This is a genomic window from Methylorubrum sp. SL192 (assembly GCF_026672325.1).
Lineage (GTDB): Bacteria > Pseudomonadota > Alphaproteobacteria > Rhizobiales > Beijerinckiaceae > Methylobacterium > Methylobacterium extorquens.
Genome location: NZ_JAPPQV010000003.1, coordinates 2365081 through 2419872, shown reverse-complemented (window position 1 = coordinate 2419872; position 54792 = coordinate 2365081). Strand labels below are relative to the sequence as shown.

Here is a 54792-nt window from a genome sequence, read left to right as displayed (position 1 = left end):
CCTGAGATCGGCGCGCTGGTGGACGGGCTGACCAAGCTCAAGCGCCTCGACCTCGTCTCGAAGCGGGCGGTGCAGGGCGAGAATTTCCGCAAGCTCCTCCTGGCGGTGGCCGAGGACGTGCGGGTGCTTCTGGTGAAGCTTGCCGACCGCCTGCACAACATGCGCACGCTCCACTTCATGCGCGACGACAAGCGGGCACGGATTGCCGAGGAGACCCTCGACATCTACGCGCCGCTCGCCGGCCGTATGGGCATGCAGGAGCTGCGCGACGAGCTGGAAGACCTCTCGTTCCGCACGCTGAAGCCCGAAGTCTACGCCACCATCACCAAGCGGCTCGAAGACCTCTCGGCCAAGTCCGGCAGCGTGATCGAGAGCATCGAGCACGACCTCACCGCCCGGCTCGCCGCGCGCGGCATCGCCGCTCACGTGAAAGGGCGACTGAAGAAGCCGTTCTCGATCTGGTCGAAGATGGAGCGCAAGTCGGTCGCCTTCGAACAGCTCTCCGACATCGTCGGCTTCCGCGTGATCGTCGGCACCCTGGCCGAGTGCTACGCGGCGCTCGGCGTCGTCCACACGAGCTGGCCGATGGTGCCGGGCCGCTACAAGGACTACGTCTCGACGCCGAAGCAGAACGATTATCGCTCGATCCACACCACGGTGATCGGGCCGAAGCGCCAGCGCGTCGAGCTTCAGATCCGAACCGCCGAGATGGACGAGATCGCCGAGTACGGCATCGCCGCCCACGCCCATTACAAGGAAGCCGGCAAAGAGGGCGTGGAGGGCGAGGTCCACCCCCGGCTCGCCACCGAGAGCGGCGCCTACCAATGGCTGCGCCGCACCATCGAGCTTCTGGCCGAGGGCGATTCGCCGGAAGAGTTCCTGGAGCACACCAAGCTGGAGCTGTTCCAGGATCAGGTGTTCTGCTTTACGCCCAAGGGCCGCCTGATCGCCTTGCCGCGGGGCGCCACCCCGATCGACTTCGCCTACGCGGTGCACACCGATGTCGGCAACACGGCGGTGGGCGCCAAGATCAACGGACGGCTCGCGCCCCTGCTGCACGAACTCGCCAACGGCGACGAGGTCGAGATCGCCCGCTCCGACGGCGCCTCGCCGCCGGCCGCGTGGGAATCGCTCGTCGTCACCGGCAAGGCGCGCTCGGCGATCCGGCGGGCGACCCGCGCCGCCGTGCGGCGCCAATATGCCGGCCTCGGCCGCCAGATCCTCGACCGGGCCTTCGAGCGGGCCGGCAAGAGCTTCTCCGAGGAGAAGCTGCGTGGTGCGCTGCCCCGGCTCGCCCGCGCGAGCACCGAGGACGTCTTCGCCGCCGTCGGGCGCGGCGAGATGTTCTCCGGCGACGTGGTGAAGGCCGTCTATCCCGACTTCAAGGAGGAGCGGCGCGCGGGGGCGAGCGGCGGTCCGGCGGCCAACGGCGCGGCGGGGCGCCTCACTCGCTCCAAGGACCAGACCATGCGGCTGACCTTCTCGGGCGAGGCCGAGGCGGCCTCGGCCTTGGCGAGCATCCCGATTCGCGGACTGGCCGGCGACCTGCCGGTGAGCTTTGCCCCGAACGGCGGTGCCCTGCCGGGGGATCGCATCGTCGGCATCCTTACGCCCGGCGTCGGCGTGACGATCTATCCGATCCAGTCCGCCGCGCTTGCCGCCTTCGACAACGAGCCCGAGCGCTGGCTCGACGTGCGCTGGGATGTGGAGGGCTCGCAGGAGCGCTTCCCCGCCAAGCTCGCGCTGGAATCGATCAACGAGCCCGGTACGCTGGCGCAGATCGCCCAGGTGATCGCCGAGCATGACGGCAACATCGACAATGTTTCGATGAAGCGTCGCACGCAGGACTTCACCGATATTTCGATTGATCTCTCGGTGCCGGATCTGAAGCACCTTACGGCCATCGTCGCGGACCTGCGCGGCAAGCGCTCGGTGAGCCGCGTCGAGCGGGTGAACGGCTGACGGTCGGTCGCCGTCGGCGTCGCTTGCCGGAACCGATGCCGGGACACGTCATTCCGTCATCGGATCGGTCTATGGACGGCTGGGCCTGCGACGCGCTTTTCCGGAGCGACCCCCATGAAGCTTCCCCTGGTTACCGCCGTCATCCTCGCAGCTTGCACCCCGCTTGCTGAGGAGGCCGGCGCGCAGGATCTGCAGCCCGGCATGCGGACGATGCTCCAGCAGGGCGGCGCCGAGGGTCTGCCGCTCGTCCCCGTCCATCCCGACGATCTGGACGACGACAAGCTGCAGCCGGGCATGCGCACGATGATCCAGCGCGGTGGAAGCGAGGGCGTGCAGCTCGGCGCGCTCCTGCCCCGCGCCTATGATCCCTATGATGGGCCGGGCTACGACCCATCCTATCCCCCGCCCGCCTACGAGACCCGTCCTGATCGGCGCCGGGAGCCGCTTCGCGCGCGGAACTAGCGTTTCGGAGCCGCGTCACCGAGGGAATCGGCGGTTCGGCGACGCATGGCGCTGTCCGACGAAGCCCGATCCTGCCCGTCGTGTCGTCATCGTCCGAAGACCGGCCGCCGTCATCGCGGTTGGTGCGCTCCCGGTTGATGCGTTTGGCCTTCGGCTTGCGCCTCGCTTGCGCCGCTGCAAGAAGCACGGAACACGGTTTGGCGAGCAGGTGATCATGACGCCGGAAGAAGTTCTCGAAGAGTTCCGTTCCGCAGGGGCCCTGCTGCAGGGACACTTCATCCTCAGCTCCGGCCTGCGCTCGCCCACCTTCCTGCAGAAGATGACGATCTTCTCCGATCCTGCGCGCACCGAGCGGCTGTGCCGGGCGCTGGCCGAGGTTATTGCGGCCCGGTTCGGCCGGATCGACATCGTGGTCTCTCCGGCCATCGGCGGCATCATCCCCGGCTACGAGACCGCCCGCCATCTCGGCGCCAAAGCGATCTTCGTCGAGCGCGACCCTGGCGGTCCCTTCACCCTGCGCCGCGGCTTCTCGATCCCCGCCGGCACCCGTGCCGTCATTGTCGAGGACATCGTGACGACGGGTCTCTCGGCCCGGGAATGCCTCGCCTCGCTGAAGGATGAGGCGGGCGAGGTGGTGGGTGCCGCCTGCCTGATCGACCGTTCGGGCGGACGCGGCGCGATCGGCCTGCCGCTCCTGTCCCTGGTCACGCTCGACATCCCGACTTATGCGCCGGATGCCCTCCCCGCTGAGCTGGCCGCCATCCCCCCGGTCAAGCCGGGCAGCCGGGCCTTGCCGAAGCCCTGACCCGGCGCGGGACGGGCGCTGGTTCGGCTGCGAAGTTTCCGCGCCGGCAGCCCATGTCAATTCCCTCGCCGCGGCAACTTCAGGTATGTAAATACTGCGGCCGATCCCTGTTTACGCCGTGTCGCAACCGCTAGTGCGAAAATTATCGCGCAGAATACGCTCTGGGTTGCGTCAAAATCATCTTCGTTTGGATTTGGCGCGGGCGGCCTTAACTCTTTCTGGCGCTTGACAGGGATTGCCGGCTCGGCCACCACAAGGGGGATTCGGGCCGGACTCTGCTACGCTGTTCCGAGTCCTGCACCTTTCAGACACTGCAATCTTGTTGGTCGGATTACACTCTTCCGAACGGAAAGTGTGTCTCGGCATACAGGAATTGCTATGCGTCGAGAGTGCAGGGATGCTGAACTTCGGCAGCGCATTGAATCCACGGTTTCATGTACTGCATTCATGTCTGAATTTCTAGAAACAAACTTTTTTATCTCAAGCACACGGACCTATCGATGAGTGATAAGCAACGTACCGCGGTTTTTATCGACGGCGCAAATCTGTATGCGACCACGAAGGCGCTCGGTTTCGACATCGACTACAAGCGACTGCTCAAGGATTTTCAGAGCCGCGATAGTCTCATTCGCGCTTTCTATTATACGGCAATGATCGAGGATCAGGAGTATTCCTCGATTCGCCCGCTGATCGATTGGCTCGACTATAATGGCTACCGGGTCGTCACCAAGCCGGTGAAAGAATTCACCGACTCCGCCGGGCGCCGCAAGATCAAGGGCAACATGGATATCGAGCTCGCCATCGACGCGCTCGAACTGGCTCCGCACATCGACCACATGGTGCTGTTCTCCGGCGACGGTGATTTCCGTTCGCTCGTGGAGGCGATCCAACGCCGCGGCGTTCGCGTCTCCGTCGTCTCCACCATCCAGACCCAGCCGGCGATGATCGCCGACGACCTGCGGCGTCAGGCGGACGAGTTCATCGATCTCGCCCATCTCGCGAGCCGGATCGGCCGTGACCCGAGCGAGCGCACCACCCGCGCGCCCGGCGACGGCCCCCGCCGCGACTTCGCCGAGCGCGCGCCCCGCCCCAATCCCGGTCTCGAAAGCCGTTACGGCATCCGCCCCGGCGCGACCGACGAGGAAGCGGAAGGCTGAGCGGAGCCTTGATGCTCGGATCGCGGCGACGGGCGAAGACCCGTCGCCGTCGATGGCCAGGCCGCGCCGAACTCATCCGGCGCCCTGCCCTATCGAGATAAGACGCGCTTCGTCCTGCGGTGATGGCAGAGCGCGTCGGCGCTCGGTTTGGGGTGCTTCGCCAATCGGACGGCGACGGCATGTCCCGGCGCCGAAAACGCCGAGGGCTTGAACTCAGCCCTTGTCGCGCATCAGGCGAGCCTTGTCGCGATCCCAGTCGCGCTGCTTGACGCTCTCGCGCTTGTCGTGGAGCTGCTTGCCCTTGCCGAGGCCCAGCTCGACCTTCGCCCGGCCCTTGTCGTTGAAGTAGATCTTCAACGGAATCACCGTGTAGCCCTGGCGCTGGGTGGCGCCGATCAGCTTGTTGATCTGGCGGCGGTGCAGCAGCAGGCGGCGGGGCCGCTTGGTGTCGTGGTTGAAGCGGTTCGCCTCCAGATATTCCGGGATATAGGCGTTGAACAGCATCAGGTCGTTGCCGGACGGCCCGGCATAGGACTCACCGATCGTCGCCTTGCCGCCGCGCAGCGATTTCACCTCGGTGCCGGTCAGCGCGATGCCGGCTTCGAGCGTGTCCTCGATCGCGTAGTGGTAGCGGGCGGAGCGGTTGTCGGCGACGACGCGCCGGCCGGGATCGGGTTTGGGTGCCATTCGTCTTCAGGTTCGTGGTCAGGCGGCGGTCCACCGATATGGGGACCGCCACGTTCTCCGGCGAGGCTTCCCGCCGGATCTTCTCGGATCAATCCGACGGCGTCAGATCAGGCCGGCATGGGCGAGCGCGGCATCGACCGCCCGGCGGCAGCCCTCGGTCGCCGGCACCAGCGGCAGCCGCACCTCCTCCGACATCAGCCCGAGGCGCGAGAGAGCGTATTTCGCCGGCACCGGGTTCGATTCGTAGAACATCTGCACGTGCAGCGGCATCAGCCGGTCCTGGATCTTCAGGGCCTTGGCGTAATCGCCCGCCAGCGTCGCCTCCTGAAGATCGGCGCAGAGCCGGGGTGCGACATTCGAGACCACGGAGATACAGCCGACCCCGCCATGGGCATTGAAGCCGAGCGCCGTCGCATCTTCGCCAGAAAGCTGGATGAAGTCTTCTCCCAAAGCCTGTCGCTGGAGGCTGACACGGTCAATCTTGGCCGTGGCATCCTTCACGCCGGCGATGTTCTTCAGTTCGAACAGCCGCTTCATGGTGTCGACGCTCATGTCGACCACGGACCGGCCGGGGATATTGTAGATGATGATCGGGATGCCGACGGCGTCGTTCACCGCCTTGAAGTGGGCGTACATCCCCTCCTGCGTCGGCTTGTTGTAGTAGGGCGTGACGGTGAGCACCGCATCCGCGCCGACGCTCTCGGCATGACGCGCCCGCGCGACGGCCTCCCGCGTCGAGTTCGAGCCGGCGCCCGCGATCACCGGCACCCGGCCGGCGGCCTCGGCGACGCACACCTCGACCACGCGGTCGTGCTCGGTGTGGCTCAGCGTCGGGCTCTCGCCGGTCGTGCCGGTCGGCACCAGGGCGTGGGTGCCCTGATCGATCTGCCAGTTCACGAATTTCCGGAAGGCCAACTCGTCGAACTCGCCGTCGCGGAACGGGGTCGCGAGCGCGGTCATCGAGCCGCGAAGGCGGGCGTGGGTATCGGTCATCCTGGCGTTCCCGGCCGTTCTTCTTGCCTGTTTTCTGGCGTGCCCCGGAGGCTGCGGCCGCGTACGGGCCGCGCTTGGGACGCGCGAGACATAGGCCCTCCCCCGTCCGCGCGCAAACGCTTCGCTTGCGCAGTTAATGCCATCTTAACGGACCGAGGCCCAGCTTAAGGCTTGGCCTCCGGTCGGGGTGTCTCAGATCATGGCGTTGCCCACACGCTCCCTGCCCCTGCTCCTCGGCCTGTTGCTGTCCGGCACAGCCGTGCTGCCACAGCGCAGCGGGGCCATCGAACTCCGCAACCCGCAGCCGGCCTCCGCCCCCGCCGCCCCCGCGAGCGACGCCACCGCGCCCGCCGGGCAGCCAAGCGACGGCCAGGGTCCCGCCTCGGATCCCGTCGCGGCGGACGCGCTGCGCCTCGATCCGAGTTCCGGCGAGGCCGCCTCCGACAAGCCGCTGCCCGCCGCAGCGTCCTCCTACGCCTCCACCGAATCGGATGGCCCGGTCGCCTTCCCGCTGCCCGATGCGGCCGTGTCGCCGGCCGCCCCCTACCCTGAAGTGCCGGACTTGGCCCGGCCCGTCGCGTTCGGCGAGACCGATCTCGGCCAACTCCGCGAGACGATCGACCTCTACCGCAAGGGCAAGGTCTCCGACGGCGACCGGCTCGCCGCTGGCTTCACCGATCCGGCGGCGCGGGCGCTGCTCGAATGGGTCGCGATCCGTGCGGGCGCCGGCGTCAGCTTCGAGCGGGTCGTCGCCTTCTCGCGCGCCAATCCCGATTGGCCGGCGGGGCCCCTGCTGCGCCGCCGGGCCGAAGAGCGGCTGCTCACGGAGAAGAAGAGCCCTGCGATCGTGCGCGCCTATTTCGCGAGCGCCAAGCCTGCGAGTGCGCCGGGCAAGTTCGCCCTGGCCCTGGCCCTGCGCGCCGACGGGCTCGACGCGGATGCCGCCGAACTCGTGCATGACCTATGGCGCGAGGAAAGTTTCGGGCGCAGCCTTGAGGCCAAGGTCACTGACGCCTTCCCCGGCGTGCTCACGGTGATCGACCACCGCTACCGGATGGAGCGCGCCCTCCTGAAGGAGGATTGGGCCACCGCCGCGCGCGCCGCCGACTATGCCGGCGGCTCTTATGCCAGCCTCGTGCGCGCCCGCCGGGCGGTGCAGGGCAAGGCCGGGGCGGCGGCCGCGCTCGCGGCGGTGCCGCCGTCGTTGCGCAACGATTCGTCCTACCTGCTCTCGCGCGCTCAGTATTTCCGCCGCGCCGACAAGGCGCCGGAAGCGGCCAAGGTGCTGCTCACTGCGCCGACCAACCCGGAGGTGCTCGCCGACGGTGATACGTGGTGGGTCGAGCGCCGCATCGTCGCCCGCAAGCTGATGGATGCGGGCGAGACTAAGACCGCCTACGCCGTGGCCGCCGCGCATTCCGCCCGCACGTCCGAGAAGCGGATCGAGGCCGAGTTCCATGCCGGCTGGATCGCGCTCCGCTTCATGGCCGACCCCGCCGCGGCCGAGCGGCACTTCGCGCAAGCCGCGAGTGTCGCCGAGACGCCGATCTCCCTGGCGCGTGCCGCCTATTGGCAAGGCCGCGCGGCGGAAGCCGCGGGCAAGATCATCGAATCGAAGGGCTTCTACGAGCGCGCCGCGCTCCAGCCGATCGCCTATTACGGGCAGCTCGCCCGTGCCCGGCTCGGCCAGCACAGCCTGCCCCTGCGCCGCGCGGCCGAGCTGAGCCCGACGGCACGCGCCGCCTTCGACGACCGGCTCTTCATGCGCGGCCTGAAGCTTCTGGCCGCCGCCCAGATGAAGGACTTGGCGCTGCCGCTCTATATCGACGCCGCCCGCTCGCTGACCGAGGAGGCGCAGGTCAACGCGCTCGGTGAGACCGCGGTAGAGATGCGCGATGCGCGGGCGCTGGTCTCCATCGGCAAGCTGGCCACGCAGCGGGGGCTGGCACTCGACACCCATGCCTACCCGACCATCGGCATCCCGAATTACGAGACCTTCACCGCGGTGCCGCAGGTCGAGCGCGCCATGGTCTTCGCCATCGCCCGGCAGGAAAGCCAGTTCGATCCCCGCGCCCAGTCCGGCGTCGGCGCGCGCGGGCTGATGCAGATGATGCCGGCCACCGCCCAGCGCACGGCCAAGCGCGTCTCGACGTCCTATGAAACGGACCGGCTCACCAGCGATCCCGCCTACAATGCGCGGCTGGGCCAAGCCCATCTCGGCGAGCTGATGGAGGACTGGAAGGGCTCCTACATCCTCGCTTTCGCCTCCTACAACGCGGGTGGCGGCAACGTGAAGAAATGGGTCGATGCCTACGGCGACCCGCGCCGGCCGGATGTCGATCCGATCGACTGGGTCGAGCGCATCCCCTTCACCGAGACGCGCAACTACGTGCAGCGGGTGATGGAGAACCTGCAGGTCTACCGCAACCGCCTCGACGGCAAGAGCGCGCTGATGATCGAGCGCGACCTCGCCCGCGGCGCCCGCACCGCCGTCAGCGCCGAGGCGCAGCCGGTCACGCCGTAGTGGCGTGACCCTGTTAGTGCCGGTCACGCCGTTGTGGCGTGCCTCTGGTAGTGACTGCGGATCAGCGCCTCCACGAAGGGCCAGAGACCGGGGATGCCGCGCTCGATCACCGGTTGGTATCGCGCCATCACCTGCGCCTCGGTGAGGCCGTTCTCGGCCCAGGTGCCGCCCTCGGTCAGCGTGTTGAGCAGCAGCGGCTGGAGCCGGTCGAGCGCCTTGGCGAAGCGCGCCTCCGCTGTCTCGCTTGCCTCGAATTCCCGCCATAACGCGACGAAGCGGTCCTGCTGCGGCTCCGGCAGGAGCCCGAAGATCCGCGCGGCCGCAGCCTCCTCGACCAGCGCTAAAGCGGCGGCGTCGTAGGCGCCGTGGATCGGCACATCGCCGGCATCGACCTCGACGATGTCGTGCACCAGCAGCATCGCGACGACGCGGTTCAGGTCGAGGCCGGGCGCGCGATCGCCGAGAACGAGCGCGAACATCGCCAGATGCCACGAATGCTCGGCCGAATTCTCGCGGCGGCGCTCGCCGATGGTCCGGTTCTGGCGCAGCACGGCCTTGAGCCCGTCGATCTCGGCGAGAAACGCGAATCGGCGCGCGAGGGCGGAAGCGTCGTCGGTCACGTCGTCCATGTCGTTGGCCCCGGCATCTGGCAGCACGGTTGAAGGGTTCGGAACGCCCGGGCAAGGCGGCTATGCAGTCGATTTCCCACAGACATCGCCTGCCCGGTGCTTTTGGATCGCCGCCGGGGCGCCGATAGAGTGGGACCGCCATGGCCATCACGGACCCGATCTCAGCCTCTGACCTCCGCAGGATCGAAGCCCACCTGATCGCGCGCGCGACCGCGTCGGACGAGGCGGAGGCCATCATCGCGGAGTTCTGCGAGGCGCTGGCCGCGGCCGGTCTCCCGCTCTGGCGCCTCAGCCTCGCGGTGCCGGTGATCGATCCCCTGTTCCGCGGGGTGAGCGTCGCGTGGCGGCGTGGGCAGGGCATGGCGGTGTTCCCGACCGTGCACGGGCCGGAGGGCGAGGACACCTTCTTGCGCAGCCCCGTCGGCTGGCTGCGGGCGAACGACCTCTCCTTCGTACGCTGGCGCCTCGACCAATCGAACGGCTGTCCCGATCTCCCGCTTCTCGATACGCTGAGGCAGGCGGGCGGGACCGATTACCTGCTCCATGCCGCCGCCTTCGCGCCCGGCAGCGCCATGGAGGGCGTCGGCATCTCGTTTGCCACCGACCGGCCCGGCGGCTTCTCGCAAGCGGAGCAGGCGGCGGTCGCCGGACTCGTGCCGGTGATCGCCCTCGTGACGGCCAAGCTCAGCCTGTCGCACGCGATTCGCGAGATGCTCGACACCTATCTCGGCCCGGCGACGGGGGCGCGGGTGCTCGCGGGCGAGATGCGACGCGGGCAGAGCACGGTGGTCCACGCCGCGATCCTGCTCGCGGACCTGCGCGGCTTCACGGCGGTGGCGGATCGCGATGACCCGCTGAAGGTGGTGGGCTGGCTCGACGAGCATTTCGATGCGCTCGGCGAGCCGGTGCAGCGCCACGGCGGCGAGATCTCGAAATTTCTCGGCGACGGCTTTCTCGCCGTCTTCCCCGTCGCCGAGCCGGACGCCCTCACCTGCCCGGCCTGTACGGGGGCGCTCGATGCGGCGCGCGAGGCGCTGGCGCGCAACGACCGGCTGAACGCGTCCCGCCGCCAGGATGGGCTGCCGCCGCTGGAGGCGGACATCGTGCTGCATTACGGGCGTGTCGTCTCTGGCAATGTCGGCACCGATCGGCGCCTCGATTTCACGGTGATCGGCCGGGCGGTCAACGAGGCGAGCCGGATCGAGCGGCTCTGCGACGGGTTGGAGCGCTCGCTGCTCCTCTCCGATGCCTTCGCCCGGCGTTGCGGGGCCTCACTCGTTCCGGTCGGCGAGTTCGCCCTGCGCGGCGTCGGGCGCAAGCAGCGGATCTGGGGGTTGGCCCCGGAGGCGCCCGGTCCGTCGGAGGGGGGCGCGTGAGGCGGAGCGCCCGAGCCCGCCCTGAGCGAGGCGACGGGCAGGTCACGAGCGCAGGCTGAGGCCGATTCCCTGGCGGTCGGAGAGCGGTGCGACGCCCGTCGGCGCGGCGGCGCGTTCCAGCGGCACACCGGCCTTCTGGAGGTAGTCCACCACCGCGAGTGCCCGTGCGCGCGCGAGGTCGGCGCCGGCATCCGCCCGCTCGGCCTCGGTCTTCTCGGGCTTCGGTTCAGGCTTTGGTTCGGATTTGGCCACCTCCGGCTTCGTCTCGGCCTTGGCCTTGCCCTTGTTGGCCTTCGCGTCCTTCTTGGTGTCCGCCTTGGTGGGCTTGGGGGCCGTCTCCTTCGCGGCCTCGTCGGCGACCGGGTCGGCCTGGGTCTCGGGCTTCACGCCCGCCGGGTCGAGATGACCCACGACCTCGATCCGCTCCGCCGGACAGGCGCGGGCCAGCGCCGCCACCGCGTCGAGCACCGGATAGAACTCGGGCGCGAGCGCCGTGCTGCCCGGGGCAAAGCGCAGGGTATGCCCGGCGGTGCGCTCGGCGAGGCGCTGTCCGCATGGGCCCATATCGGCCATCGCCGAGGGGGCCGCGTCCGAGGTGACGGCGACCGTGGCGTTCCAGCCCGCCGGCATCGCCTTCGGCAGGGATTGAGCGAGGCGGGCGGCGCTCTCGGGATAGAGGCTGGTGCCGGTCAGGCGCAGGCTGGTGCCGGTGATCGTCAGCTCCCCGCTCGCCAGCGTCGAGAGCGGATCGACCGCTGCCGCAAGAGCCGCACCAAGAGCAGCCGGCGCACCGTCGGCCAGCCGCGTGCGATCGTGAATCGATTCGCGGAAGAAACGCGGGTTGAGCCCGGCGAGCAGCGCCTCACGCGTCGCCCGGTCCGGCAGATGGCCGCTCACCGTGACGCTGTCGCTGCCGCGGCGGATGCGCAGGACGTAGGGGACGATGGGACGGGCGGAGAGTACCACACGGCCCGCGGCGATTCCGGGGGGGCGGGCGTCGCGCATCAGCGTCTGCGCCTCGGCGACCGCGCCGGCATCCAGCGCATTGCCCTCGACCGAGACCGCCTCGCCCTCGAAGCTGACGCGCCCCTCGTGCAGCAGCCCCGCGAGCTGGAACACGAAGCGCGCCAGGGCCGGGCCGTCGATGGCCGGCGGCAGGCCGCGGGCGTCGCGCAGGCGATCGTCGACGGCCGCGCCCTCCGCCGCCTCCGCGGCGGCGGCCCGGATCTCTTCGCGGGCGCTTTCCGAGGCGACGTGGCCGTTCAGTTCGAGGCTGCCGTCCGGCCGGCGGGAGACGCCGAACCGGAAGTCGCCGACGACCGGCGGCGTGATCTCGATCGTGCCGAGGGTGTAGCCCTGCGGCGGGGTTGCCAGCGCCGTGCGCAGGGCATCGTAGGCGGCCAGGCTCGCCGCTTCGCCGCGAATCGAGATGACGGTGTCGTTGAGCGTGGCGACGGCGCCGGTGGTGAGATCCTGAAGCCGCTCCACGGCGAAGGCCGCGGCATCGGGGAAGTCGCGCGGTGCGCCCCGTGCGGCTCGGGCGTTGTCGCTCAAGGTGGCGTCACGCGGCAAGGCCGGCTTCAGACGCTGAGCCAATTCGAAGGCACCGACCTCGGCCGGGCGGCTGCCGGTAGCCTCGACGCGGCCGGAGGCGGGGCGCTCCACCGACCAGACGAAGGGGGAGACTTCCTCGACCACGCCGGTCCGGTCGGTGAGGCGGCGGATGCCGCCGATGGCGGCGAGCCGGCCGACGGCTGCCTCGCGCTGGGACGCCTCCGGCGCTTCGCCCGTCGCGGTCAAGTCGCGGCCCGCCACCGAGACCCGCAGCCAGGGCTCGGGCTGCCCCTCTCCGGTCGCGGCGGCGATCGCCGTCGCCTCGCGCTCGAGGCGTTCCGTGACGCGCAGCATGCCGAAATAAGCCGCTGCGGCGATCACGGCGAGAAGCGGAAGGCCGGCGATCCAGCCGGCCCGAATCAAGCGAGACCGGAGCGTGCGGCCGTGCGGCGGTACTTGCGAAGGCATCGAAGGCGTGGACATGGGCTCGACCTCCTCGGCGGCCGGCGATGATGGCCAGAAGACAGGCCCATCGGGGCGCTTTGAAGGCCGCACCCATCGCGCGCCGACGGGCGGTGATTCGTGCGGCCCGTGGGTCCGACCCGTCCCCGGCCAACAAAAAACCCCGGCCGTGAGGCCGGGGTCTGGAAGGTGTTCGTCGTGTGCGGCCCCCCGCGCGGGCGGGGGGCGGTTCGGCTTAGAAGTCGCGCTGCACGCGGAAGCGGGCCTGGAACACGTCTTCGCTGCTGACCGTGCGGGTCGGGATGTTGTTCACGAAGCCGCCCTTGTCGCTGTCGGAGACGCGACCGTTCTTGACACCCGTTTTGATGTACTGGCCCTCGACGCCGATATCGAGATCCTTGACCGGCGACCAGATCAGGCTCGCGCCGGTGACGACCTGATAGGTGTCACGCAGGGCGGGGCTGAGGCTGTAGCCGACGGCGTTGGTGAGGTAGGACGGCGGTGCCACGGTCGAGGCCGCGCCGACCACCGAGTTCGCCTGGCTGACCGCCTGGCGGGCGCCCTGCGAGAACCAGATCTCACCGTAGCTGGCGTAGAAGGCCGAACGCCATTCCGGCGACCAGTAGTGGAGGTAGGACGCCACCGCCGTGAAGCTGTTGGACAGCTCGATGCGGCCGGTCAGCGGGTTGACGATCGCGTCGGAGAGGTACTGGTTGAACGGGTTGCCCGCGTAGACCGAGGCGTTGCTCAGGTAGCCGGCGGTGAAGCGGTTGATGCCGGTGTAGAACGAAGCACCCTCGCCGTAGGCGCCCTGGAGGTAGAGGCCGTCGCCGGGGGCGATGAAGGGCAGGTTGAACTTCATGCCGCCCTGGATCGCCCAGCCGTACTCCGTCTGCGCGCCGGCGTTGATGCCGCGCGCCGCAAGAGCCGCTGCCGTGTTGCCAGCCAGCGCGGCGCCCGTGCCGGGCACGCCGATCGACGAGCCAGCGATGAAGCCGCCGGTGTTGATGTCCTTGACGGCGGCCGAGAGCTGGGCCGAGCCCCAGGCGGCGTCGTAGCGCAGCGAGCCGACGAAATCGGGCAGGCGCGAGCGCTGGACGGCGTCGATGAAGGCCACGGCGGTGGCGTTACCGGCGGCGTTGGTCCCGAGGATGATCGGGGTCGGGGCCGTGGTGAACACGTTGTTCAGACCAGCCTGGCCGGGGACGAGGGCCGTGCTGCCGGCCGCGTCGGAGTAGAGCGGGTTCTTGCGGTAGTTCGGGTCTTCCATCGACAGCGTCACGGACCAGCCCTCACCGAACTTTTGGGTGTAGGCGAGCAGGTTGGTGGACGGCAGGTCGGAACCCAGCGACGAACCGATGATCTCGAAGTCGTGGGCGTAGAAGTCGAAGAACGAGGAAGCGCGACCGGCGGTCAGGCCGGCGAACTGCACGAACGCCTTGTCGACGTTGATGAAGTTCTGAACGCGGCCGAGCTGGTCCTGGCCGGTGCCGGAGAAGGCGTAGGCGCCGCGCAGGTTCGTGCCGGAGGAATACTTCGTGTTGCCGGTACGGCTCGCGGCGTCGAGGCGCAGGAAGGCGCGCAGGGTGCCGTAGCCGGTCTGGGTGCGGGCATCGAAGTTGAAGCGGGCAAGGCCCGTGAAGCCCGAGATATCACCGCCGCCGGGGACGTTGCGATTGTCGGTGCCGATATAGCCGTACTCGGCGCGGGCGCGGCCGGAGACACGCAGGCAGGTATCGGTGCCGGGAATGTAGAAGAAGCCGGCGCCGTAAGCGGTGCAGACGCGGACGTACTCGATCGGAACGGCCTTCTTCACCGGCAGGTCGGCGGCCTGAGCCCCACCCACGACGGCCAGCCCCGCTGCCGATCCAAGGAGAAGGCTCTTCACGAGCTTCATGGTATACCCTCCAGAAGTTTCGAGACCCACGGGATCGGACTTCTGTTTTGGCCGGGCGCCCACCATTCCGTGGTCGTTCCGGCTTGTCCTTTTTCCCTTGGAGCTTGGCCCTTCCCTTCCGGGTTATCGGCCAAGCCGCAGCGGGGTTATCCCGTCCGCAGCGGCACCATGAGCGAGCGTGGCCTTACGGGCAACAGAGATGACTGTCTTGGAGCTGACACAAAGCTGCTTCGCTGCACTCTGTTGCAGCATCGCAACTTAATCCCCGTCCGCTAGCAAAAGTTTTCCACGAATCGAGGCATCGTAGAAGGCCCGTCGAGGGATGGTCAGCCGCTTTGTGCTTCGCGCTGCATCTCCAGCGTCAACCAGCGCTCCTCGGCCGCGGCCAGTTCGGCTTCGGCCGCACCGAGCATGGCGGTCGCCTTCTGAAAGCGGCCGGGATCGCGGCTATACAAGCCGGGATCGGACAGAACCTCGCGCAGTTTGGCGATTCCCGTTTCCAACTCGGCCATGCGGACGGGCAGGGTCTTCAGCTCGTGCTGCTCCTTGAAGCCGAGCTTGTTGCGCGTCGGAGCAGCCTCCGCCCGCGTCGCCTTCTCCCGCGGCTCGGCCCGTTCGCGGGCCGGCTTCTCCCGCCCGTCGCTGCGGGCCTCCACGCCGCGCCCGCGCTGGGACAGCATGTCGGAATAGCCGCCGGCATACTCGACCCAGCGCCCCTCCCCCTCGCTGACCAGCACGGTCCCGGCCACCCGATCGAGGAAGTCGCGGTCGTGGCTCACCAGAATCAGAGTACCGGCATAGTCGCCGAGCATCTCCTGGAGGAGGTCCAGGGTTTCGAGGTCGAGGTCGTTGGTGGGCTCGTCGAGCACGAGGAGGTTGGAGGGCTGGGCGAGCGCTCGGGCGATCAGCAGCCGATTGCGCTCGCCACCCGAGAGTACGCTCACGGGCGTGCGCGCCTGTTCGGGCGCGAACAGGAAGTCCTTGAGGTAGCCGATGACGTGGCGGCTGCGCCCGCCCACCGTGACGCTGTCGCCGCTTCCGCCGGTCAGCACCTCCGTGACGGTCGCGCTCCCCTCCAGCACGGCACGGGCCTGATCGAGATGGACCATGTTGAGGCTGGTGCCGAGGCGCATTTCGCCCGAATCGGGCGCGAGCGCGCCAGTCAGCAGGTTAATCAGCGTGGTCTTGCCCGCCCCGTTCGGGCCGACGATGCCGAGCCGGTCGCCGCGCAGGACGCGCAGGGACAGGTCGTGGACGATCCGGCGCTCGCCGTAGGATTTCGAGACGTGCCTGGCTTCGGCGATGAGCGTGCCGGAGGCTTCGCCCTCGCTCGCCGTCAGCACCGCCTGCCCCACCGGGCGGCGGTGGTCGCGGCTCTGCTTGCGCAGGGTCTGCAGGTCGGAGAGGCGCCGCACGTTGCGCTTGCGCCGGGCGGTCACGCCGTAGCGCAGCCAGTGTTCCTCGTCGGCGATCTTGCGGTCGAGCTTGTGCTTGTCGCGTTCCTCCTCCTCGAAGAACGCGTCGCGCCACGCTTCGAAGCTCGAGAAGCCCTGCTCGATCCGGCGGGTCACGCCGCGGTCGAGCCAGATGGTGGAGCGCGACAGGGCCGAAAGAAAGCGGCGGTCGTGGCTGATGATGACGAGGGCCGAGCGCGTGCGCTTCAGCTCGGATTCCAGCCACTCGATCGCCGGGAGGTCGAGATGGTTGGTGGGCTCATCGAGCAGCAGGATGTCGGGCTCGGGCGCGAGTGCCTGGGCGAGCGCGGTCCGGCGCGCCTCGCCGCCCGACAGGCGCTGGGGGTTCTCCGTGCCGTCGAGGCCGAGACTCTCCAAGAGATAACGGGCGCGGTGCGCGTCGTCGCCCGGCGCGAGGCCGGATTCCGCGAAGGCCAGCGTCGTCTCGAAGCCGGAAAAGTCCGGCTCCTGCGCGAGGTAGCGGATGGTGGTGCCGGGCTGCACGAAGCGCACGGCGCGATCCGGCTCGACCAAGCCTGCGGCGATGCGCATCAGGGTCGACTTGCCCGAGCCGTTGCGGCCGACGAGGCAGGCGCGCTCGCCGGGCGCGATCGTCAGCTCGGCGCGTTCGATCAGCGGGGTTCCGCCGAAGGTGAGCGCAACGTCTTGAAGGGTGAGAAGCGGGGGAGCGGCCATGCCGGGCTTATGGCAGCAGCCGCACGCCGGAACAACGCAAGCGGGCGGCGCCTTCACGGCGATCGCCGGAAAGCGATAGCCCTGATTGTTTGCCGGCCCCGGTCGTCGGCACGCGCCTCCGCCGATTCAGGCTTTCCCGTCGCGCGGAGCCGGCGCTGCTTCGGGTGACGCGTTCAGGCGGTCGGGTTGGCCGGGCCGGTTGGGATCGAATCCGGGAGGCCGGGGCTCTCGACGGGAATCTCGGTTGGCGTGGTGCTGGGAGCCTCGGCGGGCGTTCCGCCGGGGATTTCAGGGCCGGGACCGGGCTCGGGGATCTGGGGCGAGTCGGGCGTTTCCGGTCCAGGCGTCTCGGGGCCGGGCACGGGAGTCTCCGGGATCGATCCGGGATTGGCCATAGGGGTCGAAGCCTCGCTGGCGGCGGGCACCGTGCCGCCGTGTGACGCCAACGAGGCGTCGCCGGGCCGGTTCCCGTGGCCCGGTTCCCGCGACGTCCCGGCTCCGGCTACTTCTTGGTCAGGAGGAGCTTGTTGCCCTCCTTGCCGACGATCTTCTGGATCTTCTGGGCGAACATGGAGAGCAGCAGAGGCATGCGCACCTCGACGCGCACCACGTCCTGGCCAACATCGATCTGGCCGTCCACGGTCTGGGTCATGGCCGTCACCGAGTAGTCGAGCCGGTCGCCGGTCCAGGCCAGGGTGTTGATGGCGATGCCACTCTTGCCGAGCGCCTCGCGCACGCGAACGGTGCCCTCGTCGATGCGCCGCCGGGCCTCGTCGCGGCCGAGTTCATGCGGAATCTCGACCACCATCGGCTTCGCCATCTCGGCTCCTCATCCCTTTGCAGCCCGGATCGAAAAGCGTTCCGGGCCTGCGCGTCATCGATTGAGACGAAGATGGGAAGGGGGCGGTTCCCCGGCAACGCCGGATGGAACGGAGGCGGTGTTCGCCTCAGCGCACCACGTTGAGCGAAACGTAGCTGACGCCCGACATGCCGATGGCGCGGGCCGAGCCACGGGCCAGATCGATCACCCGGCCGCCGATGAACGGGCCGCGATCGTTGATGCGCACCACGACCGAGCGGCCGTTGGACTGGTTCGTGACGCGGACGCGGGTGCCGAAGGGCAGGCTACGGTGGGCGGCGGTGTAGCCGTTGGGGTTGAACCGCTCCCCATTGGCCGTCTTCTTGCCGCTTCCGTACCAGGAGGCCCGGCCACCCTGGGCCTGGGCGGGCAGCGCCGAGAGGGCGCCGATGACGGTGGCGAGGCAGACGGCAGCGGTCCGGATAGAAACCTTCATCGAGGATCGCATTCCCTTGTTTTTGCGACGTGTTGTGAGCGCCGCGGAAAATGAGCCCGATCCCGGCTAAAATAAGACCGGGATTTTGCGCCGCGGCATGAGCCCAGGATCAGACTATCGAGGGCGGTTTCGGGGTTTCGGGTCGCGGCAAGCATTGATTACTTGGCTCGACGCCTGCGCTCGGTCTCTCGATATCCACAAAACTTGTCGCGAAAGAATTCAACGTCGCTCCGCAAGCGGCAGGGAAAGCCTTGACAAAGCTTCGGGCGCGCTTGCCCGAGCGGCAGCGCAGCCTTGCATTTGATGCATGGCGAAACCCGGCAAAAACTGCCGCCCCATATCGAGACGCAACCGTACGGCGACGGCAAACGCGACCTTTACCGTGATCGGGCCATGGTCCGGTTGTCAGTCGCGTAACCGGTGTTTGCCATGGCTTCCCCGCGTACCGCGGTCGTCGGCGCCACCGCCCGGAATCAAGTCTCGCGTACCGGGCGGATCGCGTCGGCGCCGCGGATGGGTCTTGCACCCTCCGTTCAGCGTCTTCCCAGCACCTTACCCCTCGACGAAATCCTGATCGGCGACTGTATCGCCGCGATGGACCGTCTGCCGGCGGAAAGCGTCGATTGTGTCTTCGCCGACCCGCCCTACAACCTCCAGCTCGGCGAGGCGGGATTGACCCGTCCCGATCAGAGCGTGGTCGATGCCGTCGACGACGACTGGGACAAGTTCTCCAGCTTTTCCGCCTATGACGACTTCACCCGCGCCTGGTTGAAGGCCGCGCGCCGCGTGATGAAGCCGAACGCCACGCTGTGGGTGATCGGTTCGTATCACAACATCTTCCGGGTCGGCAGCGCGTTGCAGGATCTCGGTTACTGGATCCTCAACGACATCGTCTGGCGCAAAGCCAACCCGATGCCGAACTTCCGTGGCAAGCGCTTCACCAACGCGCATGAGACCCTGATCTGGGCCTCGCGCTCGCCGCAGGCGAAGTACACCTTCCATTACGATGCCCTGAAGGCCGGCAACGAAGACCTTCAGATGCGCTCGGATTGGTTCATCCCGCTCTGCACGGGCGAGGAGCGGCTGAAGGACGAGGCGGGCCGCAAGGTCCACCCGACCCAGAAGCCGGAAGCGCTCCTGGCCCGCACGCTGCTGGCGGCGACCAATCCCGGCGACGTGGTGCTCGACCCGTTCTTCGGCACCGGCACGACCGGCGCGGTGGCCAAGCGCCTTGGCCGCCACTTCATCGGCTGCGAGCGCGACCCGACTTACGCCACCGCGGCGCGGGCTCGGATCGACAGCATCGAGACGCTGTCGGCCGCCTCGCTGGCGCTCGCGACGCCGAAGCGGGCCGAGCCACGCATCCCGTTCCTGAGCGTGGTCGAGGCGGGCCATGTCCGCCCCGGCGAGACGCTGACCGACGAGCGCCGCCGCTTCCGGGCGACGGTGCGGCCGGACGGCCAGCTCAGCGTCGGGCCGGCGATGGGCTCGATCCACAAGGTCGGCGCCCTGGTGCAGGGCCTGCCCGCCTGCAACGGCTGGACTTTCTGGCACGCCGAGCGCGGCGGAAAACTCGTCTGCATCGACGATTTTCGGACTGAGATGCGGGGCCAAGCCGGGGCGTAGCGCTCGTCGCGGTTACGAAAGGACAAGTCCTTTCGCGGGTGCAGGGCAGAGCCCTGCATCTTTCCCTATCGTGTCCGAATCGGCTTGGGCGCCTTCTTCACGATCCGCGCCAAATCCGAGGGCCGCGACGAGGCGAGCTTCGGGATCGGCCCGCGCCGCGGCGGCGGCTCGGGTTCCGGGATCGTGGCGAGATCGGGTTCGCGGACCGGAACCGGCTTCGGCGCCACCACGGGCACCGGGCCGGTGAGCGCGTGGGCGAGCACCTTCTTCATCGCACCGGGCAGCGGCTCGTTCTCCAGCGCGTCGCGGGGGGTGAAGCGCATGCCCTCCGGCGGCTTCGTGTCCGCCGCGACGCGGGCGAGAAACACCGTCAGTTCGAGCGGAAAATGGGTGAAGCCGTGCTTCACCACGCCGGGCAGGCGCTTCCAGCGGGCATCGAGCGGCGCGTCGAGCAGGCCCTTGGCCGGATCGTAATCGGGCAGCCAATCGCTCGTTGGCGGTTCGGCCATGGCGCCGAGCAGGCCTTCGGGAGGCCGCGTGCGTAGCAGGACCGCCTCGTCGCCGGCCCGCAGCGCGACGAAGGCCGCGCCCTTTCGCAAGATCCCCTTCTCCTTCTTCACTTTACGCGGAAACGTCTCCTGCAAACCGTCGGCGCGGGCGCGGCAGGGCAGCATCCACGGGCAGAGGGCGCAGGCCGGACGCTTCGGGGTGCACAGCGTCGCGCCGAGATCCATCAGCGCCTGCGCGAAATCGCCCGGCCGCCGGTCTGGCACCAGGGCCTGGGTGAACAGGCGGATCTGTGCACGGGCGGCGGGAAGCGGCGTCTCGATGGCGTGGAGACGGCTCATCACCCGCTCGACATTGCCATCGACCGCCGCCGCCGGCCGGTCGAAGGCGATCGCGGCGATGGCGCCGGCCGTGTAGGCGCCGATGCCGGGCAGCTTGCGCAGGCCGTCTTCGGTGTCGGGAAACCCGCCGGCGCTCGCGACCGATTTGGCGCAGGCATGCAGGTTGCGGGCGCGGGAGTAGTAGCCGAGCCCGGCCCAGGCCGCCATCACTGCCTCTTCCGGCGCGGCCGCGAGCGCCGCGACATTGGGAAACAGCGTCAGGAACTTTTCGAAGTAGGGTTTGACCGCCGTGACGGTGGTCTGCTGCAGCATCACTTCCGAGAGCCAGACCCGGTAAGGGTCGGGTGTCTCACCCGGCAGCGCCCGCCAAGGCAGTGCCCGGCGGTGGCGGTCGTACCAAGTGAGGAGGTCGGCGGCCAAGGCGGCAGGCATGGCCCGTCCATAGCGGGAGCGCGGCTGCGAAAACAGCGCCTTGCCGAAATGTGACGCGGCGGCGTCCTCGCTCCCTCGTGCGGCGCTCCCGACTCCCGTGCCGGCCGCAATTCGGGTAGGTTGTGAATGGGGCGCGTCCGTTATGCCGCCCTTGTGTTCCGGAGTGCCGATGGCGCGCGTCAAACCGCTGAGCGAACTGATCGAGGGCTGCATCGGCCCGGCCTTCGCCGCGCAGGGCTTCGCCTCCTCCGACATCCTCGCCGCGTGGCCGGACATCGTCGGCGCGCGGCTCTCCGAGGCCTGCCAGCCGGTCAAGCTCGAATGGCCGCGCCGGGCCCGCCGCGACGCGGAGGGCCGGCCGGAGCCCGGCACCCTGGTGGTGCGGGTGGAAGGCGCCTTTGCCCTCGAACTCCAGCATCTCGCGCCGATCGTGATCCAGCGCGTCAACGCGCATTACGGCTGGGCCTGCATCGGCAAGATCGTCATGCGCCAGGACCGCGTGCACCGGGCCACACGCCGCGTCCCGCAGAAAGCCCTCGACCCGGCCCGGCGCGGCGAGGTGGCGCTGGCGGTGGCGCGCATCGAGGAGGAGCGGCTGCGCGACGCCCTCGACCGGCTCGGCATCGCCGTGGTCGCACGGCGATAGCGACGCGGGCCGGAGCCTCGTGCGGGGCATCTGATCCAGGACGATGTTCAGCACTCGTGTTGTGGCATCGTCTTTTTTCCGAGAGCCGGCACCACCTTTCGGGCCGATGCTTTGGCGGCGCATCAACGCAAGGACGTGCGGGCGGCGGCGCGGCGTGATAAGCGGCTCGCGAAAGGCCGTGCGGCGACGCGTCCCCCGGCCGGACGGAGCCGTTCCGTCCTATCCTGCGCGGTATCGGGCCGAATGCGGCCCGCGAACGGAGCCCGCCCCTGCCATGATCACCCGGCGCGACGCCCTGAAACTGACCGGCCTTGCCCTCGGCACCGCCGCCCTGCTTCCCCGCCTGACCTTCGAGGCGCTGGCGCAATCGGCCGACACGGCCGCGCTGATGCAGCCCGGCCCCCTCGGCGATGTCTGGCTCGGGCCGGCGGACGCCAAGGTGACAATCATCGAATACGCTTCGATGACCTGCTCGCACTGCGCCCACTTCCACGCGACGACGTGGCCGGTGCTGAAGGAGCGCTACATCGACACCGGCAAGGTGCGCTTCACCCTGCGCGAGTTCCCGCTCGATCCGCTCGCCACCGCCGCCTTCATGCTGGCCCGCTGCGACGGCGAGGCGAAATACTACCCGATCACCGATCTGCTGTTCGACCAGCAGCAAAACTGGGCTTTCGTGCGCAAGCCGCAATCGCCCGTCGATGCCCTGGAGCAGCTCCTGCGTCAGGCCGGGTTCTCGAAGGAGAAGTTCGAGGCCTGCCTGAAGGACCAGAAGACCTACGCCGCCATCAACGCGGTCAAGACACGCGGCCTCGACACCCTCAAGGTCGAATCGACGCCGACCTTCTTCATCAACGGCGAGAAGCGCGCCGGCGCCCTCTCGATCGAGGAAATGGAGAAGATCATCAAGCCGATCCTGGGGGCCTGATCCGGCTTCCGAAAGCCGTGGAAAAATGAAGAATTATGTTGTTCCATCAACAACTTAATAGGCAGTTTGGCCGCCTTGACACTCAAGGTTGGCGAAACTATGGTGCGCCGCGCCGAGGGGGTGCAACCTTTCCCTCCGCTCCCGACGACATGTGGGGTCGCCCGTGAGTGGCGGCCCGGCAAATGATGGGAGCGGGCCGGAAAAGGCTCCCGCCGACGGCGATCTCTCCGCGAGGCTCAAGCGTCTCGAGACGCAGCTCGAAGGCAAGCGGCCCAGCGCCGGGCCCGACAAGCTTGCGCGCACCGGCACGTCCGGCGGGTCTGCCCCGCTCGGTCAGGCCATGCGGCTCTCGACCGAGTTCATCGCGGGCGTGATCGCCGGGGGAATCCTCGGCTACATCGTCGATCATCTCTTCGGCTCCAAGCCGTGGGGCATGATCGTGCTGCTGATGCTGGGCTTCGTGACGGGGATCTACAACGTCATGCGGGTCAGCGGCTTCAGCACCAAGAAAACTGAGAAAGATCGCCGGTAACGGTCTCCAAGACGCCTCAGGGGTCTTGAGACTCGCCCGGCATCGTGTAAGGGCGACGCGCGACAGACGGGAGCCGCAAAGGCTTCCTCGCGCGACACACAAAGGGGCGGAAGCGGGCACATGGCGGTCAGTATCGACCCGATCCACCAGTTCGAGCTGCAGCCGCTCGTCTCGCTGGGTCACATCGGCAACCAGCAGCTCGCGTTCACGCAATCGGCTCTGTACATGTTCGCCGCGGTGGGCATCATCGCGCTGCTGACCATCGTGGCGACCTCCGGGCGCTCCGTGGTTCCGGGCCGTCTCCAGGCGCTGGCCGAGACGCTCTACGAATTCATCGCCGACACGGTGCACCAAGCGACCGGCGAGGACGGCAAGCGCTTCCTGCCGCTCGTGTTCTCCCTGTTCATGTTCGTGCTCATCCTGAACCTGCTCGGGATGATCCCCTACGCCTTCGCGGTGACCAGCCACCTCATCGTCACCTTCGGCCTCGCGCTGGTCGTGATCCTGACCGTGGTGATCTACGGCGTGGCCAAGCACGGCACCCACTTCCTCGGCGTGTTCGTGCCGTCGGGCGTGCCGAAGCCGCTGCTGCTCATCATGGTGCCGATCGAGATCGTGTCGTTCCTGTCGCGGCCGATCAGCCTCTCGGTTCGTCTCTTCGCCAATATCCTGGCCGGCCACATCGCGCTGAAGATCTTCGCCTTCTTCGTGGTCCAGCTACTGGTTGCCGGTGCCTGGGGCGTGCTCTCGCCCCTGCCGCTCGCGCTTACCATCGCGCTGACGGCTCTCGAGTTCCTCGTCGCGGCCCTTCAGGCTTACGTCTTCGCGACGCTGACGGCGGTCTATCTCGCCGACGCCCTCCACCCCGGCCACTGATCCGTCCCGGCCGGACCCTTCCGCCCTCAACGAACCCCGTTCGAACTTCAGGAGTGTTTCATGGATCCCGTCGCTGCGAAGTACATCGGCGCCGGTCTCGCCTGCCTCGGCATGGCGGGCGCCAGCATCGGCCTCGGCAACCTGTTCGGCCAGTTCTACGCGGGCGCCCTGCGCAACCCGTCGGCCGCCGATAGCCAGCGCACCAACCTCCTCCTGGGCTTCGCGCTCACCGAGGCGCTCGGCATCTTCTCGCTGCTCGTCGCGCTGCTGCTCCTCTTCGCCGTCTGACGCGTCGTTCTTCGGGGGGGCGCGGGCCGGCTAGAGAGCCCGCCCCGCGCTCCCCCGCTCGTTGAGAGTGCCTCGCGAAACCTCCTCTGCGCGGTCGTCCGTCCTTCGTCACGAAGGCGCAGCGGCGGTTTCGTGAGAGACACCGATCCGGCCGCTCCGTCCGCGGAGCCGGCCTTCCGACGTCACCGGACAGGGCCATGGCCGAGCAGAAGAATCCCCTCACGACTCCCTCCCCGAACGCGGACACGACGATCGTCCCGGCGGGAAGCCCGCACACCCATACCGAGCAGCCCTCCGGCGGCCATGGCGGTGCCTTTCCGCCCTTCGAGAGCCACACCTTCCTCTCGCAGTTGATCTGGCTCGCGCTGGCCTTCGGCCTGCTCTACTACCTGATGTCCAAGGTTGCGCTGCCGCGCATCGAGGCGATCCTCGGCAACCGCGCCGGCCGGCTCTCGTCCGATCTGACCGAGGCGCAGCGCATGAAGACCGAGGCCGACGCCGCCGGCGCCGCCTACGAGAAGTCTCTGCGCGAGGCCCAGGCGAAGGCGCAGGCCATCGCCCAGGAGACCCGCAACAGCCTCTCGGCCGAGGCCGACGCCAAGCGCAAGACGCTCGAAGCCGAGCTGAACCAGCGGCTCGCCGTCTCCGAGGCGACCATCCGCACGCGCACGACGGAAGCCATGGGCAATGTCCGCGCGATTGCGGGCGAGACCGCCTCGGCGATCGTCGAGCGACTGACCGGCCAGGCCCCCGACCAAGCGAGCCTGAACCGCGCCCTCGACGCGACGCCCGCCGTACACTGATCCGAGGGCCGGCCCGTTGCCGGCCCCTCCCATCCGACCCCGCCCCGGCCCGCCGGGCGGAGGGCCGATCAAGGGTTTGAGACCGACATGTTGTTGACCGCGGAATTCTGGGTCGCCGTCGCCTTCGTGGCGTTCCTGGTCATCGTCTGGCGGGTCGGCGGCTTCTCGATGATGACCAACGGGCTCGACAGCCGCGCCAAGCGCGTGCGCAACGAGCTCGACGAGGCCCGCCGCCTGCGTGAAGAAGCCGCGGCCGTGCTCGCCGACTACAAGCGCCGCCGCACCGAGGCCGAGCGTGAAGCCGAGGCCATCATCGCCGGTGCCCGCGAGGATGCCGAGCGCATCGCCGCCGAGGGCCATGCCCGCCTCAACGATTTCGTTGCGCGCCGCACCAAGAGCGCCGAGGCCAAGATTGCCCAGGCCGAGGCGCAGGCCTCCGCCCAGGTTCGGGCCGCGGCGGCTGACGCGGCCGTGAAGGTCTCCGAGACCCTGCTGCGTGAGCGCCTCCAGGGCGCGGCGGCGCAGGATCTCCTTCGTGCCAGCCTCGGCGACGTGAAGAGCCGCCTTCAGGCCTGAGCCTGACGCTTCCGATCGCACGGGCCCTTGCCGGGTTTTGGTAAGGGCACGGCGCAAATCGGCAAGCGGCAGCGATCGGAGCCGCTACGGTTCGCGGGCGTGTTCGCGGGCCGGCCTGTTACCGACTTGATCGGTCCTGCGACACCCGGCCCTGCCGGGTGTTTTCGCGTGTGGGGCTAGCCGAATGCGCTGCGGTGCCGCAGAACGGGGCTGATCCCGTTAAAAATTTTGAAGACAGGCGAAAAATCACCTGTGCTTGGCCTGTGATGCCGCGGCGTGTACGAATAGTGCCTGAAAAACACCCCCGTGAACGCCGACGGGAGAGCGGGTGGGTTTGCCCGTAAACAACGAAAAGAGGCTACGCTCATGAGCGCCGGAACTGCGACCGACACCACCGACCTCGACTCCTTCTTCTCGGCTCATCTTGCCGAGACCGATCCCGAGATCGCCAAGGCCATCTCGCAGGAGCTGGGCCGGCAGCAGCACGAAATCGAGCTGATCGCGTCCGAGAACATCGTCTCGCGCGCCGTGCTCGAAGCGCAGGGCTCGGTCCTGACCAACAAGTACGCCGAGGGCTATCCGGGCCGGCGCTACTACGGCGGCTGCCAGTTCGTGGACATCGCCGAGGAGCTCGCCATCGACCGGGCCAAGCGCCTGTTCGGCTGCGGCTTCGCCAACGTGCAGCCGAATTCCGGCTCGCAGGCGAACCAGGGCGTGTTCATGGCCCTGATGCAGCCCGGCGACACCTTCCTCGGCCTCGACCTCGCGGCCGGCGGCCATCTCACCCACGGCGCCCCCCCGAACGTTTCGGGCAAGTGGTTCAAGCCGGTCTCCTACACCGTGCGCCGCGAGGACCAGCGCATCGACATGGAGCAGGTCGAGCGCCTCGCCCAGGAGCACAAGCCGAAAGTGATCATCGCCGGCGGCTCGGGTTACCCGCGTCACTGGGACTTCGCGAAGTTCCGTGAGATCGCCGATTCCGTCGGCGCCTACTTCTTCGTCGACATGGCCCACTTCGCCGGCCTCGTCGCCGCGGGCCTGCACCCGTCGCCGTTCCCGCACGCGCACGTCGCCACCACGACGACGCACAAGACCCTGCGCGGCCCGCGCGGCGGCATGATCCTGACGAACGACGAGGCGCTGGCCAAGAAGTTCAACTCGGCGATCTTCCCCGGCCTCCAGGGCGGCCCGCTGATGCACGTCATCGCCGCCAAGGCGGTGGCCTTCGGCGAGGCGCTGAAGCCCGAGTTCAAGATCTACGCCAAGCAGGTGATCGACAACGCCCGCGCGCTGGCCGACACCATCATCTCCGGCGGCTACGACATCACCTCGGGCGGCACCGACAACCACCTGATGCTGGTCGACCTTCAGAAAAAGGGCCTGACCGGCAAGGCGGCCGAGGCGGCGCTCTCCCGGGCCGACATCACCTGCAACAAGAACGGCGTGCCGTTCGACCCGCAGAAGCCGACGATCACCTCCGGCATCCGTCTCGGCACCCCGGCCAGCACCACCCGCGGCTTCGGCGTCGCCGAGTTCAAGCAGGTCGGCTCGCTGATCGTTCAGGTGCTCGATGGCATCGCCGAGAAGGGCGATGGCGGTGACGCGGCGGTCGAGGCGGCGGTGAAGGAGAAGGTCCACGCCCTCACCGATCGGTTCCCGATCTACGCCTGAGCCTGACAAAAACACCTCCGGCCCGTGACGCGGGCCGGTGCGGCCGCGGATCTCCCGATCCGCGGCCGCTGTCGTTTCAGGGTCGCCTCAAAGTTAATCCACGTAAGGTTTGTCGTTCCGGGGAGTGTACACGTCGCTGCATCCTTGAAATGATGGGGTCGAGCCCTCCTTCGCCTGAAGGTTGCGCGGCACCGCTCGGGAGGGCGACCCTGCATCTCTCGCTTCACACGGATTACGGCCTGCGTCTGCTCATGCACCTGACGCTGGCCGAGCGGGGCGTCTGGGTCGCGACCCCGGCCGTCGCGCAACGCTTCGACATCTCGGTGCACCACCTCCAGAAGATCGCCCAGACGCTGGTCCGGGCCGGTGTCGTCGAGGCCAGGCAGGGCCGCTCCGGCGGCGTGCGTCTCGCACGGGACGCCCGCGAGATCCGGCTCGGACGGCTCGTCGCCGATCTGGAGGGAGTCGGCACCGTTGTCGATTGCCGGCGCGACCCCTGCCCGCTCCTGGGCCGCTGCCGCCTCAAATGGGCCTTCGACGCGGCGGAGCAGGCGTTCTTCCTCGAACTCGACCGCCTCACCCTCGCCGACGTGGTGGCCGGGCCGACGGCAGCCGCACTCCGCGCCCTCTTCCGCGCCGAGCCGGGAGACGGGGGGGCGACGCCCGCCGCGCCCGTTCCGACCGATCCGACTCCTAGCAATTGAGCGGCTTCTGGCAATTGAGCGGCGGGTGGGGCAGAGAGGGGCGGCTTTTGAGAGCGTCTGGGATGAGGTGGTGAGCGCGCGATGCGGTGTCCGTTCTGCGGAGGTCCCGACACCCAGGTGAAGGATTCACGGCCGAGCGAGGATTCCTCGGCGATCCGTCGCCGCCGCGTCTGCCCGGATTGCGGCGGACGCTTCACGACCTTCGAGCGGGTGCAATTGCGCGAACTCGTCGTGCTCAAGCGCTCGGGCAAGCGCGTGCCGTTCGACCGCGACAAGCTCCAGCGCTCGATCGATGTGGCGCTGCGCAAGCGCACGGTCGATCCCGAGCGGGTGGAGCGCCTCGTCAGCGGCATCACCCGGCGCCTGGAGAGCGGCGGCGAGGGCGAGGTCACTAGCGAGGCCATCGGCGAGGCGGTGATGGAGGGCCTGAAGGGGCTCGACGACGTCGCCTATGTCCGCTTCGCCTCGGTCTACAAGAATTTTCGCGAGGCACAGGACTTCCAGGATCTGCTCGGCACCCTCGGTGAGCGGTTGGAGGGCGAAGGCGACCTGCCCGAAGACGGGGAGGCTGCGCCCGCCCCTCCCGACGAGGTGGTTGCCGCCCCGCGCCGCGGCCGTCCGGCCCGGAAGCGGGCGTGACGGGGCGAGCCGTGGACCTGTCCGAGCAGCAAGCCCTCGACCGGCGCGCCATGCGCCTCGCCCTCGCGCTGGGGCGGCGCAATCTCGGCCGAACCTGGCCAAATCCGAGCGTCGGCGCCGTCGTCGTGGCCGAGGGCCGCATTGTCGGGCAGGCGGTCACGGCGGTCGGCGGTCGCCCGCATGCGGAGCCGCTGGCGCTCGCCATGGCCGGCGAGGCCGCGCGCGGGGCCACCCTCTACGTCACCCTCGAGCCCTGCTCGCATCACGGCCGCACGCCGCCCTGCACCGACGCGACGATCGCCGCCGGGATCGCCCGCGTGGTCACCGCGATCGAAGATCCCGATCCGCGGGTGGCCGGGCGCGGCCATGCAGGTTTGCGCGCCGCCGGGATCACGGTGGAAACCGGCCTGCTGCGCGAAGTGGCCGCCCGCGATCATCGCGGCCATTTCTCCCGCGTGACGCGCGGACGCCCGAGCCTGCATCTCAAGCTCGCCCGGACCCGCGACGGCTTCGCCGCGCCCTCGACCGGCGAGCGCCTGAAGATTACTGGTCCGGTCGCGGACGGCGCGGTGCATCTGTGGCGGGCGCATGCCGACGCGATCATGGTCGGCATCGGGACGGCTCGCGCCGACGACCCTTCGCTAACGGTCCGGCTTCCGGGGCTCGCTGAGCGCTCGCCGCTGCGGATCGTGCTCGACTCGACGTTGCGCCTCAACCCCGCCAGCCACCTCGTGCGCGGGGCCCGCGACCTGCCGACCCTGGTTCTGACCGGGCGCGGCGCCCCGGCCCATGCCCGGCGGATGCTCGCCTCCTTCGGCGTCGAGATCGCCTTCGTTCCGACCGACGCGGGGGGCCGCATAGACTTACCCGCCGCGCTGAAAGCGCTGGCGGAGCGCGGCCTGACCCGGATCTGCAGCGAGGGCGGACCGGCGCTTGCCGACGCGCTCGCGGCGCACGATCTCATCGATGCCTGCACGCTCATCACCGGCTCCGTCATGCTGGGCGAGGCCGGCGGCTTGCCGGCGCTCGGGGCCAACCTCGCCCGCCGTCTCGCCGACGGCTCCCTGAGCATGGTCGAGACCCGCGATTACGGCCCCGACACGGCGGTCACCTACGAGAGGATCTGACATGTTCACCGGACTCGTCAGCGATGTCGGCCGCGTCGTCTCGGTGGAGGGCTCGGAGCGCCTGCGCCGGATCGTGATCGAGAGCGCCTACGATCCCGCCGGCATCGCGCTCGGCGCCTCGATCGCCTGCTCCGGCCCGTGCCTCACCGCCGTCGCGGTCGAGCCGCACGGGGCGGGTTGCCGCTTTTCGGTCGATGCCGCCGCTGAGACGCTCGCCCGCACCACCGTGGGCGCGTGGCGCGAGGGCACGCGGCTCAACCTGGAACGCTCGCTCAAGCTCGGCGACGAACTCGGCGGCCATCTCGTCACCGGCCATGTCGACGGCGTCGCCGAGATCCTCGCCCGCGAGACGATGACCGGCGAGGACAACCCCTGGGGCGCGAGCGAGCGCTTCACCCTACGGGCGCCAGCGGCGCTCGCCGGCTTCATCGCCGAGAAGGGCTCGATCTGCCTCGACGGCACCTCGCTCACCGTCAACGCGGTCTCGGGCCACGATTTCTCGGTGCTGCTGATCCCGCACAGCCTCTCCGTCACGACCTGGGAGGAGCGCCGTGAGGGGGATCGGATCAATCTGGAGGTCGATCTGCTCGCCCGCTACGCCGCGCGCCTCGCCGAGACGCGCGGGTTGTTGCCGGCGTGAGGACCGGTCCGGCTTACTTGCCGTCGTAGGAGGCGGCGAGACTGTTCATGATCTGGTTCGTCTCGGCGTCGTACTTCTTGTCACCCTCCGGCGAGGCCCAGTAGCTCACCAGCAGATGGCGCTGGCTCTCGGCTTTCGGCACGACCGAGAGGTAGCGCAGCACCGTCGGCTTGCCCTCGTAGGTCGCCGGATATTCGGTGACCTTGAGGGCGTAGGTCGGGAAATCGACCTCCTTCGACTGGCCCTCGCCGGTCACCTTGACCCCTTGTTCCTTGAAGTAGGCGTTGTGCTCGCCGAGCAGGGTGTCGAACTGGGTGGGCTTGTAGCTCTCGAACCAGAGATAGATTTCCTCGTCCGCGGTCCGCGCCTGGACGCCACGGTCGATCGTGGTCACCTTCCACGCAGCCGGGATCTCGACGGAAATCGGTCGATCTCCGGTGACGACCGTAACCTTCTTGGCAAGGGCGGCGCTGCCGGCCAGCAGAAAGAAGGCGAGTGCCGCGCCGGCCAAGAATTTCGGCGATCCGATCGTCATGAATATCCCCTATCGGCCCGCCTCGTTGTGAACGAGCCGGCGCTAGACTTGCCGGCGGTCCCGTTTTTCGGCAATGCACGACCGTCCCAAATCGACAGAAACCTTTTCGCCGAGACCGAGTGACCCGGGAATCGTGTCGATGGGGCCTCCGCATTGAGTGCCTGCAGGATGCCTCTCCGGCTCGACAAGTTTTCGTGAGAAGGCCACCGGATCATTTGTGAGGAAGACTTAACTCTTCCCATCGAATGCTCCGCGTCGATTCGGAGTCGTTTCGTGAAAGGGCGGTAGCCACCATGACGGTTACAGGACGCCGCGACCGGGTGCTGGCGGCACTGACGGCGCTGAGCGGTGCCCTCCTCCTCGCCGTCCTTCTGGGACGGGGCGCGCTGCGCGATGCCGGCTTCAACTCGCACGGGGCGCTGGCCGACGCGTTCCTGCACGGCCGGCTCTGGGTCGAGCGCTGCCCCGAGATCGATTGCGCCGTGTTCGAGGGGCGCACCTACATCATCTTCCCGCCGCTGCCGGCACTGCTGCTGACGCCGTTCGTCGCCCTGTTCGGCTTTCCCGGCTTCAAGGGCCTCGTGCTTCTCGGCCTGGGCCTGTCGGCCCTGAGCCTGCTCGCCTGGAGCCGCATCTTCCGCGCGCTGGAGGTCGAGCGCGGGCAGGCGTTGTGGCTGCTCGCCGCGCTCGCCTTCGCCAGCCCGCTCTATCAGGTCACTCTGCGCTCCGACGGCGTCTGGTTCTTCTCCCAGACCGTCGGCTTCCTGATGATGACGTTGAGCCTGTGGGCGGTGATCTGTCGGAGTTCGCTGCCGCTCGCCGGATTGTTCGTCGGCCTTGCCTTCCTGTGCCGGCAGATGGCGATCTTCTATCCGCTGTTCCTGCTGGTTCTGGCCCTACCCCGCGGGCGCCCGCTGCTGGCGAATCCGGCCTCGGTGGCGAAATCCGCGATGCTGGCGGGCCTGTTCGTCGCGGCCGCCATCGCCGTCTACTGCGCCTACAACGCCGCGCGCTTCGGAAGCCCGTTCGAGACCGGCTACGCCTTCATCCACAATCCCGGACAGGACAGCTTCATCTGGCGGCGCATCACCGAGGGCGGCCTGTTCTCGCGCGACTACCTGCTGTTCAACACGCTCTACCTGTTCCTGCAGGGGATCCATTTCGAGTTCGGTGGCCCCCGGCTGACGGAGCTCGTGGGCTTCGACAAGGCCGGCACGGCGCTCCTCGTGGCGAGCCCATGGCTGCTGCTGGCCTTCTACGCACGGCTCGACCGGGTCTTCGCCGCCGGGGCCGCGACCATCGCGGTCATCGCCGGGATCACCCTGTTCTACCACTCGAACGGCGCCGAGCAGATCGCGACCCAGCGCTACGCCCTCGACTGGCTGCCGATTCTGATCGTGCTGATGGTGCGTGGGGAACGCCCGCCGGCTTTCGCCGCCCTACCAATCCTCGTCACCTGGGGGGTCGTCGCCAACCTCGCCGTGGTGACGCTGCTGGCCCTCTACCGGCTCTGAGGCTGAGGCCGCAGAGTTGCGCCGAAGGTGAGAAGCCGGTGGCCGAGGTAGTTCGCCACGGCGCCGACGGCGATGCCGACGCCGTGGCCGAGGGCTTGCGCCACGGCCGGCCTTAGATCCGGCAGCAGGCCGGTCAGGCCGTCGATCATCAGCGTGCTAACCGCGAGGACCACCGCCGCGCCGACGGCGTTGACCACGAGGAACAGGGCGAGCTGCCCGGAGAGCGACCCATGCGAGGCCGCCCGGAACACGAAGGCGCGGTAGAGCCAGAAGCCGGCGGCCATGCCGATGCCATAGGCCACGATCAGGGCCGCCTCGAACGGCAGCACCAACGAGAGCAGGATCCGCGCGAGCCAGTTGATCGCCGCCGCCGAGCCCCCGGCGATCAGGAAGCGGACGACCTCGCTTCGCATCACAGCCCGAACCCTTGTGGCAGGAGACTGGGCGGCAGGCCGAATGCCGCCACCGCGAAGGCGAGGCCGGCCACACCCGCGAGCACGAGGCTCGGGCGGTCCCTGACCGCGAAGGCGACCGGGTCGTCGTGGAGCGCGTCGCGGCCGGCCAGCAGCCAGACCCGGCCCATGAACAGGACGAGGATCAGCGGGAAGCTCCACAGGGCCAGCGGCGCGGCGAGCGCCGCGTGGCGGAACGCCTCGTTGGCGAGATACAGGATGAAGATGACGACGCTGGCGAGTCCCGAGGCGATGCCGAAGGCGAGCACCACCGGCTCGTCCGCCGGCTCGTAGCCGCGCCCGGCGATGGTGCCGGCCTGGCCGCGCCGCGCGGCCCCGCGCAGCTCCGTGTGGCGCTTGGCGAAGGACAGCGAAGTGAACAGGAACATCGAGAAGGTCAGGAGCCAGGGCGACCACGCCACCGCGACCGCCGCGACGCCGACCGCGATGCGCAGCGAGAACAGGCTCCCGAGCGTCAGCGCGTCGAGCATCGGCACTCGCTTCAGCCACGCGGAGTAGGTCAGCGTCAGGGCGAGATAGGCGAGCACGCCGGTGAGCACCGCCGCCCCGGCCCAGGCCGCAACCGCCAGCCCGCCCGCGAGGCCGAGCACGATTGCCGCCAGACCGGTGGCGATGGGAAGTTGGCCGCTCGCCAGGGGGCGCTCGCGCTTCGACCAGTGCGCCCGATCGTGGGAGAGGTCGAGCAGGTCGTTCAGGAGGTAGCTCGCCGAGGCGACGAGTCCGAGCGCGAGAAAGGCCAGACCGGCGCTCCCCCAGGCTTGCGCGTCCCCTGCCCGGCCGCCGAGGACGAGCGGCACGAAGACCAGGGCATTCTTGGCCCATTGGTGCAGGCGCAGGGCCTTGAGCAATGCGTGCGAACGCGAGGCGGCAGGAAATTCCTCGACCGGCTTGTCGAGCCGCCGGGCCGCGCGGAGCACGGAACCGGAGGCTCCGACGACGATCACCCGCCGGGCCGCGGCCCAGACCGGAAGGTCGGCCGCGGCATCGCCCGCGTAATCGAAGCCCTGCGGATAGAGCGCCCGGAGCTGCGCGGCCTTGGCCTCCCCTTTGAGGTTGCGCACCCCGTCGCTCGCCACCACCCGGTCGAAGACGGGAAAACGCCGCAGGGCGCGCAGGGCCATCAGCTCGTCGGCGGCGGTGGCGAGCACGATCTCCTGGCCCGCCGCCCTTTGCGCCTCGATATGGGCGAGCAAAGCCGCGTTGGCCGGCAGAGTCGCGACGTCGAGCACAGCACCTTCCGCGATGCGGCGCTTGAAGAAGGCCCGCCCCCGCGGCAGCCACAGCAGCATCACCAGCAGCATCAGCGGGTTGCGCCGCAGCAGCGCGATGATCCCTTCCAGAAGGAGATCCGTGCGCAGCAGCGTGCCGTCGAGGTCGATCACCAGCGGCACCGGCCGCAACGCCGAGGCCGCGTCCTCGATCAGGATGGGGGCCGTCTCCGCCCTTCGCGCATGCGCCGTCGCCATGCTGGATAACCCCCGTTTCCAGTGCGGGATCGATGGTCGAAGGCCCGCAAACTTGCGTTCGACAGTCTATCGCCGGGACAGACTTCGGTCCGGTTAATAAGGGGCACCGCAGGTTGTGACGGCGGTACTTCCGCCTGATTTGATTGATCAAACCTTCTCGGGCCAACCGAAAGGCGAAGCTTCTCCGGGCCGGAACATGCGCCCCGGTCGCGCACCCGCCGCGCCCCGTGCCGCTTGTGGAGCCCGCGGCACTTGGGCTAACCCTCCGGCCCGCCCCGAACATTCGTGAACTCGCCCCGGAACGACAGTCGCATGGTCTCCCAACGCCGGGACGCGGACGCGCCCAAGGACAGCCCCAAAAGCATCCTCGAAAGCCTCGCCGGCACCCGCGTGCTCGTGGTCGAGGCGCGCTACTACGACGACATCGCCGACGAATTGCTGGCCGGTGCCCGCGCGGCCATCGAAGCGGTCGGCGCCGAGGCGCGGGTCTTCACGGTGCCGGGTGCCCTCGAGATCCCCGCCGCCATCGCGATCCTGATGGATGCCGGTCGCAAGGCCGGCGGCCCCTACGATGCGGCGGTGGCGCTCGGCTGCGTCATCCGCGGCGAGACCGGCCATTACGACATCGTCGCCGGCGAGAGCGCCCGCGCGCTGATGGACCTTTCCGTGGCCGAGCACCTGCCGCTCGGCAACGGCATTCTCACCGTGGAGACCATGGAGCAGGCGCTCGCTCGCGCCCGGGTCTCCGACATGAACAAGGGCGGCGGTGCAGCGGAGGCGGCCCTGAGCCTCCTCGCCATCAAGCGCGCCGCCAACCTGGAACCCGCCCGATGACAGACCCCGCCGCGACACCGGCCCAACCGAAGCCGAACGCCCGCACCGGTGCCCGCCTCGCCGTGGTGCAGGCGCTCTACGAGATGGAGATCTCGGACAAGGGCGTGATCGAGGCGCTCGCCGAGTTCGAGGCCTTCTGGATCGGTCAGGAGGTCGATGGCGTCGTCCACCCGCCGGCCGAGATCGCGTTCTTCCGCGACGTGCTCCGCGGTGCCGTGGAGGAACAGCGCGCCATCGACCCGAAGCTCGATACGGCGCTGGCGAAGGGCTGGCCGCTGCGCCGGCTGGAAGCGGTGCTGCGCGCCATCCTGCGGGCAGGCGCCTATGAGCTGATGTTCCGCCGCGACGTGCCGGCCCGCGCCGCGATCTCGCAATATGTCGAGGTCGCCTACAGCTTCTATGGCGGCGACGAGCCGGGCATGGTCAACGCCGTGCTCGACCGGGTCGGCCGCGAGGTGCGCTCCACCGAGTTCGGCATCCCGGCCGCTCCCGGCCCGGCGAAGAAGGGCTGACCGGAATGGCGCGCGCGGGCGAGGAGGCGCTGATCGCGCGCTACTTCGCGCCGCTCAGCGGCCCCGGCGCCGAGGGCCTGCGCGATGACGCCGCGAGCCTGACGCCGACGCCCGGCCACGACCTCGTGGTGACCGCCGACGCCATCGTGGCCGGCGTTCACTACTTTCCCGACGACCCGCCCGGCTCCATCGCCAGCAAGGTGCTCGGCGTGAACCTGTCGGATCTCGCCGCCAAGGGCGCCACTCCGCGCGGCTTCCTCCTCACCCTCGCGCTGCCCGACGACTGGACCGAAGCGTGGCTCGCGGGTTTCGCCGAGGGTCTTGGCGAAGCGAGCCGCGCCCATGGCTGCCCGCTGCTGGGCGGTGACACCGTGCGCTCCGGCGGCCCGGCGCTCATCGGCGTAACCGCCTTCGGCGAGGTGCCGGCCGGCGCGATCCTGCGGCGGCAGGCGGCGCAAGCGGGCGACCGGCTCTGCGTCAGCGGCACCATCGGCGACGCGGCTCTGGGCCTCGCCCTGCGGCTCGCGCCCGATCCCGCGCTGGCGCCCGTCCACCGCGATGCGCTCCTCGATCGCTACCTTCACCCGCGCCCGCGGCTGGCGCTCGCCCCCGTGCTGCGGCGCCACGCCCGCGCGGCCATGGACGTCTCGGACGGACTGGTGGGCGATCTGACGAAGATGTTCACCGGCACCGGCCTGACCGCCCGGATCGAGGTTCCGGCGGTGCCGCTCTCCCCGGCGGCGCAGGCGGCCATCTCCGGCGACGCCAGCCGGCTCGATACGGCTCTCACCGGCGGGGACGATTACGAGATCCTCTGCGCGGTGCCGCCCGGTTCCGTAGGCGCGTTCCTGGCCGAGGCCCGGGCCGCCGGGGTGCCCGTTGCCGAGATCGGTAGCGTGGAAGCCGGCGACGCACCGCCTCGCTTTCACGACGCGCACGGGCGCGCGATGGACTTCGCCCGCGCCTCGTTCAGCCACTTCTGAAGCGTCCTCTCCGCTTGGCGGCCTGAAGCCTGATCGCGGCCCAAAAAACGCCCGATCACGGCGTCGCAGCGGGCGTTGCGTGAGGGACACCACGGCCACCGATGGCAAGCCGGTTCAGGCCTCGATCCCGGTCTGGCGCCAGCTCAGAGCCCAGACCCGCTCCTGCAAAGCCTCGTCCCGGCTGCGGGCGGACGAGGCGGTCTCGCGGCTCTTGGCGAAGTAGCGCCCGCTCACGCCGTCGAGTTCGGGCGCGGTGGCGACATGGAGCGAGGTCCTGGCGCCGGCCTCGGTCGAGATCAGGAACGGGCGGATCAGGCTCCAGGCGAAGCCGAGCCCGCCCCTTGTGTTCTTGGCGAAGTCGCTCGCCACGACGCCCGGATGCACCGCGTTGACGGTGATGCCGCTTCCGGCCAGCCGCCGGGCGAGCGCATAGGTGAACAGCACGTTGCCGAGCTTGGCCTGGGCATAGGCCTTCATCGCCGCGTAGCGGCGCTCGCCGCCGAGATCGTCGAAGTCGATGCGCCCGCGGGTATGGGCGGCGGAGGCGAGGTTGACGATGCGGGCGCGGGGCGCGGCTTCGAGCGGGCGACGCAGCTCGTGCGTCAGCAGCACGTAGGCGAGATGGTCGAGGGCCCAGGTCCGCTCGATTCCGTCGGCCGTGACGTGGCGCTCCGAGAAGATCGCGCCGGCATTGTTCACGAGGAGGTCGAGGGCCGGGTAGTGCGCCCTCACCTCGTCCGCGAGCCGGCGGATCTCGGCTTGGCTCGACAGGTCGGCGAGAAAGACGTCCGCCGCGCCGCCGGTCTCCCGGCGCAGATGCGCGGCGGCGCGTTCCGTGCGCTCGCGGTCGCGCCCGACGAGGCCGACCCGCGCCCCGAGGCGGGCGAGCCCGAGGGCCGTCTCGGCGCCGATCCCGGAGGAGGCGCCGGTGACGAGGGCGGTGCGACCGTCAAGGCGCACGGTTGGAGCCGGCGGCTAGAACACCACCTGACCGACGGCCAGCGCGATCACCACGATGACGATGGCGACCACCAGGAACAGGCCGAACAGGATACGGGCGATCGAACTCGCGCCGGAGGCGATGCCGGTGAAGCCGAGGCCGCCGGCGACGAGCGAGATAACGAAGGCGATAGCGGCCCACTTGAGAAGCGTCATGGCAGTTCACTCCGAAACAAAAGCGGAGCAGTAACGGCCAACGAGCCGGCGGCGTTCCGTCGCGGCCTGCGCTTTACGCGCTTCGTTCTCCGGCGGCCCGCCGCACCAGCACCTCCGCCAAGGTGTGATAGAGGCCGCCGCGGCAGACCAGCTTCGAGACCGCATCCGCGACCAGCGCCGCGAGCATCAGCGGAATCATCATCGCGTGGTTCTGGGTCATCTCGGTGACGATGACGAAGGAGGTGATCGGCGCCTGGAGCACGCCGGTGAGGTAGGCGGTCATGCCGATCAGCACCAGCGCGCCGACGGGCACATCCGGCAGGAACAGGCTCGCCTCCGCGCCCAGCCCGGCGCCAACGGCTAGCGACGGTGCGAACAGACCGCCGGGGATGCCGCTGATCGAGGACAGGACGGTCGCCAGGAACTTGAGCGGGGCGAAATCCCAGCGCGGGTCGTTGCCGGCATGGAGGAGCGCCCGCGCCTCCTCGTAGCCGGTGCCGTAGACGGTGCCGCCGGAGGCGAGCCCGCACAGGGCGACGCCGAGCCCGCACAGGCCGGCGAACAGGACGGGACGGCGCCCGATCATCCCGCCCACCCGTCCCGGCAGGCCGCGGGCGAAGGCGATGACGATACGGCTGAACAGCCCGCCCGCGAGGCCGCCCGCCACGCCGAGCAGCGGCACCGCGAGCCAGCCGGCGGCCAGCGAGAGCCGCGCGTCCGACGTGCCGAAATAGGTGTAGTCGCCGAGGATCGCCAGCGAGGTCAGGCCGGCGGCAATGATGGTGGCGACGATAAGCGCGCTGCCGCGGCTGTCATAGGCCCGGCCGAGTTCCTCGATGCCGAAGACGATGCCGGCCAGCGGCGTGTTGAAGGCCGCCGCCACCCCGGCCGCGCCGCCCGCGAGCAGCAGGCCGCGCATCCGCTCCGGGCTCAAAGTCCCGAAGGCAGCCATGATCGCCGCGCCGACTTGCACGGTCGGCCCTTCGCGGCCAATCGAGGCGCCGCACAGAAGTCCGAGGCACATCACGACGATCTTGCCCGCCGCGACCTTGAGCGAGACCAGCGCACGGCGCGCGGGCCCGGCATCCAGGGCGCGGGCGGCGATCACCTGCGGGATGCCCGAGCCCTGCGCATTCGGGAAGACGGTCCGGGCGAGCCACGCGGCGAGCGCGAAGCCGGTCGGGCACAGCAGAAGCGCCAGGGCCGGCGAGGCGTGGAGCCCGTGCCGAAAAAGCTCCTGCGCCGCATCGGCCGCCTTGGCCATCAGCACCGCGGCCAAGCCGACGCAGACGCCGCCCACCAGGAACAGGCTCCGCCTGCGCCAGGTCGTCCACGCATCGCCGGAGGCACCGCGCAGCCGCGACAGGGCGGGTCTCAGGTCCGTGGGTCGCAGCGGCATGGGGGCGGATCACGCAAGGGATGGGCCGTGTCGCCCCCACCCTGGCGGCGAAATCGGCGCGGGGCCATCGCCGCGGCCCAATGATCCGGCGCGAACGTCCCTTCCGGTGTGGAAGGTGAGGCCGGGCGCTGCAACAAATGGTCTCGGTTGCGAGATGGATGAGGATCTGCGCGTTTAGAATGCTTCATGACACCTCCGGCTTGCCGTGACCCATGCCGGGTCCCGAACGGCCGGCGGTCGACGCGGGCGAGGCGTGGATCCGGCGGAACCGGGCCGCGCGGCAATCAGCCAGGGAGACGGCATGGGGCGGCTGACCACGGTACCCGCGAGCGCGGTTCTTCTCGGCATCGCGGGGTTGATTCCGTTCGTGGGCTTTGCGGCCCTATCGGTCAGCGGCACGGATGTCGGGCTCGGCACCATCGGCTTGTCGCCGCGCACCATCCTCTCGGCCTATGGGGCGGTGATCGCCTCGTTCCTCGGCGGCATCCGCTGGGGGGCGGCGGCGGCACGGGGGGCGGGCTGGCGCGATTACGGGCTCGCAATCGTGCCTTCGCTGCTCGCCTGGGCTGCGCTCGCCGCGCCGCCGCCCTGGGATCTCCGGACCCTCGGCGCGCTGGTGCTGCTGTGGGGCATCGTCGATCAGGACCTTCCCCGCCGTGGCATGGTCCCGGTCTGGATGGGCCGCCTGCGGCTGGCCCTGTCGGCGGTCGCCGGGGCGGCGCTGCTCGTGGCAGCGTGACCCGGTTCAACCGAAATCCGATCGATTGCTTCGCAATGCGGATTTCGGACTTCGCTCAATCCCGCCCGAGCATGGTCCGGCCGATCACGAAGACGCGTCCGTCGCCGAGCAGGTAGGCCGTGAACCCCTTCGGGAAGAGCGGCTCGAAGGCGGCGTCGCGCACGTTGAGGCCGCCCGTATAGGCGCCGAAGGCCGGCATGACGAGACGGTGGCCGTCGCTGACGAAGCAGCGGCGGCGCACGGAGCGGCCGCGCATGCTGACCTTGCCGCAGGGGTGGAGATGCCCCGCGATCTCGCCCGCCTCGGCCCCCGCCAGCGGCTCGTGGCGCAAAGTCAGGCCGCCGACGGAAACCGTCTCGCAATAGCGCCCGCCGACGCCCTCGCTCACCGCCGCATCGTGGTTGCCGGCGATCCAGACCCAGTCGCGGCCTTCCTGAAGCGCGGCGATCATCGCCCGGTCACCGGGCTCCATCCGCTCGGGGCCGCGGGCGTCGTGGAAGGAATCGCCGAGCGCGACCACGCAGGCCGGATCGAGCCGCTGGATCACCTCGTGCAGGCAGGCCAGGGTCTCGCGGGTGTCGTAGGGCGGTAGGAATTGGCCGGAGCGGGCGGCGAACGACGAGCCCTTCTCCAGATGGAGGTCCGACACCACCAGGGTGCGGTGTTCGGGCAGCCACAGGGCGCCGGTGCGGTCGAGGCTCAAGGCCTCGCCGGCAAGCGCAAGGTCGGTGCCCTTCACGGTCTTCTCGAGTCTCTGGCCGAGTGCCAACGTTTTTGTCCCAAGCTTCGCGGAGGAGGCGGCACGCCGCATCAGCCGAGCGCCTCTTGGAGAAGCTCGGCTTCGACCTCGGCCAGGATCTCGTCGGCCCCCTCCCCGTAGACCCGCTCGCGCCCGATTTCGAGCATGACGGACACGGAGAGCGGCGAGACCCGGTCGAGCGCCCTGTGGGTGATTCGCCCCCGGATACGCCTCAGCATCATGCCGAGGCGGGTCACGTCGAGGAGTCCGGTTGCCGCATCCTGCCGCGCGGCACGCAGGAGCAGGTGGTCGGGCTGGTGGCGGCGCAGCACGTCGTAGATCAGATCGGTCGAGATCGTGACCTGACGGCCGGTCTTCTTCTGGCCGGGAAAGCGCCGCTCGATCAGCCCGGCGATCACCGCGCATTGGCGGAAGGTGCGCTTCATCATCGCCGACTCGTCGAGCCAAGCCTCTAAGTCGTCGCCGAGCATGTCCTCGTCGAACAGGGCCTCCATGAAGCCGGGCGAGAGCGCGGCACGCTCGCTCAGATCCTTCGTGCACCAGATGGCGATGCCGTAGTCGTTGGCGGCAAATCCGAGCGGGCGCAGTCGGGCGCGCTCCAGGCGGCGGGTCAGCAGCATGCCGAGCGTCTGGTGGGCGAGCCGCCCCTCGAACGGGAAGGCCGTGAGGTAGTGGCGCCCGGCCCGCGCAAACGTCTCGACCAAGAGGTCGCGCTCGCCCGGCAGCACGGAGTGGCGGCGCTGCTGCGCGAGGTAGTCGGCGAGCTGGCGCGGCAGGCGGTCCCACTCGAACGGGTCGGCGATGATCGCCCGCACGCGGGCCGCGAGGAAGGTCGAGAGCGGGAATTTCGAGCCGGCATAGGAGGGGATCGCCGGATCGGTGCCGGGCCCGGCCCGCGTGACGAGACATTCGTCCTCGGCCAGCCCCTCGAAGCGCAGCACCTCGCCCGCGAACAGGAAGGTGTCGCCGACGGTCAGCGTCTCGGCGAAATCCTCCTCGATCTCGCCGAGCGTCCGTCCGCCCTTCGGCAGCACGGTGCCGGGCTTGGAGCGCAGGCTGCGGGCCATCCGCACCTTGATGTGCGTCGACTCGACGATGGTGCCGATGTTCATGCGGTATTGCTGCGCCACCCGGGCGTCGCGCACCCGCCATTTGCCGTCGGCCCCGCGCAGGATTTTGGCGAAGCGTTCGTAGGCGCGCAGCGCGTAGCCGCCGGTGGCGACGTAATCGACCACCGCCTCGAAATCCTCCCACGACAGGGTCGCGTAGGGTGCCGCCGAGATGACCTCGTCGTAGAGTTCGAGCGGATCGAAGGCGTCGGCGCAGGCCATGCCGAGCACGTGCTGGGCGAGCACGTCGGGGGCGCCGAGGCGGGCGTCGGGCGTGTCCTGGGCCGCCTCCTCCACCGCGTCGAGGGCGGCGCGGCATTCCAGCATCTCGAAGCGGTTGCCGGGGACGAGATAGGCCTTGGACGGCTCGTCCATGCGGTGGTTGGCCCGGCCGATCCGCTGCATGATCCGGCTCGCGCCCTTCGGCGCGCCGAGATTGACCACAAGATCGACGTCGCCCCAGTCGATGCCGAGATCGAGCGTCGCGGTGCAGACGATGGCGCGCAGCTGCCCCGCCGCCATCGCCGCCTCGACCCGGCGGCGCTGCGTGGCGTCGAGCGAGCCGTGATGCAGGGCGATCGGCAGCGTGTCGTCGTTGAGCCGCCACAGCTCCTGGAAGGTGTACTCGGCCTGCAGCCGCGTGTTGACGAAGACGAGCACCATGCGGTGCGCCCGGATCAGGTCGTAGATCGCCGGCATCGAGTGCCAGGCGGTGTGGCCCGCGAGCGGGAGCGTCCGGTTCACTTCGAGCATGTGCAGGTCGGGCTTGGCGCCGCCCTTCACCACGACGAGCTCGGCCCGGCGGTCCTCGCCCGGCACTTGGCCGACGAGGTACTTTTGGAGTTCCTCCGGTTCGCGCACGGTGGCCGAGAGGCCGATGGCGCGGGCTTCCGGCGCCAGCCGGCGAACGCGGGCGAGCGCGAGGGAAAGGAGATCGCCGCGCTTCGAGGTGACGAGGGCGTGCAATTCGTCGAGCACGATCGTCTTCAGCCCGGCGAAGAAGGCCTCCGCCTCCCTGTGGGCGAGCAGCAGCGAGAGCTGTTCGGGCGTCGTGAGCAGGATATCGGGCGGGCGCTGGATCTGGCGCGCGCGCTTGTGCGCCGGCGTGTCGCCGGTGCGGGTCTCGACCGTGACCGGCAGATCCATGCCTTCGATCGGCGCATCGAGGTTGCGGGCGATATCGACCGCCAACGCCTTGAGGGGCGAGACGTAGAGGGTGTGCAGTCCCTTCGCCTTGCCGCCCTTGCTCGCGCTTCCTTGCCGCTCGCTCAGCTCGACCAGGCTCGGCAGGAAGCCGGCCAGCGTCTTGCCCGCTCCCGTCGGGGCGACGAGCAACGCCGAGCGTCCGCCCTGGACGGTCGCGAGCAGTTCGAGCTGATGCGGGCGGGGTGACCAGCCGCGGGAAGCGAACCACGCGGAGAAGCGCGGCGGGAGGTCGGGAGGCGGTGGCACCCGGCTCAGGTACGACGTGCGCGGCGCGGCGTCACCGCGTCACGCCAGCGCCATCAGGAAGCGGTCGATCAGCTCCAAGGCACGCTCGGTCAGCGCGCCGGGATAGCGCACGAAGATGTGGCAGCCGCCGGCATAGACCGCGGTGTGGCCGCCATTGTTGGCCGCCGCCCAGCGGGCCGACATGTAGAGCGTGTCATCGAGCAGCGGATCGGCGGTGCCGACCGTGAACAGGGCCGGCGGCAGGCCCTTCAGATCGGCATAGAGCGGCGAGACGTCGGGCCGGCGCCGGTCGATTCCCTCGCGCACGTAACCGTCGGCGAAGCGCTTGAGGTCGGTGGTGTTGATGACGAGGCGTTCCTCGCCCCATAGCCGCACGCTCGGGGTCAGGCCGAGATCGTAGAAGCCGGCATTGAGGTTGGCGCCGCGGAAGGCGCGGGGCAGGTTGTGTCGGTCGCGCAGGCGCAGCAGCGTCATCACCGCGAGATGCGCGCCGACGGATTCGCCGCCGATGGTCAGCGCGTGAATGCCGAGTTCCGCCTTGCCGGGGCCGGCGAGCCACAGGGCGGCCGCCTCGCAATCCTCGAGCGCGGCGGGATAAGGATGCTCCGGCGCCAGCCGGTACTCAACCGAGAGGCAGACGAAGCCGCAGGTGTCGGCGATGCGCTCGAGCCAGGGGTCTTGCTCGTCGGCCGCGCCCCAGACCCAGCCGCCGCGGTGGATATGCAGGTAGGCGCCCCGCGCCTTGCCCTGCGGTCGGATCACCCGCAGCGCCAGCGGTCCGGCGGGTCCCTCGATGGTCACGGTCTCGGCGCGCGGGCTGCGCGGCATGGCGGGCGATGCCTGCGTGCCCGCCCGGCGGCGCGCGCGCACCTCTTCGATCGGCAGCGACCATGGGTCGGCCTGCGCGGCGTGGGCTGCCACGATCTCGGCATTGAGCGCCTTCGTCTCGGCATCAATGGTCGCCGGGTCGAACAGAGCGTGGTCGATCATGGCCTGAATCAGGTCGCGCTTTATGGGGTCAACGGGAGCCGGCAGGGCCGGATGCAGCCTGCCATCTTGAGCGGAACGTTCGAGGATGCCATCTGGCTGCTACCCCGAATGCGTCGAATGATGCTGCGGCGTCCCGGTTTCGCAGGAGTGTGGCGAGGCTGCAACGCCGTTGCGAGGGTGCCACGGAACACCAAGGATACCGGCAGAATGATCGGCGATCACGATTCGCGGCGCCGCGCCCCGCTCGACACCGGTGCCTACCCGGCCGATCCGCGTCATGGTGCGCCCCGCCGCCGCTCCGGCCTCAACCGCTTTCTCGGCGGCTCGCCCGCGGCGGTGTTCGTGAAGCTGCTGTTCCTGTCCGTGCTCGTCGGCGCGGTGATGGCGATGTTCGGCCTGACGCCGGGCCTGCTGTTCTGGCAGCTCTACGATTTCACCCGTTCGCTGATCGACCTCGGGCTCGACACCTTCCACGATTTCGGCCGCTGGATCCTCGCGGGCGCGGTGGTGGTTGTTCCGATCTGGCTGATCGCCCGCCTGCTCACCGTCTCGCGCGAGCGGTGACGCCGGACCGCTGCGTCGATCCCTCCGGACCGATGCGTCGGCCGTCATCGTGAGGGCGTGCGACACAGCAACAGCTTAGAACCGTTCCGATTGTTCGCCCGCGCGAACGGTTCTAAGACTCGCACGAGAAGTAAGAAACCGCATCGAGGCGTGTCGTGCAGACCAATTTCGCCCCCGAGCAGCTCGCCGACCCCGCCATGGCGGCCTCGGAGAAGATCCTGCGCACCTGCGTGCATTGCGGATTCTGTACCGCGACCTGCCCGACCTACCTCCTGCTCGGTGACGAACTCGATTCACCGCGCGGACGCATCTATCTCATCAAGGACATGCTGGAGGGCGGCAAGCCGGCGAGCCGCGAAGTGGTCAAGCACATCGACCGCTGCCTCTCGTGCCTGTCCTGCATGACGACCTGTCCGTCGGGCGTGCATTACATGCACCTCGTCGATCACGCCCGCACCCATATCGAGAAGACCTACGCGCGCCCGCTCTCCGACCGGCTCCTGCGCGCGGTGCTGGCCCTGGTGCTGCCCTATCCGAACCGGTTCCGGGTGGCGTTGCTCGCGGCCAAGATCGGGGCGCCGTTCCGGCCGCTGGTCGCCCGGTTGCCGCGGGTCGGCAACCGGCTGGCGGCGATGCTCGACCTCGCCCCGGCGCAACTGCCGAACCGCAACCGCACCGACCGGCCCGGCACCTTCCCCGCCGATCCCTCGGCGCAGGAGATCAGCGACCTCTTCCAGACTGGTAAGGACAAGGCGCCGGCCAAGCGCCGCGGCCGGGTCGCGCTGCTGCGCGGCTGCGCCCAGAGCGTCCTGCGGCCGGACTTCAACGAGGCGGCGATCCGCCTGCTCAACCGCCACGGGGTCGAGGTGGTCCTGCCCAAGGGCGAGGGCTGCTGCGGCGCACTGACCCATCACATGGGCAAGGAAGCGAACGCCCACGGTCACGCCAGGCGCACCATCGACGCCTGGATCGCCGAGATGGACGGGCCCGGCCTCGATGCCATCGTCGTCACCGCCTCGGGCTGCGGCACGACGATCAAGGATTACGGCTTCATGTTCCGCGACGACCCGGCCTATGCCGAGAAGGCCGCGCGGGTCTCAGGCATCGCCAAGGACGTGACCGAGTACATGGCCGAGATCGGCCTTCTGCCCCCGGTCGAGGATACCGACCTCGTGGTCGCCTACCATTCCGCCTGCTCGATGCAGCACGGGCAGGCCATCCGCACCGAGCCCAAAACCCTGCTCAAGAAGGCGGGCTTCACCGTGAAGGACGTGCCGGAGGGCCATATCTGCTGCGGCTCGGCTGGAACCTACAACATCCTCCAGCCGGAGATCGCCGCCCGTCTGCGGGATCGCAAGGTCGCCAATATCGAGCGCGTCCGCCCCGACATCATCGCCACCGGCAATATCGGCTGCGCCACCCAGATCGGAAAGGGCACCGACATCCCGATCCTGCACACGGTCGAGCTGCTCGACTGGGCGACAGGCGGGCCGCGGCCGGAAGCGCTGGCGCAGTTGAAGGCGCGTCCGGCACCCGTCCCGGCGCACGTTTAAGGTCAAGATTGAATTTCCCGCTCTGCACAATTACGGGTCGTCCCTTCCTTGACCTCGCTGCAGGTGCGAATTAGGCCCGCAACCAGTGTCGGCCCGAGATCGTTTGCAGGCTTATGACAGAGAACCCGACAGAGTCGCCCGTCGTCCTCCTCGTCGAAGATGACGGTCTGCTGCTGATGGAAGCGTCCGATACCCTGGCCGAGGCCGGGTTCAACGTCCTCGAAGCGCACCATGCCGACAAGGCGCTCGACGTGCTGGAAGGCCGGCCCGATGTCGGGATCGTGATGACCGATGTCGACATGCCGATGGGCTCGATGGACGGCTTCGCCCTAGCCCGCCTCGTCGCCCACCGCTGGCCGGAAATCCCGGTGCTGATCGTCTCCGGCATGGGCACGCCCGGCCCCGGCGACATGCCGGACGGGGCCCGCTTCATCCCGAAGCCCTATGCGCCGACCATGCTGGTGCGTACCCTCAAGGCCTGCCTCAAGCGCGCCGCCTGACGGCCGCCCGCAGACGTTGCGCGCATGGCCGATGCGCGCGAGGGCCAATCGCGGGTTTCGCTGCAGTCCGTTTCGCGGCAGAAGGCGGGTGAGAGTGGCGCGCTGCCCCGCGCGCCGACAGACCGATCAGTTCAGGTCCCGCCATGACCGCCGAGCCAAAAACCCTCCGCTTCGCCACGCAGGCGGTCCATGCGGGTGCCGCGCCCGATCCCGCCACCGGTGCGCGGGTGCAGCCGATCTACTTCACCAACGGCTTCGTCTTCGACTCGACGGAGCAGGCCGCCGACATCTTCGCCATGCGCAAGACCGGCTTCTCCTACTCGCGCGGCTCGAACCCGACGGTCGCCGCGCTGGAGCGCCGGGTCGCCGCATTGGAGGGCGCCAAGGCGGCGGTCGCCGTCTCGTCCGGGCAGTCGGCGGTGCTGCTGGTGATGATGACGCTGATGCAGACGGGCGACGCCTACGTTGCCTCGCCGCGCCTGTTCGGCGGCTCGCTCGGCCTGATGCGCCGCCTCGAAGGGCGCTACGACCTGACGCCCCAATTCGCCGCGGACCTGACGCCGGAGGCCTTCGAAGCCGCGATCACGCCGCAGACCAAGGCGATCATCTGCGAGTCGATCGTCAATCCCTGCGCCACGGTGATGGATATCGAGGGCATCGCTGCGGTCGCCAAGCGCCACGGCCTGCCGCTCGTCATCGACAACACCCTGGCCTCGCCCGCGCTGATCCGCCCGATCGAGTACGGCGCCGACATCATCGTCCACTCGACGTCGAAGTTCCTCGGCGGCTCGGGCCAGGTGATCGGCGGCATGATCTGCGATGCCGGCACCTTCGATTGGAAGGCGCAGGGCTCGCGTTACAACCTCATCAACGATCCCTGGCCGGACTATGACGGCCTGATCGTCAGCGATCGCTTCCCCGAGATCAGCTTCGCCGTGGCCTGCCGCCTGTTCGGCCTGCGCGACCTCGGCCCCGGCCTCTCGCCGATGAACGCCTTCCTGACGCTCACCGGCATCGAGACGCTGCCGCTGCGGATGGAGCGCCACTGCGCCAACGCCAAGGCGGTCGCGGCCTATCTCAAGGACCATCCGGCGGTGGATTGGGTGAGCTACCCGGCGCTTCCCGGCCAGAAGGGTGAGGCTTTGGCCAACCGCTACGTGCCGCAGGGTCCGGGATCGATCTTCACCTTCGCCCTGAAGGGCGGCGAGCCGGCGGCCCTGGCGTTTATCGCGAACCTCGAACTGGTCTCGCACCTCGTGAACATCGGCGAGATCAAGTCGCTGGTGATCCACCCGGCCACCACGACCCATCGCCAACTCCGCCCCGAGGAACGCGCGGCGGCCTGCGTTGGCCCCGAGACGGTGCGTCTCTCGATCGGCTTGGAGGATCCCGAGGATCTCATCGCTGATATCGAGCAAGCGCTGGCCAAGGTCGGCGCACAGATCGGCTGAGGCCGCGATGGGACGGCGCGGGCGCATCGCTGCGGTGATCGGCGGCCTCGCCGTCCTCGGCGCCGGTGCCGTCGTCCTCGCCGACCTCTCGCAAGTCGGCCGCACCGAGCCCCCGCTGGTGGCCGAGGCCGAGCGCGCCGACCGCGTCCTCGTGGAGAAGGCGGCGCGTCGCCTGACCCTGCTGCGCGAGGGCCGTGTGCTCGCGACCTACCCCATCTCCCTCGGCTTCGCGCCGGAGGGTCATAAGGCGCGCGAAGGCGACGGGCGCACGCCCGAGGGCGTCTATGCAGTCGCGTTCCGCAATCCGCGCAGCGTCGCCCACCTCTCGCTCAAGGTGTCCTACCCCTCCCCGGCCGACGCGGCGGCGGCGCAGGCCGGTGGCTATTCGCCCGGTGGCGACATCATGATCCACGGACTGATGAACGGCTTCTCCTGGCTCGGCCGCCTGCACCGGCTGAAGGATTGGACCCAAGGCTGCGTCGGCGTCACCAACGCCGAGATGCGCGCGATCTACGCCCGCGTCGATCTGGGCACGCCCATCGAGATCAGGCCCTGAACGTCGTCGCGTCCGCGACCGCCACGACGGATCGACAAAACGGGTGGACGCTCGGCGCGGGGGATCGTCTGTCGAGCGAGCTCATTCGGACCGATGTCAACGCTCGAAAATTCTCGTGTTGAGGCTATTCGGCGCGCATACGCCGTCTCGGCAAGCATTGTAAGGTCGTTTGAATTCGAAACAACCGCCATATCCGTTGTTTTCAGGTCAGACGAACAGCGAGAGTGCATGGGCTGGTTCGACGCGACGAGAAAATCAATACACCAATCATGTTAATCAGAAGATCACGAGAGGTCGATTTCCAAAGCTGGATGATGCCGATTGCAACCTCCGGCTGAAAAAGTTTTGGCGAGTGTCCGTTCCGATCGGCTGAAAGCAGCTTACGCCAAATCGTGGGGCGGATCTTTTAATCCTCTCGTTAAGACATTTCATTTATCAATTTTTTGTCAGCAGACCTGGGTGATCCGTGCGCGGCGGACACTTCAGCATTTTACGCGCCCTACCCGTCCGATGCGCTTCTCTCTCAAAGCTGCTCTCATCGCCCTGTTCGGTGGGCTCACGCTCATTACGATCGGCCAGGGGGTGGTCTCCCTGATGGAGCTGTCGTCGATCCGCCGAGGTGTCGATGCGGTTGCCACCAACTGGCTTCCGTCCGTCCTCGCCGTCAACGAGATGGGGACGGCTGCAAGCCAGATGCGCCTGCGGCAGTATCGGACCGTCACGACCTCCACCGATCCCGAGACGTTGGCGGCGAACCGGAGCAACTACGAGCGGGCGGTGGCCGACATGGCGTCGGCGCGCAAGCGCTACGAGCCCCTGATCTCGTCCCCGGAAGAACGTGCGCTCTACACGCAGTTTTCGGAGCTGTGGTCCCGCTACGATGAGGCGAGCCGCCGTATCATCGCGATGATGGAGCGGGGCGAGCAGCGGGAAGCCATGGCGGCTCTGGTCGGGCCCGGCCTGCTCTCCTTGTACAGCCAATCGAGCGACCTGATCGCCCGCGCGATCACCCTCAATCGCGACGGCTCCACGCGCGACGCGTCGACCGCGGTCGGCAATGTCGAGACCGCTTCGATCGTTGCGAGTGTCACGATGGCGGTCGCCGTGCTCGTCGCCCTGTTTGCGATGGCGTTCGGCTTCCTGCGCATCTCTCGGCCGATCACCGGCATCACCGGCATGATGGGGGCGCTCGCCGCCGGCGACGTCGAGACGCCGGTGCCCTACCGTCAGCGCCGGGACGAAATCGGCGCGATGGCGGCCGCCGTCCAAGTGTTCAAGGACAACCTGATCCGCACCCGTGCCCTGGAAGCGGAGACGGCGCTCGCCCGCGCTTCGGCCGAGGAGCAGCGGAAGGCGGCGATGCGGTCGATGGCCGACAGTTTCGAGGCCGCCATCGGCGGGATCATCGGCACCGTGACCTCGGCGGCGACCGAGTTGCAGGCCACGGCCCAGAGCATGTCGGGGACCGCGACCGAAACGGCCTCCCAATCGATCACCGTGGCGTCCGCCGCCGAGGAGGCGGCGACCAATGTCGGGACCGTTGCGGCCGCGGCGGAAGAACTCGGTACCTCCGTGCACGAGATCGGCCGGCAGGTGGCCACTTCGTCCGAACTCGCCCAGGCCGCGGTCGGCGAAGCCGACCAGACCGCCGGTTTGGTCCAGAACCTGTCGAGCGCGGCCGCCAAGATCGGCGACGTGGTGTCGATGATCTCGACGATCGCCGGCCAGACCAACCTGCTCGCGCTCAACGCCACCATCGAGGCGGCGCGGGCCGGCGAAGCTGGGCGCGGCTTCGCGGTGGTCGCGGCGGAGGTGAAGGAACTGGCCAACCAGACCGCCCGGGCGACCAGCGAAATCGCGCAGCAGATCGGCACGATCCAGAGCGCGACCGATCAGGCGGTCTCGGCCATCGGCGGCATTTCCGGCCGCATCCGCGAGATCAACGGCGTTGCCGCTGGCATCGCGGCGGCGGTCGAGCAGCAGGGCGCAGCGACGCAGGAGATCGTGCGCAACGTCGCCCAGGCCTCGACCGGCACGGCCGAGGTGACGAGCAACATCGCCGGCGTCGCCCGCGCCTCCGAAGAGACCGGCGCGGCGGCGAGCCAGGTGCTCGGCGCGGCGTCCGAATTGTCGCGCCAGTCCGAGCAGCTCTCGGCGGAGGTGAGCCGCTTCCTCGCGACCGTGCGCGCGGCCTAGCGAGGCCCAATCCAGCACATCGATTGGGGATTCGTGAGGAAGAGGTCGCCTTCGGGCGGCCTCTTCCCATATGCGCCTGCCATGAGTGCCCGCGTTGAACCCAAGACGCGAAACCCCACGGGAGACCGCCATGCGCGCCTACGAGATGTCCGCCGCCGCCGGCCTCGACAGTTGGAAGCGTGCCGAGCGCCCGACGCCCGAACCGGGCCGCGGGCAGGTTCTGGTGCGGATGCGTGCCGCCTCCCTCAACTACCGCGATCTGCTGATCTGCCAGGGCCGCTACCCGTTCGCGGTCAATCTCGACCGGCTGATCCCGCTCTCGGACGGGGCGGGTGAAATCGTAGCGATCGGCGTCGGCGTGCGCCGCTTCACCGGCGGCGAGCGGGTCGCCGGGATCTTCTCCCAGAGCTGGCTCGGCGGCGCGCAGGTGGCCGATACGTGGCAGACGGCGCTCGGTGGCGCCATCGACGGGGTGCTGACCGAGTATCAGGTGTTCGACGAGGACGGGCTCGTCACGCTGCCCGATCATCTCAGCTTCGAGGAAGGGGCGACGCTTCCCTGCGCAGCGGTGACGGCCTGGAACGCGCTCTACGGGCTCAAGCCCCTGCGGGCCGGCGAGACGGTGCTGACGCTCGGCACCGGCGGCGTCTCGATCTTCGCGATCCAGCTCGCCCACGCGGCCGGGGCGCGGGTCATCGCCACCTCGTCGAGCGATGCCAAGCTGGAGAAGGCCCGCGCGCTCGGCGCGCACGACACCATCAACTACCGCACCCATCCCGACTGGGAGAGCGAGGTGCGCCGACTGACCGGCGGAACCGGCGTCGATCACGTCGTCGAGGTCGGCGGCACCGGGACGCTCCCGCGCTCCATCGCCTCGACCCGGCCCGGCGGGCATATCGGCTTGATCGGCCTGCTGGCCCAGGGCGAGGCGTTCGACCCGCTGGCGATCCTCGGCGCGAGCTGCATCGTGCGCGGTGTCGCCGTCGGTCCGCGAGAGATGTTCGAGGACATGAATCGCTCGATCGCCCTGCACGGGATCAAGCCGGTGATCGACCGGGTCTACGGCTTCGACGAGGCGCCGGCGGCCCTCAAAGCCCTGGCCGAGGCCGGGCATGTCGGCAAGATCGTGATCCGGATCGATTGATGCTCGGGCGTCGGGGGAAGAGGCGGGTGATGCGCGCAGGGGTCGGATGGGGACTTCTCGCAGCGCTCGTGTCGCCGGTGGCGGCGAGCGCCGCGGACGTCACGACGGTGCGGACCGAGTCCTTCCCCCGGCCGCCCTATTCCGGGGCGACCTACTACGTCTACGAGCGGGCAGGCCAGACGATCTGCACCAAGCTCGCCGTGTGCAACAAGTTCGACCAGTGCGAGACCAGCTACGTCCCCGGCGCCTTTCGCGCGCCCGAGGACACCGCCACCGGAGAACCCTACGGGACCACGCCTGCGGTGCCGATCGCGCCCGCGTCGCTTGCCAAGCATGTCTGCCTGACGCGGTTCGGGTTGGTGCAGCGCTAGGCCCTACGCCTCGTCGGTCTTGCGAGCCTTCCGGTTCAACGCCCGCAGCGCCCCGCGGAAGGTGCGCACGTCCTGCTCCGTCATCGCCATGCGGTGGAGCATGTCGCGCATGTTGCGGGCGATGATCTCCTGCTTCTCCGGCGGGTAGAAGCCGGCGCCCGCCAACGTCTCCTCCAGGCTCGCGAACAGTGAGAGCATCGCTTCGCGGGTGGCGGGCGGCGAGAGCATCTCGCCGGAGAAGCGCAGGGTGGCGAGGCCGGCGGCGCGGCGCCACTCATAGCCCATCAGCAGCACGGCCTGGGCGAGGTTGAGCGAGGGGAACTCGTCCGTCACCGGGAAGGTGACGATGGCGTCGGCCAGCGACACCTCATCGTTGCTCAAGCCCACACGCTCGCGCCCGAACATCAGCCCGACCCGCTCGCCGCGGCCGATCCGCTCGGCGGTGGCCGTCATGGCGTCCTCGGGGGCGAAGACGCGCTTCATCTGCCCGCGCTCGCGGGCGGTGGTGGCGAGGAGGAAATGCAGGTCGGCGATGGCCTCCGGCAGCGTGGCGTAGACCTTGGCCCCGTCGAGCACGTAAGTCGCGCCGGAGGCCGCCTCGCGCACGCCCTTCTTCGGCCAGCCGTTCTTGGGCGCCACGAGACGCAACTCGGACAGGCCAAAATTCGCCATGGCGCGGGCGGTCATGCCGATATTCTCGGCAAGTTGCGGCTCGACCAGGATGACGACGGGGGCGCTCATGGCCGCCCTCTCGCACGCCGCGATCACAGCCTCAATCCGGGAAGAGCAGCGATTCCCAATCTCGCACCCCACTCATGACGTGCAGGATCTCAATCCGCTCGCTGCGCACCCGGTAGAAGATGAGGTAGGAACCGTAGGAGCGCCGCCGGACGCCGCTGTCGGCGTAAACCGGAACCAGCGGGAAGCCTTCGGGAAATTCGGCGAGCCCTAGGCACCGCTCGACCAGTTCGGTGACCAAGCTGACAGCCCGGCGCGGATTGTCCTGGGCGATGAAGTCGCCTATGCGCTCCAGATCGGCTTCAGCCTCAGCGGTGAAGACGACGATCATGCATCCGGGCCGGACAGCTTTTCGTATTTGGCGATCAACCGCGCCCTGACGTCTTCGGTCGGCGTCACCCGGTCGGCGTCGGCATCGGCGGCACCACGGGCCAAGGCCGCATCAAGCAGAGACAGGCGCTTCTCGCGCTCTTCGACCAAGCGCACGCCCTCGCGAAGAACCTCGCTTCGGGAGCGGTAGCGGCCCTCTTTCACGAGCGACGTGACATAGCTTTCAAGGCGGGTTCCGAGGTCGGCGCTGCTCGGCATCGTCGCTGCTCCCGTCGCTGCGAAAGCGGGAGGATAACTGTTATCGGTCCCAGCGCCAACAGAGCCGCGCCGCCGGCAGGGCCGACGGCGCAGTCTTCCAAAAGACTTAGATCTTACCGTCGATGCCCATCTGGTAGTATTTGTGGACGATCTTGTCCTGGTTCTCGAGGAGCCAGCCGATCGAGGGCTCGTTGGTCATGGCCTTACGGATCGCCTCGGTCATGCCCTTGCGCTGGATCTCGAACAGCGCTTTGTGATCGACGGTCTCGGCCTGGATCACGCCCGGGCTGAGCCAGACCGAGCAGATGATGCCGAGGTCGTTGGCCTTCTCCTTGGGGATGTAGCCGGCCCGCACCGCGTCGAGCACGCCGTTGGCGATGGCGTATTGCACCGTGCCCATCAGGATCGAGGTGTACTTGTTCTCGGTCACGCTCACCTTGGAGACGCACAGCGTCACCGGGCGGACCATGATGTCGGTGTTCAGGAGCGCGAAGACGCGGCTGTGGCCGACGACCTGATCGCCGGTGAGGGTGGCGAGCGCGGTGCCGACCGGCCCGTCGAGCTCGCCGATGATGACCTCGGGCTCGGACGCCGTGTTGGGCGGGCCGCCCGCAACGAGGGCCTCGCCGGCGCGCAGGATGATGCGGTCGCTCATGGTGTGTCCTTCCTCGTGATCGGCCGTTTTTCTTGACGCGCGGGTCGTCGCAGCGGCAGCCGGGTTTGTCCAGGCCACATAGCGCGGCCGTGGCGTGCGCTCTTGTGCGGGAGCGACACTCGCTTTGGCGGGTGGCCGCGCCGGGTGGCCGTGGCGTGCCGCCTCGTTTATGCCCGCCTCCCATGACGGAGACCGGAAACGACCGCGACGGCCTGCGCTACACCGTGGCGCTGATCGAGATCCAGGGCGGGCTGGTGGGCCTGTGG

General features: G+C 69.1%; 56 protein-coding genes (2 of these 56 cut by a window edge). 33 read left to right on the top strand and 23 right to left on the bottom strand.

The genetic code is table 11. The features are described from left to right. From OVA30_RS12185 to OVA30_RS12170, 4 genes are all read left to right on the top strand, one after another. Window positions 1–1962, top strand: the 3' portion of a protein-coding gene (locus OVA30_RS12185) for a RelA/SpoT family protein (protein WP_003602878.1). The gene continues 270 nt to the left of window position 1, outside the view; only the last 1962 of its 2232 coding nucleotides appear in the window; the start codon falls outside the window, past its left edge; its stop codon occupies window positions 1960–1962. 114 nt (window positions 1963–2076) lie between these two features. Next, entirely contained in the window at window positions 2077–2424 is a 348-nt protein-coding gene (locus OVA30_RS12180) for a hypothetical protein (protein WP_268175573.1), read from the top strand. A gap of 214 nt (window positions 2425–2638) precedes the next feature. Further along, window positions 2639–3229 (top strand): orotate phosphoribosyltransferase, encoded by a 591-nt coding sequence (gene pyrE / locus OVA30_RS12175; RefSeq protein ID WP_268175572.1) that lies wholly within the window; start codon window positions 2639–2641, stop codon window positions 3227–3229. Between the two features lie 500 nt (window positions 3230–3729). Next, window positions 3730–4386 carry a LabA-like NYN domain-containing protein gene (locus tag OVA30_RS12170; protein ID WP_268175571.1) on the top strand — a complete coding sequence of 219 codons (657 nt, stop codon included), beginning with the start codon at window positions 3730–3732 and terminating at the stop codon, window positions 4384–4386. Window positions 4387–4599: 213 nt separating this feature from the next. On the opposite strand, the gene smpB is transcribed toward OVA30_RS12170, so the two are convergent. Together smpB and dapA are read right to left on the bottom strand one after the other, a co-directional pair. After that, window positions 4600–5073, bottom strand: coding sequence for an SsrA-binding protein SmpB (gene smpB / locus OVA30_RS12165; protein WP_003602874.1), 474 nt, complete (start codon window positions 5071–5073; stop codon window positions 4600–4602). Between the two features lie 102 nt (window positions 5074–5175). After that, on the bottom strand, window positions 5176–6066 hold the full coding sequence (dapA, locus tag OVA30_RS12160; protein WP_056118077.1) for a 4-hydroxy-tetrahydrodipicolinate synthase: 891 nt from the start codon (window positions 6064–6066) through the stop codon (window positions 5176–5178). A gap of 199 nt (window positions 6067–6265) precedes the next feature. On the opposite strand from dapA, the gene OVA30_RS12155 reads away from it, so the two are divergent. Then, window positions 6266–8590 carry a lytic transglycosylase domain-containing protein gene (locus OVA30_RS12155; RefSeq protein ID WP_268175570.1) on the top strand — a complete coding sequence of 775 codons (2325 nt, stop codon included), beginning with the start codon at window positions 6266–6268 and terminating at the stop codon, window positions 8588–8590. Window positions 8591–8613: 23 nt separating this feature from the next. Here the strand turns inward: OVA30_RS12155 and OVA30_RS12150 are convergent, their stop codons facing one another. Continuing rightward, a complete protein-coding gene (locus OVA30_RS12150; protein ID WP_326493633.1) occupies window positions 8614–9219 on the bottom strand; it encodes an HD domain-containing protein in 606 nt (201 codons plus the stop codon). 140 nt (window positions 9220–9359) lie between these two features. Here OVA30_RS12150 and OVA30_RS12145 point away from each other — a divergent pair, with 140 nt between their 5' ends. Further along, window positions 9360–10595: an adenylate/guanylate cyclase domain-containing protein gene (locus tag OVA30_RS12145; protein ID WP_268175568.1), complete on the top strand. Its 1236-nt coding sequence runs from the start codon at window positions 9360–9362 to the stop codon at window positions 10593–10595. 42 nt (window positions 10596–10637) lie between these two features. Here OVA30_RS12145 and OVA30_RS12140 read toward each other — a convergent pair whose 3' ends face one another. The 6 genes from OVA30_RS12140 to OVA30_RS12115 form a co-directional block, all read right to left on the bottom strand. Further along, on the bottom strand, window positions 10638–12632 hold the full coding sequence (locus OVA30_RS12140) for a flagellar motor protein MotB (RefSeq protein ID WP_268175567.1): 1995 nt from the start codon (window positions 12630–12632) through the stop codon (window positions 10638–10640). A gap of 214 nt (window positions 12633–12846) precedes the next feature. Further along, window positions 12847–14508 carry a porin gene (locus tag OVA30_RS12135; RefSeq protein WP_012254471.1) on the bottom strand — a complete coding sequence of 554 codons (1662 nt, stop codon included), beginning with the start codon at window positions 14506–14508 and terminating at the stop codon, window positions 12847–12849. Between the two features lie 326 nt (window positions 14509–14834). Further along, window positions 14835–16658 (bottom strand): ABC-F family ATP-binding cassette domain-containing protein, encoded by a 1824-nt coding sequence (locus OVA30_RS12130; RefSeq protein ID WP_268175566.1) that lies wholly within the window; start codon window positions 16656–16658, stop codon window positions 14835–14837. A gap of 173 nt (window positions 16659–16831) precedes the next feature. After that, window positions 16832–17053, bottom strand: a complete 222-nt coding sequence (locus OVA30_RS12125) for a hypothetical protein (protein ID WP_003601109.1) — start codon at window positions 17051–17053, stop codon at window positions 16832–16834. Window positions 17054–17160: 107 nt separating this feature from the next. Further along, complete coding sequence (locus OVA30_RS12120) at window positions 17161–17478, bottom strand: polyhydroxyalkanoic acid system family protein (RefSeq protein ID WP_003601110.1); 318 nt, start codon at window positions 17476–17478, stop codon at window positions 17161–17163. Window positions 17479–17605: 127 nt separating this feature from the next. Next, window positions 17606–17953 carry a septal ring lytic transglycosylase RlpA family protein gene (locus tag OVA30_RS12115; RefSeq protein ID WP_003601112.1) on the bottom strand — a complete coding sequence of 116 codons (348 nt, stop codon included), beginning with the start codon at window positions 17951–17953 and terminating at the stop codon, window positions 17606–17608. Window positions 17954–18382: 429 nt separating this feature from the next. Between OVA30_RS12115 and OVA30_RS12110 the strand changes: the two genes are divergently transcribed. Then, window positions 18383–19579: a site-specific DNA-methyltransferase gene (locus tag OVA30_RS12110; RefSeq protein ID WP_012254469.1), complete on the top strand. Its 1197-nt coding sequence runs from the start codon at window positions 18383–18385 to the stop codon at window positions 19577–19579. A 65-nt stretch (window positions 19580–19644) separates the two neighbouring features. Here OVA30_RS12110 and mutY read toward each other — a convergent pair whose 3' ends face one another. Continuing rightward, entirely contained in the window at window positions 19645–20859 is a 1215-nt protein-coding gene (gene mutY / locus OVA30_RS12105) for an A/G-specific adenine glycosylase (protein ID WP_268175565.1), read from the bottom strand. Between the two features lie 169 nt (window positions 20860–21028). Between mutY and OVA30_RS12100 the strand changes: the two genes are divergently transcribed. The 12 genes from OVA30_RS12100 (at window position 21029) to OVA30_RS12045 (ending at window position 30289) form a co-directional block, all read left to right on the top strand. Further along, entirely contained in the window at window positions 21029–21505 is a 477-nt protein-coding gene (locus OVA30_RS12100) for a DUF721 domain-containing protein (protein WP_003601118.1), read from the top strand. Between the two features lie 274 nt (window positions 21506–21779). Further along, entirely contained in the window at window positions 21780–22433 is a 654-nt protein-coding gene (locus tag OVA30_RS12095; RefSeq protein WP_003601120.1) for a DsbA family protein, read from the top strand. Between the two features lie 163 nt (window positions 22434–22596). Beyond that, window positions 22597–22965 (top strand): AtpZ/AtpI family protein, encoded by a 369-nt coding sequence (locus OVA30_RS12090; protein ID WP_268175564.1) that lies wholly within the window; start codon window positions 22597–22599, stop codon window positions 22963–22965. Window positions 22966–23085: 120 nt separating this feature from the next. Next, window positions 23086–23841: a F0F1 ATP synthase subunit A gene (locus OVA30_RS12085; protein ID WP_003601124.1), complete on the top strand. Its 756-nt coding sequence runs from the start codon at window positions 23086–23088 to the stop codon at window positions 23839–23841. Window positions 23842–23901: 60 nt separating this feature from the next. Beyond that, window positions 23902–24129: a F0F1 ATP synthase subunit C gene (locus tag OVA30_RS12080; protein WP_003601125.1), complete on the top strand. Its 228-nt coding sequence runs from the start codon at window positions 23902–23904 to the stop codon at window positions 24127–24129. A gap of 197 nt (window positions 24130–24326) precedes the next feature. Beyond that, window positions 24327–24932: a F0F1 ATP synthase subunit B gene (locus tag OVA30_RS12075; RefSeq protein WP_003601126.1), complete on the top strand. Its 606-nt coding sequence runs from the start codon at window positions 24327–24329 to the stop codon at window positions 24930–24932. Window positions 24933–25022: 90 nt separating this feature from the next. Beyond that, complete coding sequence (locus OVA30_RS12070; protein ID WP_173390183.1) at window positions 25023–25508, top strand: F0F1 ATP synthase subunit B family protein; 486 nt, start codon at window positions 25023–25025, stop codon at window positions 25506–25508. 366 nt (window positions 25509–25874) lie between these two features. Then, entirely contained in the window at window positions 25875–27179 is a 1305-nt protein-coding gene (glyA, locus tag OVA30_RS12065; protein WP_003601128.1) for a serine hydroxymethyltransferase, read from the top strand. A 152-nt stretch (window positions 27180–27331) separates the two neighbouring features. Continuing rightward, a complete protein-coding gene (locus OVA30_RS12060) occupies window positions 27332–27883 on the top strand; it encodes an RrF2 family transcriptional regulator (protein WP_182568102.1) in 552 nt (183 codons plus the stop codon). An 81-nt stretch (window positions 27884–27964) separates the two neighbouring features. Further along, on the top strand, window positions 27965–28522 hold the full coding sequence (nrdR, locus tag OVA30_RS12055; RefSeq protein ID WP_012254463.1) for a transcriptional regulator NrdR: 558 nt from the start codon (window positions 27965–27967) through the stop codon (window positions 28520–28522). 50 nt (window positions 28523–28572) lie between these two features. Further along, the gene (gene ribD / locus OVA30_RS12050; RefSeq protein WP_268177488.1) at window positions 28573–29649 is read left to right on the top strand and encodes a bifunctional diaminohydroxyphosphoribosylaminopyrimidine deaminase/5-amino-6-(5-phosphoribosylamino)uracil reductase RibD; all 1077 of its coding nucleotides are present in this window, start codon (window positions 28573–28575) and stop codon (window positions 29647–29649) included. A gap of 1 nt (window position 29650) precedes the next feature. Then, a complete protein-coding gene (locus OVA30_RS12045) occupies window positions 29651–30289 on the top strand; it encodes a riboflavin synthase (RefSeq protein ID WP_268175563.1) in 639 nt (212 codons plus the stop codon). Window positions 30290–30302: 13 nt separating this feature from the next. On the opposite strand, the gene OVA30_RS12040 is transcribed toward OVA30_RS12045, so the two are convergent. Continuing rightward, window positions 30303–30824: a hypothetical protein gene (locus OVA30_RS12040; protein WP_268175562.1), complete on the bottom strand. Its 522-nt coding sequence runs from the start codon at window positions 30822–30824 to the stop codon at window positions 30303–30305. A 293-nt stretch (window positions 30825–31117) separates the two neighbouring features. Between OVA30_RS12040 and OVA30_RS12035 the strand changes: the two genes are divergently transcribed. After that, window positions 31118–32338, top strand: a complete 1221-nt coding sequence (locus tag OVA30_RS12035; RefSeq protein WP_268175561.1) for a hypothetical protein — start codon at window positions 31118–31120, stop codon at window positions 32336–32338. On the opposite strand, the gene OVA30_RS12030 is transcribed toward OVA30_RS12035, so the two are convergent. Both OVA30_RS12030 and OVA30_RS12025 read right to left on the bottom strand, forming a co-directional pair. Continuing rightward, window positions 32326–32751 (bottom strand): GtrA family protein, encoded by a 426-nt coding sequence (locus OVA30_RS12030; protein WP_082291117.1) that lies wholly within the window; start codon window positions 32749–32751, stop codon window positions 32326–32328. The genes OVA30_RS12035 and OVA30_RS12030 overlap by 13 nt on opposite strands. After that, the gene (locus OVA30_RS12025; protein WP_268175560.1) at window positions 32751–34277 is read right to left on the bottom strand and encodes a UbiA family prenyltransferase; all 1527 of its coding nucleotides are present in this window, start codon (window positions 34275–34277) and stop codon (window positions 32751–32753) included. The genes OVA30_RS12030 and OVA30_RS12025 overlap by 1 nt, the downstream gene beginning before the upstream one ends. 312 nt (window positions 34278–34589) lie before the next feature. Here OVA30_RS12025 and ribH point away from each other — a divergent pair, with 312 nt between their 5' ends. The 3 genes from ribH to thiL are packed head-to-tail and all read left to right on the top strand — an operon-like array spanning window position 34590 to window position 36606. Further along, window positions 34590–35111, top strand: a complete 522-nt coding sequence (gene ribH / locus OVA30_RS12020; protein ID WP_003605626.1) for a 6,7-dimethyl-8-ribityllumazine synthase — start codon at window positions 34590–34592, stop codon at window positions 35109–35111. After that, a complete protein-coding gene (nusB, locus tag OVA30_RS12015) occupies window positions 35108–35623 on the top strand; it encodes a transcription antitermination factor NusB (protein ID WP_003605627.1) in 516 nt (171 codons plus the stop codon). Before ribH ends, nusB begins: the two co-directional genes overlap by 4 nt. Before the next feature lie 5 nt (window positions 35624–35628). Continuing rightward, window positions 35629–36606: a thiamine-phosphate kinase gene (gene thiL / locus OVA30_RS12010; RefSeq protein ID WP_268175559.1), complete on the top strand. Its 978-nt coding sequence runs from the start codon at window positions 35629–35631 to the stop codon at window positions 36604–36606. 114 nt (window positions 36607–36720) lie between these two features. Here thiL and OVA30_RS12005 read toward each other — a convergent pair whose 3' ends face one another. The 3 genes from OVA30_RS12005 to OVA30_RS11995 form a co-directional block, all read right to left on the bottom strand. Further along, window positions 36721–37566: an SDR family oxidoreductase gene (locus tag OVA30_RS12005; RefSeq protein ID WP_268175558.1), complete on the bottom strand. Its 846-nt coding sequence runs from the start codon at window positions 37564–37566 to the stop codon at window positions 36721–36723. Between the two features lie 15 nt (window positions 37567–37581). Continuing rightward, on the bottom strand, window positions 37582–37761 hold the full coding sequence (locus OVA30_RS12000; protein ID WP_003597909.1) for a DUF1328 domain-containing protein: 180 nt from the start codon (window positions 37759–37761) through the stop codon (window positions 37582–37584). Window positions 37762–37834: 73 nt separating this feature from the next. Continuing rightward, window positions 37835–39160, bottom strand: coding sequence for a chloride channel protein (locus OVA30_RS11995; protein WP_268175557.1), 1326 nt, complete (start codon window positions 39158–39160; stop codon window positions 37835–37837). A gap of 301 nt (window positions 39161–39461) precedes the next feature. Between OVA30_RS11995 and OVA30_RS11990 the strand changes: the two genes are divergently transcribed. After that, window positions 39462–39899, top strand: coding sequence for a DUF3429 domain-containing protein (locus OVA30_RS11990; protein WP_012254454.1), 438 nt, complete (start codon window positions 39462–39464; stop codon window positions 39897–39899). Window positions 39900–39954: 55 nt separating this feature from the next. Here OVA30_RS11990 and pdeM read toward each other — a convergent pair whose 3' ends face one another. From pdeM to OVA30_RS11975, 3 genes are read right to left on the bottom strand one after another with little or no spacing between them, the layout of a single operon-like run. Beyond that, window positions 39955–40668 (bottom strand): ligase-associated DNA damage response endonuclease PdeM, encoded by a 714-nt coding sequence (gene pdeM / locus OVA30_RS11985; protein ID WP_268175556.1) that lies wholly within the window; start codon window positions 40666–40668, stop codon window positions 39955–39957. 41 nt (window positions 40669–40709) lie between these two features. Continuing rightward, window positions 40710–43220: a ligase-associated DNA damage response DEXH box helicase gene (locus OVA30_RS11980; protein ID WP_268175555.1), complete on the bottom strand. Its 2511-nt coding sequence runs from the start codon at window positions 43218–43220 to the stop codon at window positions 40710–40712. 39 nt (window positions 43221–43259) lie between these two features. Next, window positions 43260–44210 (bottom strand): alpha/beta hydrolase, encoded by a 951-nt coding sequence (locus tag OVA30_RS11975; protein WP_003597918.1) that lies wholly within the window; start codon window positions 44208–44210, stop codon window positions 43260–43262. A 207-nt stretch (window positions 44211–44417) separates the two neighbouring features. On the opposite strand from OVA30_RS11975, the gene OVA30_RS11970 reads away from it, so the two are divergent. The 8 genes from OVA30_RS11970 to OVA30_RS11935 all read left to right on the top strand — a co-directional run bounded on the left by OVA30_RS11970 (window position 44418) and on the right by OVA30_RS11935 (window position 52545). After that, entirely contained in the window at window positions 44418–44774 is a 357-nt protein-coding gene (locus OVA30_RS11970; protein WP_253396854.1) for a DUF6460 domain-containing protein, read from the top strand. A 155-nt stretch (window positions 44775–44929) separates the two neighbouring features. Next, on the top strand, window positions 44930–46327 hold the full coding sequence (locus OVA30_RS11965; RefSeq protein ID WP_268175554.1) for a heterodisulfide reductase-related iron-sulfur binding cluster: 1398 nt from the start codon (window positions 44930–44932) through the stop codon (window positions 46325–46327). Between the two features lie 113 nt (window positions 46328–46440). Further along, window positions 46441–46827, top strand: coding sequence for a response regulator (locus OVA30_RS11960; protein WP_003597925.1), 387 nt, complete (start codon window positions 46441–46443; stop codon window positions 46825–46827). A 143-nt stretch (window positions 46828–46970) separates the two neighbouring features. After that, window positions 46971–48278 carry an O-acetylhomoserine aminocarboxypropyltransferase/cysteine synthase family protein gene (locus OVA30_RS11955; protein ID WP_003597927.1) on the top strand — a complete coding sequence of 436 codons (1308 nt, stop codon included), beginning with the start codon at window positions 46971–46973 and terminating at the stop codon, window positions 48276–48278. A gap of 7 nt (window positions 48279–48285) precedes the next feature. Further along, a complete protein-coding gene (locus OVA30_RS11950; RefSeq protein ID WP_268175553.1) occupies window positions 48286–48834 on the top strand; it encodes a L,D-transpeptidase family protein in 549 nt (182 codons plus the stop codon). Between the two features lie 510 nt (window positions 48835–49344). After that, window positions 49345–51030 carry a methyl-accepting chemotaxis protein gene (locus OVA30_RS11945; RefSeq protein WP_268175552.1) on the top strand — a complete coding sequence of 562 codons (1686 nt, stop codon included), beginning with the start codon at window positions 49345–49347 and terminating at the stop codon, window positions 51028–51030. A 130-nt stretch (window positions 51031–51160) separates the two neighbouring features. Continuing rightward, window positions 51161–52174 carry a zinc-dependent alcohol dehydrogenase family protein gene (locus tag OVA30_RS11940; RefSeq protein WP_268175551.1) on the top strand — a complete coding sequence of 338 codons (1014 nt, stop codon included), beginning with the start codon at window positions 51161–51163 and terminating at the stop codon, window positions 52172–52174. 29 nt (window positions 52175–52203) lie between these two features. Then, on the top strand, window positions 52204–52545 hold the full coding sequence (locus OVA30_RS11935) for a hypothetical protein (RefSeq protein ID WP_003597934.1): 342 nt from the start codon (window positions 52204–52206) through the stop codon (window positions 52543–52545). A 3-nt stretch (window positions 52546–52548) separates the two neighbouring features. Here OVA30_RS11935 and OVA30_RS11930 read toward each other — a convergent pair whose 3' ends face one another. The 4 genes from OVA30_RS11930 to OVA30_RS11915 form a co-directional block, all read right to left on the bottom strand. Continuing rightward, entirely contained in the window at window positions 52549–53286 is a 738-nt protein-coding gene (locus tag OVA30_RS11930; RefSeq protein WP_268175550.1) for an RNA methyltransferase, read from the bottom strand. 31 nt (window positions 53287–53317) lie between these two features. After that, window positions 53318–53614, bottom strand: coding sequence for a type II toxin-antitoxin system RelE/ParE family toxin (locus tag OVA30_RS11925; RefSeq protein ID WP_268175549.1), 297 nt, complete (start codon window positions 53612–53614; stop codon window positions 53318–53320). Further along, a complete protein-coding gene (locus OVA30_RS11920; protein WP_268175548.1) occupies window positions 53611–53871 on the bottom strand; it encodes a type II toxin-antitoxin system ParD family antitoxin in 261 nt (86 codons plus the stop codon). The genes OVA30_RS11925 and OVA30_RS11920 overlap by 4 nt, the downstream gene beginning before the upstream one ends. A 106-nt stretch (window positions 53872–53977) precedes the next feature. Further along, a complete protein-coding gene (locus tag OVA30_RS11915; RefSeq protein WP_268175547.1) occupies window positions 53978–54526 on the bottom strand; it encodes a formaldehyde-activating enzyme in 549 nt (182 codons plus the stop codon). 182 nt (window positions 54527–54708) lie between these two features. On the opposite strand from OVA30_RS11915, the gene OVA30_RS11910 reads away from it, so the two are divergent. After that, window positions 54709–54792, top strand: partial view of a hypothetical protein gene (locus OVA30_RS11910; RefSeq protein ID WP_268175546.1) — the start only. The gene runs 429 nt beyond the window's last position; 84 of the gene's 513 nt are visible here — the first part of the coding sequence; the start codon lies at window positions 54709–54711; its stop codon lies beyond the right edge, outside the window.

Excerpts from the sequence above, each read along its gene's own strand:
- OVA30_RS12180 (WP_268175573.1), top strand. The coding sequence starts at position 2,077 with ATGAAGCTTCCCCTGGTTACCGCCGTCATCCTCGCAGCTTGCACCCCG.
- pyrE (WP_268175572.1), top strand. The coding sequence starts at position 2,639 with ATGACGCCGGAAGAAGTTCTCGAAGAGTTCCGTTCCGCAGGGGCCCTG.
- OVA30_RS12170 (WP_268175571.1), top strand. The coding sequence starts at position 3,730 with ATGAGTGATAAGCAACGTACCGCGGTTTTTATCGACGGCGCAAATCTG.
- smpB (WP_003602874.1), bottom strand. The coding sequence starts at position 5,073 with ATGGCACCCAAACCCGATCCCGGCCGGCGCGTCGTCGCCGACAACCGC.
- dapA (WP_056118077.1), bottom strand. The coding sequence starts at position 6,066 with ATGACCGATACCCACGCCCGCCTTCGCGGCTCGATGACCGCGCTCGCG.
- OVA30_RS12155 (WP_268175570.1), top strand. The coding sequence starts at position 6,266 with ATGGCGTTGCCCACACGCTCCCTGCCCCTGCTCCTCGGCCTGTTGCTG.
- OVA30_RS12150 (WP_326493633.1), bottom strand. The coding sequence starts at position 9,219 with ATGGACGACGTGACCGACGACGCTTCCGCCCTCGCGCGCCGATTCGCG.
- OVA30_RS12145 (WP_268175568.1), top strand. The coding sequence starts at position 9,360 with ATGGCCATCACGGACCCGATCTCAGCCTCTGACCTCCGCAGGATCGAA.
- OVA30_RS12140 (WP_268175567.1), bottom strand. The coding sequence starts at position 12,632 with ATGTCCACGCCTTCGATGCCTTCGCAAGTACCGCCGCACGGCCGCACG.
- OVA30_RS12135 (WP_012254471.1), bottom strand. The coding sequence starts at position 14,508 with ATGAAGCTCGTGAAGAGCCTTCTCCTTGGATCGGCAGCGGGGCTGGCC.
- OVA30_RS12130 (WP_268175566.1), bottom strand. The coding sequence starts at position 16,658 with ATGGCCGCTCCCCCGCTTCTCACCCTTCAAGACGTTGCGCTCACCTTC.
- OVA30_RS12125 (WP_003601109.1), bottom strand. The coding sequence starts at position 17,053 with ATGGCCAATCCCGGATCGATCCCGGAGACTCCCGTGCCCGGCCCCGAG.
- OVA30_RS12120 (WP_003601110.1), bottom strand. The coding sequence starts at position 17,478 with ATGGCGAAGCCGATGGTGGTCGAGATTCCGCATGAACTCGGCCGCGAC.
- OVA30_RS12115 (WP_003601112.1), bottom strand. The coding sequence starts at position 17,953 with ATGAAGGTTTCTATCCGGACCGCTGCCGTCTGCCTCGCCACCGTCATC.
- OVA30_RS12110 (WP_012254469.1), top strand. The coding sequence starts at position 18,383 with ATGGCTTCCCCGCGTACCGCGGTCGTCGGCGCCACCGCCCGGAATCAA.
- mutY (WP_268175565.1), bottom strand. The coding sequence starts at position 20,859 with ATGCCTGCCGCCTTGGCCGCCGACCTCCTCACTTGGTACGACCGCCAC.
- OVA30_RS12100 (WP_003601118.1), top strand. The coding sequence starts at position 21,029 with ATGGCGCGCGTCAAACCGCTGAGCGAACTGATCGAGGGCTGCATCGGC.
- OVA30_RS12095 (WP_003601120.1), top strand. The coding sequence starts at position 21,780 with ATGATCACCCGGCGCGACGCCCTGAAACTGACCGGCCTTGCCCTCGGC.
- OVA30_RS12085 (WP_003601124.1), top strand. The coding sequence starts at position 23,086 with ATGGCGGTCAGTATCGACCCGATCCACCAGTTCGAGCTGCAGCCGCTC.
- OVA30_RS12080 (WP_003601125.1), top strand. The coding sequence starts at position 23,902 with ATGGATCCCGTCGCTGCGAAGTACATCGGCGCCGGTCTCGCCTGCCTC.
- OVA30_RS12075 (WP_003601126.1), top strand. The coding sequence starts at position 24,327 with ATGGCCGAGCAGAAGAATCCCCTCACGACTCCCTCCCCGAACGCGGAC.
- glyA (WP_003601128.1), top strand. The coding sequence starts at position 25,875 with ATGAGCGCCGGAACTGCGACCGACACCACCGACCTCGACTCCTTCTTC.
- OVA30_RS12060 (WP_182568102.1), top strand. The coding sequence starts at position 27,332 with ATGGGGTCGAGCCCTCCTTCGCCTGAAGGTTGCGCGGCACCGCTCGGG.
- nrdR (WP_012254463.1), top strand. The coding sequence starts at position 27,965 with ATGCGGTGTCCGTTCTGCGGAGGTCCCGACACCCAGGTGAAGGATTCA.
- ribD (WP_268177488.1), top strand. The coding sequence starts at position 28,573 with ATGCGCCTCGCCCTCGCGCTGGGGCGGCGCAATCTCGGCCGAACCTGG.
- OVA30_RS12045 (WP_268175563.1), top strand. The coding sequence starts at position 29,651 with ATGTTCACCGGACTCGTCAGCGATGTCGGCCGCGTCGTCTCGGTGGAG.
- OVA30_RS12040 (WP_268175562.1), bottom strand. The coding sequence starts at position 30,824 with ATGACGATCGGATCGCCGAAATTCTTGGCCGGCGCGGCACTCGCCTTC.
- OVA30_RS12035 (WP_268175561.1), top strand. The coding sequence starts at position 31,118 with ATGACGGTTACAGGACGCCGCGACCGGGTGCTGGCGGCACTGACGGCG.
- OVA30_RS12030 (WP_082291117.1), bottom strand. The coding sequence starts at position 32,751 with ATGCGAAGCGAGGTCGTCCGCTTCCTGATCGCCGGGGGCTCGGCGGCG.
- OVA30_RS12025 (WP_268175560.1), bottom strand. The coding sequence starts at position 34,277 with ATGGCGACGGCGCATGCGCGAAGGGCGGAGACGGCCCCCATCCTGATC.
- ribH (WP_003605626.1), top strand. The coding sequence starts at position 34,590 with ATGGTCTCCCAACGCCGGGACGCGGACGCGCCCAAGGACAGCCCCAAA.
- nusB (WP_003605627.1), top strand. The coding sequence starts at position 35,108 with ATGACAGACCCCGCCGCGACACCGGCCCAACCGAAGCCGAACGCCCGC.
- thiL (WP_268175559.1), top strand. The coding sequence starts at position 35,629 with ATGGCGCGCGCGGGCGAGGAGGCGCTGATCGCGCGCTACTTCGCGCCG.
- OVA30_RS12000 (WP_003597909.1), bottom strand. The coding sequence starts at position 37,761 with ATGACGCTTCTCAAGTGGGCCGCTATCGCCTTCGTTATCTCGCTCGTC.
- OVA30_RS11995 (WP_268175557.1), bottom strand. The coding sequence starts at position 39,160 with ATGCCGCTGCGACCCACGGACCTGAGACCCGCCCTGTCGCGGCTGCGC.
- OVA30_RS11990 (WP_012254454.1), top strand. The coding sequence starts at position 39,462 with ATGGGGCGGCTGACCACGGTACCCGCGAGCGCGGTTCTTCTCGGCATC.
- OVA30_RS11975 (WP_003597918.1), bottom strand. The coding sequence starts at position 44,210 with ATGATCGACCACGCTCTGTTCGACCCGGCGACCATTGATGCCGAGACG.
- OVA30_RS11970 (WP_253396854.1), top strand. The coding sequence starts at position 44,418 with ATGATCGGCGATCACGATTCGCGGCGCCGCGCCCCGCTCGACACCGGT.
- OVA30_RS11960 (WP_003597925.1), top strand. The coding sequence starts at position 46,441 with ATGACAGAGAACCCGACAGAGTCGCCCGTCGTCCTCCTCGTCGAAGAT.
- OVA30_RS11955 (WP_003597927.1), top strand. The coding sequence starts at position 46,971 with ATGACCGCCGAGCCAAAAACCCTCCGCTTCGCCACGCAGGCGGTCCAT.
- OVA30_RS11950 (WP_268175553.1), top strand. The coding sequence starts at position 48,286 with ATGGGACGGCGCGGGCGCATCGCTGCGGTGATCGGCGGCCTCGCCGTC.
- OVA30_RS11945 (WP_268175552.1), top strand. The coding sequence starts at position 49,345 with ATGCGCTTCTCTCTCAAAGCTGCTCTCATCGCCCTGTTCGGTGGGCTC.
- OVA30_RS11940 (WP_268175551.1), top strand. The coding sequence starts at position 51,161 with ATGCGCGCCTACGAGATGTCCGCCGCCGCCGGCCTCGACAGTTGGAAG.
- OVA30_RS11935 (WP_003597934.1), top strand. The coding sequence starts at position 52,204 with ATGCGCGCAGGGGTCGGATGGGGACTTCTCGCAGCGCTCGTGTCGCCG.
- OVA30_RS11930 (WP_268175550.1), bottom strand. The coding sequence starts at position 53,286 with ATGAGCGCCCCCGTCGTCATCCTGGTCGAGCCGCAACTTGCCGAGAAT.
- OVA30_RS11925 (WP_268175549.1), bottom strand. The coding sequence starts at position 53,614 with ATGATCGTCGTCTTCACCGCTGAGGCTGAAGCCGATCTGGAGCGCATA.
- OVA30_RS11920 (WP_268175548.1), bottom strand. The coding sequence starts at position 53,871 with ATGCCGAGCAGCGCCGACCTCGGAACCCGCCTTGAAAGCTATGTCACG.
- OVA30_RS11915 (WP_268175547.1), bottom strand. The coding sequence starts at position 54,526 with ATGAGCGACCGCATCATCCTGCGCGCCGGCGAGGCCCTCGTTGCGGGC.